The organism is Amycolatopsis sp. lyj-84 (assembly GCF_046549075.1).
Classification (GTDB): Bacteria; Actinomycetota; Actinomycetes; order Mycobacteriales; family Pseudonocardiaceae; genus Amycolatopsis.
Window position 1 is genome coordinate 57,150 of record NZ_JAJPWO010000009.1, and the last position, 57,671, is coordinate 114,820.

Consider the following 57,671-nt stretch of genomic DNA (forward strand, 5'->3'; position numbering starts at 1 on the left):
GCGAGGTCATGCCGATGAGCGGCTACGACCTTGCACTGAGAACCACCCTGGTGGCCTACACCTCGCCGAGCGGTGCGGCTGGTGCAGAAGGACGCGTCGGCTGGATCATCCGGTGCCGGGTGTTCTGCTCTGTTCGAGTGGTTGTGATTTCCGGCCCTGGGGGTGCTGATCACCGGACGCTAGCGTCGGTCGGGCCGGCGGTGGACCGCCGCCTGGGGAGAGCCTTCGGGCTTCGAGGGGAGTTTTTCCGATTATGCAAAGAACATTGCCTCGGCCTTTGCAGAGGATTCGACTCGTGGTCGCGCTCACCGCGGCCGGACTGCTCGCCACCACGGGCACCGCGCTCGCCGACACCGGCGCCGACCGCAAGGTCGTGCAGGAGGCGCTGGACCAGTTCACCACGAGCGGCGCGGCGCTCGGCGCGCAGGTCAGGGTGACCGACGGCCATCAGCGCTTCACCGCGCGCTCCGGCAAGGCGGAGCTGGGTTCGAATCGCCCGGTGCCGGAGAACGGCCGGTTCCGCGTCGGCAGCATCACCAAGACGTTCGTGTCGACGGTCCTGCTGCAGCTTTCGGGCGAAGGCAAGGTCGCCCTGGACGCGCCGGTCGTCCGCTACCTGCCCGGCCTGATCGACAACCGCGTCACGGTGCGCCAGGTCCTCCAGCACACCAGCGGCCTCTACAACTACACCGACGCGTTGCCGCTCGACCCGGCCGAGTTCGAGAAGATCCGCTACAAGCACTGGACGCCCCGGGAACTGCTCAAGATCTCCACCGACAAGCCGCTCGACTTCGACCCCGGCACCCGGTGGAACTACTCCAACACCAACTATGTGGTCGCGGGACTGCTGGTGGAGAAGCTGACCGGCAGGCCGTACGCGAAGGCGGTCGAGCAGCGGATCCTCAAGCCCTTGCGCCTCGACGACACCGAGGTTCCCGGCGACAACGTCGACATCAGGGGCCCGCATGCCCACGGCTACGTGACCGTGGCGGGCAAGCCGAACGACGTCACCCGCATCAACCCGTCGGTCGCCTGGGCCGCGGGCGAGGTGATCTCCACGACCCGCGACCTGGACACGTTCGGGGTGGCGCTGGCGAGCGGCAAGCTGCTCAGGCCCGCGCAACAGCAGGAGATCAGCAAGACGACCGCGGTCAGCCCCCAGTACGGCCTGGGCCTGCAGGTGGAGACCTTGCCGTGCGGCACCAAGGTGTGGGGCCACGGCGGCGGCATCCCCGGCTACTCCTCGCAACTGCTGACCACGCCGGACACCACGAAGCGGCTGGAGCTCTCGGTCACGAGCGCGCCGACCGCGGGCGACCCCGGCGACGCGTTCGGCAAGCTGCTCACCGAAGTCTTCTGCTGACGTCTTCCGGGCCGGCGGCGGGCGCGCCATACGTGGCGTTCCCGTCCCGGCCGTCGCGCCACGCAGGCCGAGCGAGAAGCGAGCGCGCCCTTCCCGGTCGCGAAGCGGGATACCGATCGTGCGGAGACCCGCGGCCAGTTCCTGGTCAGTCATCCGTCGCTGTGGTTCACCCGCCGCGACTTCGCCGAGAACCACCGCGACGAGCTCACCGAGATCGTCCGGTCGCTGCAAGAGTCCGACGCCTGGATCACGCCCCCCGGGCGGTCGATCCGCGGTCCTGCCGTGGCTCAACGATCTGCTGACTCCGCAAGCGGTCGAGTAGCCCTCTCGTCGAGGAACGGGGTGAGGAGCCGAAGCAGTTCCGCGGGCCGGTCCAGCGGAATGATGTGGCCGCAATCCTCGACGAGGTGACCGGTGAGGTCGTCGGCGACGGGACGCAGCTGCCGTTCCAGCGCGCGGCCGACCGGATGGGCGCCGATCGCCATCGTGGGCATGGTGAGCCTGCCCGCCGTCACGGCCTCGCCGATCTGGCGGGCCGTGGCCGGCATGGCGCGGTAATAGGAGAAAGCGCAGCGCAGGGCCTCCTGTCCGGTGTAGGCGTCGACGAAGGCGTCGCGGATCTCGGACGGCACCCCGCGACCGAGGGTGCCCGCGCCGAGAAACCAGTCGAGGTACTCCGCCTCGTGTCCGAGCAGGACCGTTTCGGCGAGGCCGGGCACGGCGTGGAATCCGAACCACCACGGCGGGCCTGCGTCGAGGAAGTCCTCGGCGCCGGGCAGTGACCCCAGCAGTGACTCCATCACCACGAGCCGCCGCACCCGCTCCGGCCGCCGCATGGCGAGCAGGAAGGCGGCCGGGGTGCCGGCGTCGATGGCGACCACGGCCGCGGCTGGTTCGTCGAGGGCGTCAAGGATGCCTTCGGCGTCAGCGGCCAGCGTGCCCGCGTCGTAGCCCTCCGCGGCGCGGGTGCCGGCGCCGAGTCCGCGCAGGTCCGGGGCGATGACCCGGTGATGCTCGGCCAGCGGCCCGATGATCTCGGTCCAGAGCCGCCAGGTGTGCGGAAACCCGTGCAGCAGCAGAACCGCGGGTCCGGAACCGGCGGTGGCCACGGTGGTCTGGATGCCGTTGACGGTGATCTGTCGCAGTGTGCCGGGCACGGTGCCTCCGCGGTGGTTACCATTGGTTACCAGAAAACCGTAGGTAACCTCCGCGGTGCCGACAAGACGGCACTTTCCCCTCAGGTGGTGAGCTCCAGGTGACCCCCAAGAAAGGCGATCTGTTCGACCCCGAGTGCCCGACCCGGCGGCTTTTGGACCGTATCGGCACGAAATGGACGTCGATGGCGGTCAAGGTCCTCGCGGAGGCGGCCCCGAACGAGGTGCGTTTCGCCGAGTTGCGGCGCCGGATTCCCGGTGTCTCCCAGAAAATGCTGTCGGTGACCCTGCACAGCCTGGTCCGCGACGGCCTGGTCGCCCGCCGCGTGGAGCCCACCGTGCCACCGCGCGTGCACTACCGGCTCACCGACCTGGGCTTGTCCCTCGAAGTCCCGTTGGCGGCGCTCCGGACCTGGGCCGAGGAGAACATGGCCGGGATCGACCGGGCCAACGCGCTCAGCGATGCCCACGCCGCTGCCGAAGGGTGAGAAGCCGGGCTCCCGGGGACGGTGGACCACACCGTCCCCGGGGCCGGTCACTCGGCGGCCATCCGCTCCCGGAGGCTCCGGGGGCGCATGTCCGTCCAGACCTCGTCCACGTGATCCATGCACTCCTGGCGGCTGCCGGTCTTGCCGTCGGGGCGCCAGCCTTCCGGCACCTCCTTGTCCGACGGCCAAAGGGAGTACTGCTCTTCGTCGTTGATCAGGACCTGGAACGTGGTGTTGTCGTCCATCGGGTTTCTCTCCTTATTTTCCGGTGATTTCCGCTTCGAGTGGTTCGGACGCGGCGGGGAGGCCGCGCAGGGTGCGGTTGAGCGTGGTGAACACGGTGACGACCGCGATGGCGCCCGCGCACGCGAGCACCGCGGCGGGGCCGGTCAGCACCTCGACCAGCCAGCCGCCCAGCGCGGGGCCGACCGCGGCGGCCAGGCCGCCGGTCACCCCCAGTACGCCGCCGAGGCGACCACGCAGCTCGTCGGGCGTGTTCAACAGCTGGTAGGTGCTGATGGCGGTGTTGACCGACGGCGGGAGGAAGGCGATCGCGGCGAACAGCAGTCCCATCAGATAGCCGCTGTGCACGAAGATCGCGATCGGCGTCAGCACGGTCAGCGCCCAGAACACCCCGGTGATCAACAGGTACGGGCTGATCTTGCGATACAGGACGGGCGCGGCGAAGGCGCCGAGCACCCCGCCGGCGCCGAGCATCGCCGCCATGACACCGATCTCGCCGGCGGGCATGCCCCGGCGGTCGGCCAGCACGATGATCACCAGGTAGTAGGCCGAGAAGAACAGGTTCAGGCTGACCACGCAGAACGTCGTGACCCGCAGCCGAGGTTGCCCCCACACCCACTTCAGCCCCTCCACGATCTCCCGGCCGAGATGCGCGGGCGGCCGGGAGACCGCGGCAGGCCGTGCGGGCAGCCGGACGAACAGCAGCGCCACGAAGGCGAAAAGATGCGTGAGGACGTCGAAAACGAACGGGACGACCCGGCCGAGGGCGAACAGGAACCCGCCGAGCGCGGTGCCCGACAGCTGCCCGGCGCTGGTCCTCGCGGCGTTCAGCGAGACCGCCGTCGGTACTTCCCCGGCTTGGACCAGGAGGGGCAGGCTCGCCTCCTCCGCCGGTTCGAACAGGGCACGGCACACCCCCATCACCACGGCGACGACGACCAGGAGGCCGACTCCGGCGCCGTCCCACCACAGCGCGAGGACGAGCGCTGCGGCCGCGACCGCCTGCACGGCCTCGCAGCCGAGCATGATCCGCTTGCGGTGCCAGCGGTCCGCCAGCGCGCCGGCGGGCAGCCCGGCGACCAGCTGGGCGATCGCCACCGAGCCGACCACGAGTCCCGACTGCACACCGGATCCGGTGATCGCCAAGACCAGCAAGGGGAACGCGATCATCGTGGTACTGAAACCGGCCTCGGAGACGACCTGCCCGGTCCACAGGAGCCGGTAGTCGCGATTGCTCCTCAGCCCGCTCACGCCTCCTCACCCCGGCAGTCCGACGCGATGGCGCGCAAGGCTTCGGCGAAGTCCGCGGCGACGGCCGCCACCGTGGTCCGCGTGTTCAGGTGAGGCTGGTAGTACCAGGAGAACTCCAGACGGCCGTCACGCACACCGCCGACCACCTCGAGGACGTGCGGCGGGCGGTTCGCGGGGTCCTGCTCGCGGCCGAGAGGCGCGTGGGCCCGGAGATAGAGCCCGCTCCCCTCCCCCGCGTGATCGCCCTGGCCCAGGTAGTTGAACGCGACCTCCGACGCCGTGTCACCGAGCTCCGGGAACCGGAAGTACCGCAGGGCGCCATAGCCGAAACCGTTGCCCGGCAAGGCACGCAGCTGTTTCCGGACCGCCTTGACCAGTTCTCTCCAGCCGAGGGAGTCCTCGACCGTGAGACCGACCGGGAACAGGGTGGTGAACCATCCCACGGTCCGCGAAAGGTCGACGTCGTCGAGGATCTCTTCGCGTCCGTGGCCTTCCAGATCGACGGCGACGGCTCGCTGTCCCGTCCAGCGGGTGAGCGCCCGGGCCAGCGCGGTCAGCAGAACGTCGTTGATCCGGGTGCGGTACGCGCCGGGCGCCAGATGCAGCAGGGCGTCGGTGTCCCGCTCGTCGATCTCGACGGTCACCGATTCCGGCGGAGCGGGCGGAGCGCCGGTCTGATCGCGCGGGATCGTGCGACCGGGCAGCTCACGCGCCCAATGCGCGTGTTCGCCGTCCAGACCGCCGTCCGCGACGAACTCGCGCAGCCGGTGCGCCCAGTCCCGGAAGGACGTCGTCTTGGCCCCGAGGTCCGCCTTCTCCCCGGCTTCGATCTGCCGGTACGCGCGTTCGAGGTCTTCGAGCAGGATGCTCCACGACACCGCGTCGACGACCAGGTGGTGCGCGGCGAGCAGCAGTCGTGGGTTCTCCGCTCCCTCCGGTTCGGTCAGCAGTGCGCGCAGATGCGGTGGCCGGGCCAGGTCGAAGTCCGCTTGCGCCGACTCGGCCTCGTTCTCCAGGTCGGCGGCGGGCACCCTCTTCAGCACCGGCCTCGGCTCGGCCGGTTCGTTGTACTGCGTCCACCCGGCGGCGGTCCGCTCGAAGCGCAGGCGCAGCGCGTCGTGCTGGGCGACGACGGCGTCGAGCGCGAGCCGCAGTGACTCCTCCTCCACCGGTCCGGCCAGTTCGACCACCACCGATTGGTTGAAGTGCGCCGGATTCGCCGGTTCGGAGGCGAAGAACCACCGCTGGATCGGCGTCAGCGGAACGTCACCGACGACGACCTCGCGATCCTCGGCCACCGTGTCGACCGGCTTCACCACCGTCGCCAGCTCGGCGACCGTCTGGTGGGTGAACAGATCCTTCGACCGCATCGCCAGGCCCGCCTGCCGGGCGCGGTGGACGACCTGGATGCTCAGGATCGAGTCGCCGCCGACATCGAAGAAGTTGTCCGTGGCCCCGACCCGGTCCAGGCCGAGGACTTCGGCCCAGAGGTTCGCCAGGGTCTCTTCCGTTTCGGTGCGCGGCTTCACGTAGTCCGCACTCTGTGCCAGAGACGGATCCGGGGCGGGGAGCGCCGCGCGGTCCACCTTGCCGTTGGCGGTGATCGGGATCGCGTCCACCGGGACGAAGATCGACGGCACGAGGTAGTCCGGCAGCGTCTCCCCGAGGAAGGCCCGGAGGTCCGTCGCCTCGCCGACCACGTAGGCGACGAGCCGTTTGTGGCCGGCGATCTCGCGGGCGACCACGACGGCGTCCCGTACCGAGGGATGCCGGCGCAGCGCCGTTTCGATCTCACCGAGTTCCACCCGGAAGCCGCGGACCTTGACCTGCTCGTCCACGCGTCCCACGAACTCCAGCCCGCCCGGCACCGTCCAGCGGACCAGGTCACCGGTCCGGTACATCCGGCTTCCCCGTGTGCCGAAGGGGTTCGCGACGAACCGGTCCGCGGTCAAACCGGGCCGGTTCAGGTATCCCCGCGCGAGACCGGCGCCGTCGACGAACAGCTCGCCGGTCGTCCCGATCGGCACCGGCCGCAGCGCGGTGTCCAGGACGTGGACCTCGGTGTTCGGGATCGGCGCGCCGATCGGCGGCGTGCCGCCGGGGGTCAGCGGCGCGCTCCACGAGGTGACGACGGTGGACTCCGTGGGCCCGTAAGCGTTGATCATCCGCCTGCCCGGCGCCCATCGGTCCACCAGCGCCGCCGGGCAGGAGTCCCCGCCGACGAGCACGGTGCGGAAGTCCGGCAGGTCCACCTCGGGAACGGTGGCCAGCGCGATCGGCGGGATCAGGGCGTGGCTGATCCGCCGACGCCGCAGGACCTCGGCGAGCTGGGTGCCGAGCAACGGCCCCTCGGGAGGGACGACGAGCGCGGCGCCCGCGGGCAGGGACAGGCACAGTTCCAGGATCGACGCGTCGAAACTGGGCGAACTGAACGCCAGCACGCGATCCCCCGGACGTACCTCGCAGTGCTCGATTCCGGCGGCGGAGAAGGACGCCAGCCCGGCGTGGGAAACGACGACGCCCTTGGGCCGCCCGGTCGAACCGGACGTGTAGATCACGTACGCGGGCTGCGCCGGATCGACCGGCGTCCCCGGATCGGTGTCGTCGTACCCGGTCGCGTCGAGTGCGCCGTCCACCACCAGGACCGGGTCCGCGTCGCGCAGCATGAACTCGATGCGCTCGGCCGGGTAGCCGGGATCCACCGGCAGGAACGCGGCTCCGGTCTTGGCCACGGCCAGTTCGGTGACCACGAGGTCCACCGAACGCGGCAGCCGGACGGCGACGATCCGCTGGGGACCGGCGCCCCTCGTCGCGAGGAGCCGGGCCAGCCGGTTCGCCCGCGCGTTCAGTTCAGCGAAGGTCAGCGAGCCGTCGTCGGACACGAGCGCGGGCGCCGTGGGTGTCCGCCGCGCCTGTGTCTCGACCAGTTCGGCCAGGGAGGCGGCCGGGACGTCGCGCGCGGTGTCGTTCCACGCTCGCAGCTGGTCGAGTTCGACCTGGGGCAGCGACGGCAAGGTGGCCATCGGGCGATCCGGTTCGGCCGCGAGCGCGGTCAGGAGGGTCCGCAACCGCGCGATCAGCCTGTCGATCGTCGCCGCGTCGAACAGCCCGGTGCTGTAGTTGATCGCCCCGTGCAGCGCGTCGCCGTCCTGCTCGAACTGCACGAGCAGATCGAAGGTGGCCGACACCGCGGGCAGCGCGACCTCCTCCGCGACCAGCGTGCCGGAGCCGGGCCGGTCACCGGTGTTCTGCAGGACCACCATGGCCTGGAACAGCGGGGTCCGGCTCGGGTCGCGGGCAGGCTGCACGGCGTCCACCACGCGTTCGAAGGGGACGTCCTGGTGGGCGAACGCGTCGAGCACCGTGTTCCGCACCCGCGCCAGGAACTCACGGAACGACCGTCCGCTGTCCACAGTGGACCGCAGGGTGAGGGTGTTGACGAAGAACCCGACGAGGCGTTGCAGTTCGGCGCGCTCCCGGCCGGAGGTCACGGTACCCACGGCGACGTCTTCCTGACCCGCCCAACCGGCCAGAAGCACCTGGCAGGCGGCCACGAGGGTCATGAAGAGGGTGCCGTCCTGGGCGTTGGCCAGCTCCCGGAGTTTCGTGGCGACGTCGGCGGGGACGTCGAATCCGGCCCACTCCCCCTCGGTCGTGCGCACCGCGGGCCGGGGCCGGTCGGTGGGCAGCTCGAGCGGTTCCAGCCCGGCGAGACGGTCTCGCCAATGGTCCAGCTGCCCGGCGAGCTCGGGGCCGTCGAGGAGCCGGCGTTGCCAGGAAGCGAAGTCCGCGTACTGCACCGGAAGCTCCGCCAACCGCGGCTCTTCGCCACGGACGAAAGCGGCGTAGCAGTCGTCGAGTTCGGCGGCCAGCACGCCCGAAGACCAGCCGTCGGTGACGATGTGGTGCAGCACCAGCAGGAGGACGTGCTCGTCGGCCGACCGCCGGAACAGCCGGGCCCGCAGCAGCGGTCCGGTGCGCAGCTCGAACGGCCGCGACGCTTCCCGCACCAGAGTGTTCTCGTCGAAGTCCTCCACCGGCAGGTCGACGTGGTACGGCTCGTGCACGAACTGGACACCACGGCCGTCGACGGCGTCGAAGGTCGTCCGCAGTGATTCGTGCCGGGCCACCAGGAAGTCCAGTGTCCGGTTCAGCGCGTCGACGTCGAGCTCGCCGCGGAGCAGCAACGCCGTGGGTGAAAGGTATTCGGTGCCACCGGATTCGAACTCGTCGAGGAACCACAACCGCTGCTGGGAGAACGACAACGGCAAGGCACCGTCGCGGGCGACGACCGGGATGGGCGAGGTGCCGGCCTGCTGCTCCGGCAGCGCCGCGGCGAACCGGCCGAGGGTCGGCGCGCTGAACAACGCGCGTGGCGAGACGTCGACGCCCAGCTCGGTGCGCACCCGCGACGTGATCCGCATGCTCAGGATCGAGTCACCGCCGAGTTCGAAGAAGTTGTCCGTGACGCCGGCCCGGTCCAGTTTCAGTACTTCGGCCCAGATGGCGGCGAGACGGCGTTCGGTCTCGTTCCGGGGCGCCACGTATTCCGCGGCGGTGTCGCGGCCGGGCGCGGGAAGCGCCCGCTTGTCGACCTTTCCGTTGCGAGTCAAGGGAAGTACGTCGAGGGCGACGTACGCCGTCGGGACGAGGTGATCCGGCAGGCGCTCCCGCAGCCAGTCCCGCAGGCCCTCGGTGTCGCCGACGACGTAGGCGACGAGGCGTCCGTCGCGCGCCGCGACCGTGGTGTCGGTGACCGCGGGATGCCGCCGCAGCACGGCTTCCACCTCTCCGGGCTCGATCCGGAAGCCGCGGATCTTCACCTGGTCGTCGACGCGGCCGAGGTAGTCGAGTCGTCCGTCCGCGGTCCAGCGGACGCGGTCGCCGGTGCGGTACATGCGAGTGCCCGGCGGGCCGAAGGGATCGGCCACGAACCGGTCCGCGGTCAGCCCCGGACGGCCGAGGTAGCCGCGCGCGAGCTGGACGCCGGCGAGGAACAACTCGCCCGGCATCCCCGCCGGGACCGGTACGCCGGTCGCGTCGAGGACGTACGCCCGCAGGTTGGCCAGCGGACGGCCGATCAGCGGCCGGTCCCCCGTCACCGGCGTGTGGACGGAATCGACGGTCACTTCGGTGGGCCCGTAGTAGTTGTGCGAGGTGATCCCGGACTCCACCAGTTCACGCCACAGCCGCTCGTCGATCGCCTCGCCGCCGACCATCACCGTGTCCGGCCGGTGTTGCCCGGTCAGCAGTCCGGCGTCCATCAGCTGGCGGAGATAGGTCGGCGTCAGGTCGAGCAGGCCGATCCGGTGGTGCCGGACGTAGTCGACGGCGGCACGGGGGTCGAGCCGGGTGTCGTCGTCCAGCACGTGCAGCTCGTGACCGTCGATCAGGGCCAGCACTCCTTCCCAGGACGTGTCGAAGGAGAACGAGGCGGTGAGCGCGATCCGGCGGCGCTCCCCGCCGAGGAAACCGCGACGGTGCGCGGCGAGCATGTTCATCAGGCCGCGGTGCTCGATGACGACGCCCTTGGGCGTTCCCGTCGAGCCCGAGGTGTAGATGACGTACGCGGCGGTGTCCACACTCGCCCGCGTCCCGGCGGAGGTCGCCGACGTGTGCCCTGGCTCGTCGAGGACGACCACCGGCCGCGCGTCGTCGAGCAGGAAACGTTTGCGTTCTTCCGGAAGGCCGGGGTCGATCGGCAGATACACCGCGCCCGCCTTGAAGATCGCGAGGATCGCGATGACGGCCTCGGCCGACCGCGGCAACGCGACGGCCACCACCGATTCCGGACCGGCGCCTCGTGCGGCCAGTTCCCCCGCCAGCCGCGTGGCGCGGGCGTCGACCTCGGCGAAGTCCCAGGCCGTGTCCCGGAAGACCAAGGCGGTCTCGTGCGGCACGCGGGCCACCGTGGCTTCGAAGACGTCCAGGACCGTGCCGGACGGCACGTCGATCACCGGCCCGCTGCTCGAGGCGAGCAGTTCGCGCCGTCCGGACGGCGACAGCGGGGACAGCGCGTCGACGCGGCACCGCGGGTCGTCGGCGAAGGCGCGGAGGAAGCCCGCGAGCTGATCCGCCAGACGGCGGATCGTGGCCGTGTCGAACAACCGCGGGTCGTAGGACAGTTCGAGCCCGAGCTTGTCGTGCAGATAGGCGGTGAGGTTGAGCGGGAAGTTCGTCGTGTCCAGCGACTCGACGTCCAGCACGCGCACGTCGGCCTGACCGCTGTCCTCGATCGGGTAGTTCTCGAACACCACCACGCTGTCGAACAGGGCCGTACCGGCGGGCACGCCCGTGAACGCCTGCAGTTCGGACAGGGCGAGGAAGTCGTACCGGCGCGCGTCGGCCTGTGCCGTCTGGGTTTCCCGCAGCCAGTCGACGGCGGGCTGGTGACCGCGGATCTCCACGCGGGCCGGGACGGTGTTGATGAACATGCCGATCATCGCCTCGACGCCCGGCATTCCTTCCGGGCGGCCGGACACGGTGGCGCCGAACAGCACGTCGGTTTCCCCGCTGTAGCGCCCGAGCAGCAGCGCCCAGGCGCCTTGCACGACGGTGTTGACCGTCAGCGCCGCGGACTTCGCCGTCTCGTGCAGCCGCGCGGACTCCTCCGGGGACAGTTCGACCAGGATCGCTTCGCCCGATTCGGCGCGATGCGCTTCCCGCGGCCGCCGGTCGAAGGGCAGCGGGGTCGGCGTGGTGAACCCGTCCAGCACCGCGCGCCAGTGGTCCTCCGCCTCGGCACGGTCCTGGTCGGCGAGCCAGGCCAGGTAGTCGCGGAACGGACGGCGCGGCACCAGGCGCGCGGCCCGGCCTTCGACGATGGCCGCGTACTGCTCGCACACCTCGCCGAAGACCTGCGCCGTGCTCCAGCCATCGAGCAGGACGTGGTGCGAGGTCCACACCAGTTGCACTTCGTCCTCGGTGAGCCGGGCGATCGCCAGGCGCATCAGCGGCGGCGCGGTCAGCTCCATCCCCGCCGCCACGTCCTCGGCCAGCACCTTCGCCAGTTCCCGGTGCTGCTCCGCCGGGGCGAGCGCACGCCAGTCGTACTGCCGGACCGGGACCCGGACCTCACGGTGGACTCGCTGGATCGGCGCCTCGATGCCCTCCCACGCGGTACTGCTGCGCAGGATCGGCGTGCGGTCGACCACGCGCTGCCAGGCCTCGGCGAGCGCCTCCGGACGGCTCACCCCGGCCAGCCGGAGCCGGAACTGGTCGAAATACGCGGTCGAACCGGTGTCGACCAGACTGTGGAACAGCATGCCCGTCTGCAACGGGGTGAGCGGGTAGATGTCCTCGACGTCGCGGCCGTCCCCGGCGAAGCGGTCGACGTCGGCCTGAACGAGGCTGGCCAGCGGGAAGTCGGACGGTGTGCGCCCGCCCGCCCCGGCGCAATGCGCGATGATGCCCCGCAAAGCGTCGAGTGTGTCTTCGGCGAGCGCGCGGACCGTGCTTTCCTCGTGCACCTCATCGGAATACTGCCAGGTGAGATGCAATTCGCCGCCTTCGACGACGCCGACGACGTCGAGCAGATACGGGCGGACGCTTTCCGGGTCGCTGTCGTGCCCGATGCTTTCGCCTCGTCCCTGGAACCATCCGTCCGCGGCACCGCCCATGTCCCAGCGGCCGTGGTAATTGAAGGAGATCCGGGGCGTGGGTATCTCGCGCATTGCGGAACCCGGCGTATCTTCGGCCCCCAGATACCGCAACGCCTCGTAGCCGGCGCCTTTGTTCGGAACCGCGCGCAGTTGTTCCTTGACGGATTTGAGCACGTCGCCCCAGTCGCCTTCGGACACTACGGGCGCGATCGGGTACTGCGCGGTGAACCAGCCGATCGTCCGCGAAAGGTCGAGCGGCCCGGCGATTTCCTCGCGGCCGTGGCCTTCCATCGCGATCATGACCCGCGACCCCGCCCAGCGGGTCAGCACGCGGCCGAGCGCGCTCATCAGGACGTCGTTGACCTCCGTGCGGTACGCACCGGGAACGTCGCCGAGGAGCGCGGTGGTCTCGGCCCGGCCAAGTGACACCGAGACACCGCGCTCCGACTTCGCGGCGTTACGGCCCGGACGGTCAACCGGAATATCCGCCCGCGCACCGCGCAGAGAATTTTTCCAGTACGCGGTTTCCCTGTCGAGGTGTCCCATTTTCACGTTCTCGGCCAGACAATGAGCCCAATGGGTGAACGATGTGCGCACCTGGCCGAGGGATTCACCGAGGTACGCGCGTTCGAGGTCGGCCAGCAGAATTCGCCACGACACCCCGTCCATGACGAGGTGGTGGGCGGTGAGGAACAACTGCGGCGGCTCGTCGTGGAAGGTGAACAGCACCGCGCGCCACAGCGGTCCGGTGGTGATGTCGAGTGAGGTCTGCGCCCGCACCGCCTCGGTGTGCATGGCGGCCGCCGTGTCGTCCACTTCGGACAGATCGACGTGCCGGAGGATGTCGTGCGTTTCGGCGGGCGCGGGTTCCTGCACCCAGCCGCCGTCCGCGCGGGAGAACCGCATGCGCAGGGCATCGTGCCGCTCGGCGACACTGTTCAGGGCGGAGACGAGCTTCGGGACGTCCACGGAGGACAGCACGAGGTGCACGGACATGGTCAGCCGCCACGGATCGTCCATCCGCTCGAACAGCCAGGACTGGATCGGGCCGAGCGGGGCCGGGCCGCGGTCTTCCTCTTCGACGTGCTCGGCGGGCGCCTCGGGCCGGGCGACGTGGGCGAGTTCGGCGATGGTCTGGTTCCGGAACAGGTCCTTCGACGACATCGTCAGCCCCGCCTGCCGGGCGGCCGCGACGACCTGGATGCTGAGGATCGAATCGCCGCCGAGGCCGAAGAAGTTGTCCTCGACGCCGACACGGTCGATGCCCAGGACCTCCGACCAGACCCCGGCCAGAATCGTCTCGACGTCGGTGCGCGGGGCCGTGTAACGGTTTTCGGCCCGCGCGCCCGGCTCCGGCAGCGCCCGGGTGTCGAGTTTCCCGTTGGCGTTGAGCGGCAGTCGCTCCAGCGCGACGAACACCGCGGGCACCATGTGCGCGGGCAGCGAGCGGCCGAGGAACTCCCGCAGCGCCGTCGTTCCGGGCACGGCGCCGGTCAGGTAGGCGACGAGCCGCCGGGCGTCCCCGGTGCCGTGGGCGACGACGGCCGCCGTCTCGACGTCGGGGTGGGCGATCAGGGCCGCTTCGATCTCGCCGGGTTCGATGCGGAACCCGCGGATCTTGACCTGGTGGTCGGCCCGGCCGCGGTAGTCCAGTTCGCCGCCGGCGGTCCAGCGCAGCAGGTCGCCGGTGCGGTACATCCGGGTTCCGGGCGCGCCGAAGGGATCCGCGACGAACCGCGACGCGGTGAGACCGGGGCGGTTGAGATAGCCACGGGCCAGACCCGCGCCCGCGACGTACAACTCGCCCGTCACGCCGGGCGGGACCGGGGCGAGATCCGCGTCGAGCACGTACGTCCGCAGGTCCGGGATCGGGACGCCGACGGTGGCCGTCCCGTCCGCTTCCAGCGGCCGGTGGGTCACGTGCACCGTGGTCTCGGTGATGCCGTACATGTTGACCAGCAGCGGTCCGTCCGGATGCCGCCGGTACCACTCCGCCAGCCGCGCCGGATCCAGCGCCTCGCCACCGAAGATCACGTACCGCAGGCTGAGCTCCGCCGAAGGCAGGGCACCGAGGCGGTAGAAGGCGGACGGCGTCTGGTTGAGGACCGTCACCCGCTGTTCGGCGAGCAGGGCCAGGAAGTCTTCCGGTTCGCGGACCGCGTCCTGCGGGACGACCACGAGCCTGCCGCCGTGCAGCAGCGCGCCCCACAGTTCCCAGACCGAGAAGTCGAACGCGTAGGAGTGGAACAGCGTCCAGACGTCCTGCTCGTCGAAACCGAACCAGTGGCCGGTCGAGGAGAACAGGCGGGTCACGTTCGCGTGCGGGATCAGCACGCCCTTGGGCACGCCGGTCGAGCCGGAGGTGTAGATGACGTAGGCGGTGTTGCCCGCCTCCACCCGCACCCGCGGCGTGGTGTCCGGCCACTCGCCTGCCTCGACCGAGTCGACGACGCACACCGGACGCGCGTCCGCCAGCGTCGCCTCGATCCGGGCGGCCGGGTACGCCGGGTCGATCGGCAGGTAGGCCGCACCCGTCTTCAGCACCGCGAGCACGCCGACGACGAGGTCGGCCGAACGCGGCAAGCGGAGCGCGACCAGCTTCTCCGGTCCGGCGCCCTCGCCGATCAACCGGTGGGCGAGGCGGTTGGCGCGCCGGTCCAGCTCGCGGTAGGTCAGCTCGGTGGTCCCGCTCGTCACCGCGACGGCGCCCGGCGTGCGCGCCGCCTGCGCGGCGAACAGTTCGTGCAGGGCGGGCGCCGGTTCCGCGGCCGCCTTGCCGTTCCACTCCAGCAGCACCCGGTCGCGTTCGGCGGGGCTGATCCAAGGCTGCTCGGCGAGAGACCGCTCCGGTGCCGACGCGATGCCGTCGAGCATCCGGCGGAGCCAGCCGGTCAGCCGTTCGATGGTGCCGGCGTCGAACAGGTCGGTGTTGTAGTTGACGAGCGCGTCGAGCCGTCCGGCGGTCTCCTGGAAGTGGATCGTGAGGTCGAAGCCCGCGGTCACGACCGGCGGGGCCACCTCCTCGACGTCCAGGCCGGTCATCGTGGGGCGGCTGTCCGGAGTGTTGTGCAGGACGACCAGAACCTGGCACAGCGGCGTGCGGCTGGTGTCGCGTTCGGGTTGCAGATCGTCGACGACCCGGTCGAAAGGCACGTCCTGGTGGGCGAAAGCGTCCAGGACGGTGTCACGCACGTCGTTGAGGAAGGTGTCGAAGCCGACCTTCAAGTCCACTGTGGACCGCAGGACGAGGGTGTTGACGAAGAACCCGATCAGGCCCTCGAGATCGGTGCGCTCACGACCGGAGACGACGGTGCCGACGGCGATGTCGTCCTGCCCGGACCAGCGGGCGAACAGCAGTTTGCTCGCGGCGAGCAGGGTCATGAACAGGGTGCCGCCCTGATGCCGGGAAAGCTCCTTGAGCCGGGCGGTGGTCCCGGCGGGCACGCTGAACTCGTGCAGTGCGCCGTTCTTGGTCCGCACCGCCGGACGAGGCCGGTCGGTGGGCGGGTCCAGCGCCGGGACGCCGTCGAGCCGGTTGCGCCAGTAACTGAGCTGGGCGTCGGATTCGGTGCCCCGCAGGCGTTCCCGCTGCCAGACGGCGTAGTCGGCGTACTGCGCCGGCAGGGGCGGGAGGGACGGCTCCGCACCGCGGGCGAACGCGCTGTAGGACGCGGCCAGTTCGGCCAGCAGGACACCGGAGGACCAGCCGTCGGTGACGATGTGGTGCAGCACCAGCGTGAGCACGTGATCGCCGGGGGCGAGCCGGGTCAGCGCGACCCGCAGCGACGGGCCGGTGTGCAGGTCGACGGGACCGGTCGCGGCGGCCAGCGCGGTGTCGAGATCGCCATCGGTGACGGCGACGTCGACGGCGTAAGGCGGATTGATCACCTGGACACCGCGGCCGTCGACGGTCGCGAACGTCGTGCGCAGGGACTCGTGCCGGGCGACCAGCGCGGTCAAGGCGCGGTTCAGCGCGCCGACGTCCAGCTCACCGCGTAGCCGCAACGCGGTCGGTGACACGTATTCGGTGCTGCCCGGTTCGAATTCGTCGAGGAACCACAGTCGTTGCTGGGCGAAGGAAAGCGGTGCCTCGAACCGGCCGCCGTCGCGGGACAGCAGCGGGATCGCCTCCCGCGGCGCCGTGCTCTCGGGCAGCCCGAGGGCGAGGCGGGCCGGGGTGGGCGCGGTGAAGACGAGCCGGGCGGGCACGTCGGCGCCCAGCGCGTCCCGGAGCCGCGCGACGACCCGGATCCCGAGCAGGGAATCCCCGCCGAGGTCGAAGAAGTCGTCGTCGACACCGACGCGTTCGACGCCGAGGACGTCGGACCAGATCTCGGTCACCAGCCGCTCGCGCTCGTCGCGGGGTGCGACGTACGGCGTGGCGGTGGCCTGCTCCGGATCCGGCAGGGCGCGCCGGTCCAGCTTTCCGTGCCGGGTCAGCGGCAGCCGGTCGAGACCGACGAACGCCGAGGGGACGAGGTGGCCGGGCAGGATCCGGTTCAGCGCGGTCCGCAGCCCGGCGGGGTCGGCGTCGCCGACGACGTAGGCGACCAGCTTGCCGTCCCGCGCGTCCACCGCGGCGTCCGAGACGTCCGGCTGCGCGCGCAGCACGGCCTCGACCTCGCCCGGTTCGATCCGGAACCCGCGGACCTTGACCTGCTCGTCGACGCGGCCGAGGTGTTCCAACTGCCCCTCGGCGGTCCACCGGGCGCGGTCGCCGGTGCGGTAGAGCCGGGCGCCGGGCGGGCCGAACGGGTCTGCGGTGAAGCGGTCCGCGGTCAGGCCCGGCCTGCCGAGGTAACCGCGGGCGAGCTGGGCGCCCGCCAGGCACAGTTCACCGGGAATCCCGGCCGGGACGAGGCGTGACCACTCGTCGAGGACGTAGGCTGTGACGTTCCCCAGCGGCCTGCCGATCAGGGGCCGGTCGCCGGTGACCGGCGCACAGGTCGCGTCCACTGTGGACTCGGTGGGTCCGTAGTAGTTGTGGACGGCCGTTTCGGACGCGGCGAGTTCGCGCCAGAGGTCCACGTCGAGGGCTTCGCCGCCGACCATCAGGAACCGTGGCCGGTGCTCGCCTTCGAGCAGCCCGGCGGGCAGCAGCTGGCGCAGGTAGGACGGCGTGACGTCGAGGAAGTCGACGTGCTCGTCCCGGACGTAGCGGGTCAGTCCGGCCGGGTCGAGACGGGTCTCTTCGGTGATGACGTGCAGTTCGTGGCCGTCCGCCAGCAGCACCGGGCCTTCCCACGAGGTGTCGAACGACAGGGTCGCGGTCAGCGCGACGCGCATCCGGTCGCGGCCGAACACGGCGCGGTGGTTGGCCAGCAGGTTGACCAGGGCCGAGTGGCCGACGACGACGCCCTTCGGCGTGCCTGTCGAGCCCGAGGTGTGGATGACGTACGCGGCGTCCGAAGGCCTGGGCGACGCCGGTCGCGGCCCGTCGGAGGCGACCGTGAAGGTGTCGTCGAGCACGACCACCGGCCAGGTGTCTTCCAGCAGCACCCGGATCCGCTCGGGCGGCAGCCCCGGATCGATCGACAGGTGGACGGCGCCCGCCTTGAGCACGGCGAACAACGCGACGATCGCCTCGGCCGACCGCGGCAGCACCACCGCGACGACCCGGTCCGGACCGGCTCCGCGAGCGGCCAGGTCCGCGGCCAGGACGTCGGCGCGGGCGACGAGTTCGGCGAACGTCAGCCGGACGTCACCGCAGACGAGGGCGGTCTCGTCGGGCCGGGTCCGCGCCTGATGGTCGAGGAGGTCGACGACGGTCGTCGCGGGTACCTCCAGCCCGTTGCTCCCCCAGAACAGCAGCCGGCGCTCTTCGGCGTCGTCGGTCAGCGGCAGGTCGGCGATCCGGCGGCCGGGTTCGGCGGCGATCCCGGCCAGCAGGCGGAGCAGGTGCCGGATCAGGCCGTCGATCGTGGCGGCGTCGAACAGTTCGGTGCTGTACTCGACGAGCCCGGCGAGCTCGCCGCCGGATTCCTCGAACTCCAGCGAGAGGTCGAAGTTCGCCGCGTCCCGCGCGACATCCGCCGGTTCCACGGCCAGCCCGGGGAACCCGGGTCCGGAACCGGTGACGGAATGCAGCAGCACCATGACGTCGAACAGCGGGTTCCGGCCGGGGTCGCGGCCCGCCTGCACGGCGTCGACGACGGTGTCGAAAGGCACGTCGTCATGGGTGAAGGCGTCCAGCACGGTCTGGCGAGCGCGGGTCAGGTGCTCGGTGAAGGACGCCGACCGGTCCACGGCCGAGCGCAGCACGACGGTGTTGACGAAGAAGCCGACGACCCGTTCGAGCTCCGGCCGTTCGCGGCCCCGCACGACGGTGCCGAGCGCGATGTCCTCCTGCCCGGTGTAGCGGGCGAACAACGCCTGGCACGCGCCGATCAGGACGGTGAACAGCGTGGTCTCCGACGACCGCGCCAAGTCGGCGAGGCGCCTGGCGACGTCCGTGGGGACGCTGAATTCCCGCACCGCGCCCGCGGTGCTCCGGACCGGTGGCCGGGGCCGGTCGGTGGGCAGGTCGAGGGGTTCGACGTCGGCGAGGTGCTCCTTCCAGTGGTCGAGCCCCGCCCCGCGCGGCGGCCGATTTCGTTGCCATACGGCGAAGTCCGCGTACTGCACCGGCAGCGCGGGCAGGCGTGCGCCTTCGCCGTCGCGGTACAGCAGGCCGAGTTCTTCGGTCAGCACGCCCATCGACGCGCCGTCGGTGGCGATGTGGTGCACGCACACGAGCAGCACGTGCTCGGTCTCCGTGAGCCGTAACAGCACCGCGCGCAGCAACGGCCCGCGATGGAGGTCGAACGGCCGCGTGTACTCGACGCGCAGGACGTCCTCGAGGTCGTCCTGCGTGACGTCCACGACGGGCAGCACGACCTCGTAGGGCGGCTGGACGATTTGGACGCCTTCGCCGTCGATCTCGTCGAAGGTGGTCCGCAGCGGTTCGTGCCGGGCGACCAGCAGGCGCAGCGCGGTGGCCAGCGCGCCGTGGTCGAGCGATCCGGTCAGGCGCAGGGCGATCGCGCTGTTGTACTCCGGGTCGTCCGGCCTCAACCGGCTGAGGAACCACAGCCGTCGCTGGGCGGACGAGAGCGGGATCGGGCGGGAACGGTCGGCGGCGGCCGGGATCTCCGGCGCCGGTGCGGCCGTTCCCGCCATCCGCGCGCGCAGCGCCTCCCGCAGGTGGGCGGGCAGTGCCGCGATGCGGTCCTGTCTGGACGAGGTCATGGTGGCGTCCTCACGCTTCGGTTTCGGAGGCGAGGTTTTCGAGCTCGCCCAAGATGAGTTCCTCGACCGTTCCGGCCAGTCCCGCGACGGTGCGCGCGGTCAGGACGTCGGCCGGGGTGAGCCGGACGGCGAACAAGGCGCTGGCCTTGGCCGCGATGTGCAGGCTTCGCAGCGAATCCCCGCCCAGTGCGAAGAAGTTGTCGTCGGCGCCGATCCGGTCCACCCCGAGCACGTCGGCCCAGATCCCGGCGAGCGCCTGTTCGGTTTCGGTTTCCGGCTCGACGTGCCCGGAAACCGCCGCGGTGGGGGCGGGCAGTGCCTTCCGGTCGAGCTTTCCGTTGGCGCTGACCGGGATCCGGTCCAGCGCGACGAACGCCGACGGCACCAGGTAATCGGGCAGCGCCCCGGCCAAGGAGGCGCGCAGTGTCTCTTCGCCGGCGTCCGAGACGACGTAGGCGACGAGCTGCTTCAAGCCGGGCTGGTCCTCGCGGACCACGACGGCGGCCTGGGTCACGGCGGGATGCCGGGCCAGCACGGCCTCGACCTCACCGGGTTCGACGCGGAACCCCCGCAGCTTCACCTGGTCGTCCGCCCGGCCGAGGAACTCGAGAGTGCCTTCGCCGGTCCAGCGGACGATGTCGCCGGTGCGGTACATACGCTGTCCGGCCGGGGCGGCGAGGAAGCGGTCGGCGGTCAGGCCGGGACGGTTCCGGTATCCGCGAGCGAGTCCGGCCCCGGCGAGGTACAGCTCCCCCGGCACTCCCGGCGGGACCGGCCTCAGGCCGGAATCCAGGACGCGGGCGACGATCCCGTCCAGCGGCCTGCCGATGGGGATCCGGTCCGGGACCGTCTCGTCCATCGGATGGGCGGTGGCGAAAGTGGTCGTCTCGGTCGGGCCGTACCCGTCGACGACGCGCAGACCCGGGCAGGCGCCCAGGACCCGCCGCACGGCTTCGGCGGGCACGACGTCGCCGCCGGTCCACACCTCGCGCAGGCCGGTGAAGCAGTCCGGGCTTTCCTGCGCCAGCACCCGGAACAGGCCCGCGGTGAGCCACATCCCGGTCAGGCCGTGCTCGCGGATCAAGGTCCGCAGCCGGTGCGCGTCGAGGTCGCCCTCCGGCGCGGTGACGACGCGGCCGCCGGTGAGCAGCGGCACCCACAGTTCGTAGGTGGTGGCGTCGAAGGCCGCCGGGGAATGCAGCAGGACACGTTCGTGCGCCCCGCCGCGGAACCGGCTGTCCCCGGCCAGGGCGGCGACATCACGATGCCGGACGGCGACGCCCTTGGGCGTGCCGGTGGACCCGGAGGTGTACATGACGTACGCCAGCTGGTCGGGATCGACGACGACGGAAGGATCACCGTCCGGCTCGTTGTCCACAGAGGACAGCCGGATGCTGTGCGGGTGGTCCGTGTCGGAGACGACGAACCGGACGCCGTCCAGCAGTGCCTTCTGGCGTTCCGCCGGGGCACGGGTGTCGAACGGGAGGTAGGCCCCGCCCGCCTTGACCACGCCCAGTTCGGCCACCACGGTGCCCGCCCTGCCGGTGGCGAGACCGACCGGTTCCTCCCGCCGCAGGCCGAGCCCGATCAGGCGGTTGGCCAGCCGGTTCGCTCGCCGGTTCAGCTCGGCGTAGGTGACCTGCTCACCGTCGAGGACGGCCGCGACCGCGTCGGGCCTGGCGCGGACCTGCTCGGCGAACAACTCCGGCAGCGACCGGGCCGGGGCTTCCGCACCGGTCTCCATCCACCCTGCGATCAGGAGCTCCTCGTCCGGAGTCGACATCGACACCGCGGCGACCGCGCGGTCGCCGTCTTCGACCAGCTCCCGCAGCAGTGTGAGCAGATGCCCGGCCAGGCGGGTCACCGTGGCGGCGTCGAACAGGGCGGGGTCGTACCCCAGGTCGACGGTCAGCTCACGGCCCGGCGAGGCGACGACGGTGAGCGGGAAGTTCGTCGTCTCCCGCGCCGAAAGGTCACGCACGGTCAGGCCGTGCCCGGCTTCGGCGTCGGTGATCGGATAGTTCTCGAACACCACCAGGCTCTCGCAGAGGTTCACTCCCCCTGGCAGGTCCGCCCAGCCTTGGACCAGCGCGAGCGGCAGATGTCCGTGGCGGCGAGCCTCCGCCTGCCCCGCCTGCAGATCCGCGAGCCACTCGGCGACCCGGGTGCCGCGGCCGATCCCGATCCGGACCGGCAGCGTGTTGATGAAGATGCCGGTGATTTCGTCCACGTTCGTCACCTCGGGCGGGCGGCCGGAGACGGTGGACCCGAACACGACGTCGTCCTGCCCGCTGTAGGCCGCGAGCAGCAGCGCCCAGGCCCCTTGCAGGACCGCGTTGGGGGTGAGGCCGTGGCGTTTGACGAACGCGTCGAGCCGGGCGGTGGCGGCCTCGTCCAGCCGGACGGGCAGCCAGTCGGACGAACAGGCGATGTGCCCGGCCGCGGGCACCCGGTCGCCGGGAACCGGGGTCGGTCCCTCGACGCCGGCGAGGGACCGACGCCAGAAGCGTTCGGCGTCGGTCCGGTCCAGGCCGTCCAGCCACGCGAGGTAGTCGCGGAACGGCGGCCTGGCGGGCAGGGTCTGCCCGGCGTAGGCACCGCAGACATCGGAAAGGACGTGGAAGACGCTCCAGCCGTCGAGTAGCGCGTGATGGAACGTCCACAGCACCTGGACCTCGGTCGCCGACAACCGCGCCAGCGCCACCCGCATCAGCGGCGCGGCCGCGAGATCGAGCCCTTGTTCGCGATCCTCGGCAAGGAGCCGCTGGAGATCCTGACCGGGCTCGTCGAACAGGCGGACCGGGAGCCGTGCCTCGCGGCGCACGACCTGCAGGGGCTCCTCGACCCCGGCCCAGACGAACTCCGTCCGCAGGACCGGCGTCCGGTCGACGACCCGCTGCCACGCGTCGGCGAGCCGGTCGAGGTCGGTGACACCTTCGAGGACGAACGTCGCCTGCTCGACGTACATGCCTTGCGCGGTCTGGGAAAGCCCGTGGAACACCATCCCGCCCTGCATCGGCGTGACCGGGTAGACGTCCTCGACCGCGCGGCCGTCGCCGACCAGTGCGTCCACTGTGGACTGATCGAGGGCGGCCAGCGGGTAGTCCGACGGGGTCCGGCCACCGGCTTCCGGTGCGGCACAGTGCGCGATGATCTCGCGCAAGGCCGTCAGCATCCGTTCCGCCAGGTCTTCGACGGTGTCACGGGGGTGCCGGGTGGTGACGTGCGCCCACGTCAGCTCCAGCGTCCCGGCCACGACGCGGCCGACGATGTCGAGCGTGTGGGCGGCGGACGCGGCCGGGTCCACGTCGGCGTCGAGGGCGCCGGTCCGGAACGCGCCCTCCTCGGCGTCGTCGAACCGGCCGAGGTAGTTGAAGCCGACCTGGGGGTCGATGTCCGGCGCGGTGCCGGTCAGGTAGCGCAGGGCGCCGTAGCCGATCCCCCGCCGCGGCACGGCCCGGAGCTGTTCCTTCACCGATTTGAGTGCCGCGCCCCAGCCGTCCGGGACGTCCAGCGCCACCGGGAACATGCTGGTGAACCAGCCGACCGTGCGGGACAGGTCGACGTCGTCGAACAGTTCCTCGCGGCCGTGGCCCTCCAGGTCGATCACCGGGGTCTGCCCGGTCCAGTCCCGCAGTACACGGCCCAGCGCGGCGAGCAGGACGTCGTTGACCTGCGTGCGGTAGACCTCGGGCACGTCCCGCAGGAGCGCGCGGGTCTCCTCGGCGGTGAGCCGGACGGTCACTTCGCCGGTGTCGGCGATCCTGGCCGGATCGTCGGCCGGCACCGCCGGAATCCCTTGCCAGTGCACCAGTTCGTCGTCGAAACCACCTGAGGCGGCATGATCGGCGAGCCGCCGGGCCCAGGCCAGGTACGACGTCGTCTTCGGCCCGAGTTCGCCGCCGCGATAGGCGGTTTCCAGGTCTTCCAGCAGGATCCGCCAGGAAACGCCGTCGATGACGAGGTGGTGCGCGGCCAGCGTCAGCCGCCGTCCGTCGAGCACCGCCGCCAGCAGCGGGCCCCGTTCGAGGTCGAACGCGATCCCGTCCGTGAGCAGATCCACCGCGCGGACCGGATCGCCGTGCTGGCCCTGGCCGCGCTCGAACCGCAGCCGCAGCCCGTCATGGTGCGCCCAGACGGTTTCCAGCGCGCGGCGCAGCGCGGCCTCGTCCACATCCTCGGTGAACTCCAGCACCACTCGCTGGTCGAACCGCTCCGGCTGGGTGGCGAAGTACCAGTGCTGGATCGGGGTGAGCGGCGCCGTCCCGGTGACCGGCCCCTGCTCGGCCAGCGGCCCGGTGTCGCCACCGGCGTGCGCGGCCAGCGCCGAGAGGGTCGGATGCCGGAAGACGTCGTGCGGCAACAGGATCAGCCCGGCGCGGCGGGCACGCGACACGACCTGGATGCTGAGGATCGAATCGCCGCCCAGCTCGAAGAAGTTGGCTTCGGCGCCGACTTCCGCGACCCCGAGGACGTCCGCCCAGATCCCGGCGAGGGCCCGTTCGGCCTCGGTCGACGGCGCGGTCCGGGCGCTCTTGTCGCCGAAGTCCGGGGCGGGCAGGGCACGCCGGTCGATCTTCCCGTTGGCGGTCAACGGGAACCGGCCGAGCCGGACGAACGCGGCCGGGACCATGTAGTCCGGCAGGGTCTGCCCGAGGAATCCGGCGAGGCCGTCCGCGTCGCCGGTGTAGTAGGCGACGAGCCGTTTGACGCCCTGGTCCTGCCTGGTCAGGACGGCGGCCTGGCCGACGCCGGGATGGGCGGTCAGCGCGGTTTCGATCTCCGCGGGCTCGATCCGGAAGCCGCGAACCTTGACCTGCTCGTCGGCGCGGCCGGTGTACTCCAGTTCTCCGCGCGGGTTCCAGCGGGCGAGGTCGCCGGTGCGGTACATCCGCTCCCCCGGCGGGCCGAACGGGTCGGGCCGGAACCGGTCGGCGGTCAGCGCCGGATCGCCGAAGTACCCCCGGGCGAGCCCGGCCCCGGCGATGTACAGCTCGCCGGGCGAGCCCTGCGGCGCGAGTCGCTGCTCCGCGTCGAGGACGTAGGCGCGCATGTTGTCGAGCGGCTTCCCGATCGGCACGACGCCGGGAACGTCGTCCGGGATGCGGTGCGAGGTGGCGAAGGTCGTCGTCTCGGTCGGACCGTAGCCGTCGACGACGACCGTGCCCGGGCACGCCTCCCGCACCCGCCGGACCGCGGCGGCCGGGACGACGTCGCCGCCCGCCCAGACCTCGCGCATGCCGTGGAAGGTCTCCGGTGCCTCTTGCGCCAGCAACCGGAACAGACCGGCGGTGAAGAACGCCCCGTGGACCTCGTACCCGGCGATGACGCGCCGGAGGGTGTCCACGTCGAGATCACCGGGCGGCGCGACGACGACGGTGCCGCCGTTGAGCAGCGGGACCCAGAGTTCGTAGGTGGAGGCGTCGAAGGCGGGCGACGCGTGCAGCAGGACCCGCTCGTGCGCGGCGAACCGCCGGTCCGCCGCCAGGGCGACGACGTCACGCTGGCGGACCGCCACGCCCTTCGGCTTCCCCGTCGAACCCGACGTGTACATCACGTACGCGAGGTTGTCCGGCGACGCCGGGGCGAGCGGCACGTCCGCGGTCCGGCCGTCGGGGACGACGATCTGTCCCTTGTGGACAGCGGAAGCGGTACGAGCCCGGTCGGTGACGAGGATCGGCACGCCGTCCAGCAACATCGTCAGCCGCGGCACGGGCGCCCGGGTGTCCAGCGGCAGGTAGGCCGCGCCGGCCTTGATGATGGCGAGTTCGGCGACGACCAGGTCCGCGGAGCGATCCATGAGCACGCCGACGACCGTTTCGGGACCGGCGCCGAGGGAGGCCAGATGCCGGGCGAGCCGGTCGGCGCGCTCGTCCAGTTCCGCGTACGTCAGGTGGACGTCGTCGCCGGTGAGGGCGACCGCGCCGGGAGTGCGCGCGACCTGGTGGGCGAAGAGCTCGGCGAGACTTCCTTCCGGCAGGGGGTGCGCGGTGTCGTTCCAGTCGCCGAGGATCTGCAGCCGTTCGGCCTCGGTGAGCAGATCGATGCCGTCGAGCGGGCGGTTCAGGTCCTCCGCGAACGCGTCGAGCACGCCGAGGAGCTGCCGCGTGATCCGCTCGGCCATCGCGGTGTCGAAGACCTCGGTGTCGTAGCCGACGTCGAGGGTCAGCCGCTCCCCCGGCGAGGCGACGACGCTGATCGGGTAGTTCGTCGTTTCGGCCGCGTCCACGTCGCGCAACCGCAGCCCGTCCGACGCCTTCGTCGCGGCGTCGATCGGGTAGTTCTCGAAGACGACGATGCTGTCGAACAGACCGCCGTCGCTTCCGCTCCACGCCTGCAGTTTCGTCAGCGGCAGATGCCCGTACCGGCGCGACTCCACCTGCCTGTCCTGCAACTCCGCCAGCCACTTCGCGACCGGGGCGCGCTCGGTGGCGACCCGCACCGGCAGCGTGTTGATGAAGATGCCGGTGATGTCGTCGGCACCGGCCAGTTCGACCGGACGGCCGGACACGGTGGTGCCGAAACAGACGTCGCGTTCGCCGGTGAGCCGGGACAGCACGAGCGCCCACGCGCCCTGCAGGACGGTGTTCATCGTGAGCCCCGCCTTCCGCGCGGCGTCCTTGAGCCGCGCGGAGCTCTCGACGGGCACCCGCAGCCACTCGGCCGACCGGCTCGTGTGGTCCTGAGCCGTGAGCCGGGCGGGAGCGGTGAAGTCGCCGAGTTCGCGGCGCCAGTGCCGTTCCGCCTCGGTGTCGTCCTGGCGGTCCAGCCAGGCCACGTAGTCGCGGAAGGGCGGCCGCTCGGGCATTTCGTTCCCGGCGTAGGCGGCGAAGACGTCGGACAGCACCCCGAACACGCTCCAGCCGTCGAGCAGGAGGTGGTGGAACGTCCACAGCACGCGGACTTCCGTGTCCGAAAGCCGCGCCAAGGTCAGCCGCAGCAAGGATTCCCCGGCCAGGTCGAGCCCTTCGGCACGGTCTGCGGCCAGGACCTCCTGCCAGAACCGCTCTTGTCCAGCGGGAGTATGGCCACGCCAGTCGAGCCGGGTGACCGGGACGGTCACCTTCCGCCGCACGACCTGTACGGGTTCCGGCACGCCCTCCCAGGCGACCCGCGTGCGCAGCACGGGCGTGCGGTCGACGACCCGTTGCCAGGCCCCGACCAGCGCCTCGACGTCACCGGCGCCTTCGAGGACGAACCCGACCTGCTGGAAGTAGAGCCGTTCTTCCTGCTGGGAAAGGGAATGGAACACCATGCCCGCCTGCATCGGCGTGAGCGGGTAGAGATCCTCGACCGCGCGGCCGTCACCGGCCAGGGCGTCCACCGTGGCTTGGTCGAGGGCGATCAGCGGGAAGTCGGACGGGGTCCGCCCGCCGGCCCCCGGGGCGGCGCAGTGCGCGACGATCTCCCGCAACGCCGCCAGCATCGCCGTGGCCAGTTCGTCCACAGTGGACTCGCGGTGGACGCCGTCGGTGTAGTACCAGGTCAGTTCGAGTTCGCCGGACTCCACGCGGCCGACGACGTCGAGCAGATGCGCTCGCGCCGAACGTTCGCTCTCGTCGGATTCCAGCCTGCCCGAGGTGAACCGCCCGAGGTAGTTGAAGCTCACCGCCGGGTCGATCTCCGGTGCGGTCCCGGCCAGGTAGCGCAGGGCGCCGTAGCCGATCCCGCGTCGCGGAACCGCCCGCAGCCCCTCCTTCACCGACTTCAGCGCGACACCCCAGTCGTCCGGGACGTCCAGCGCGACCGGGAAGACGCTGGTGAACCAGCCGACCGTCCGGGACAGGTCGACGTCGTCGAACAGATCCTCGCGCCCGTGTCCTTCGAGGTCGATCACCGGGACCCGGCCCGTCCAGTCCCGCAGCACGCGGCCGAGCGCGGCCAGCAGGACGTCGTTGACCTGCGTGCGATAGGCGGCGGGCACCTCCCGCAGCAACGCTTCGGTCTCCGCCTCGGGAAGCCGCACGGTGACCTCGCGCATCGAGGCGACCGTGGTCTCTCCCTCGCCGTCGACCGGGATCGAGGTGTCGCCGGGAAGGCCGCGCCAGTACGCCAGTTCGTCGTCGAATCCGCCGTCGGCGGTGTGCTCGGCGAGCTTGATCGCCCACTCACGGAAGGACGTCGTGCGCGGTCCGAGGTCGATCGGCTCGCCCCGCAGCGCTTGGGCGTAACCGCTGTCGAAGTCCTCGGTGAGGACTCGCCAGGAGACGCCGTCGACGACGAGGTGGTGCACGGCGAGGGTGACGTCGTCCTCGGAGATGTCGAGGCGGATCAGCGGTGTCTCGGCGCCGACGGGACCGTTCTCCTGCCTCCGGCCGTCGTCGGTGAACCGCATCCGCAGGGCGTCGTGGTGCTCGAGGAGCGCGTCCACGGCCTTGCGGGCCGCGGCGGGATCGATGCTTTCGGGTCCTAAGTGGACGAACTGGTGGAAGTGCCCCGGATCGGCGGTCTGGGTCGCGAAGAACCAGCGCTGGATCGGGGTGAGCGGTACGTCGCCGCTGACCGGTCCGCGTTCGACGGCCTCCGTGGCGGTGCGCGCCGCGGCGGCGAGCGCCGCCGGGGTGCGGTGGGCGAACAGGTCGCCGGGCAGCAGTTCGAGCCCGGCGCGGCGGGCCCTCGACACCACCTGGATGCTGAGGATCGAGTCGCCGCCGAGTTCGAAGAAGTCGTCGGTCGCGCCGACCCGTTCGACGCCCAGCACCTCGGCCCAGATGCCGGTGAGCACGCGTTCGCGGTCGGTCCGCGGCGCCACGTGGTCGCGGACCCCGAAGTCGGGGGTGGGCAGGGCGGTGCGGTCGAGCTTTCCGTTGACGTTGACCGGGAACTTCTCCAGCCGCACGAAGGCGGCCGGGATCATGTAGTCCGGCAGGGTCCGTCCCAGGAACTCTCCGAGCCCTTCGGTTTCGCCGACGACGTAGGCGACCAGCCGTTTCACGCCGCCGTCCGCGCGGGCCAGCACGGCCGCCTGTTCGACGTCCGGGTGCTCGCCCAGCGCGGCCTCGATCTCGCTCGGTTCGACGCGGAAGCCGCGGATCTTGACCTGTTCGTCCACCCGGCCGACGAATTCGAGGGCCTCCTCGTCGTTCCAGCGCACGACGTCGCCGGTGCGGTACATCCGCTCCCCCGGCGGCCCGAACGGATCCGCGACGAACCGGTCGGCGGTGAGCCCGGGACGCCCGAGGTAACCGCGCGCGAGCCCGGCTCCGGCGAGATGCAGTTCGCCCGGGGCGCCCGGCGGGGCGAGCCGGAGGGCGTCGTCGAGGACATAGCCGCGGGTGTTGTCCAGCGGTGCCCCGATCGGCACGACGTCGGGGATCTCGCCGGGCAGCGGGTGCACGGTCGCGAAGGTCGTGGTCTCGGTAGGGCCGTAGACGTCGGCGACCAGGGTGCGCGGGCACGCGTCCTGGACCCGGCGCAGCGCGACGGCGGGCACGGCGTCGCCGCCGGTCCAGACCTCCCGCACGCCGGCGAACATCTCCGGTGCTTCCTGCGCCACGAGCCGGAACAGGCCGGTCGTCATGAAGACCCCGGTGACCTCGTGCGTGGTGATCACCCGGCCGAGGGTGTGGACGTCGAGGTCGCCCGGCGGGGCCAGGACGACCGTGCCGCCGTTCAGCAGCGGCACCCACAGCTCGTACGTGGACGCGTCGAACGCCTGCGGCGAGTGCAGCAGAACCCGGTCGTGGGCCACGAAGCGCTGATCGGCCGCCAGGGCGAGGACGTCGCGATGCCGCGCGGCGACACCCTTCGGCTTCCCGGTCGAACCCGACGTGTAGATGACGTAGGCGAGTTGCTCGGGGTCGACCGTCACGGCGGGCGGGGTCTCCGGTGAGCCGTCCGCGCCGGTGACGATCACCCCGTCGTGGATCTCTTCGGCGGTGGACAGCCAGGCCTGGTCGGCGACGAGGACGTCGGCCCCGGCTTCGCTCAGCAGCAGCCGCAACCGCTCGGCGGGCGCGCGCAGGTCCAGCGGCAGGTAGGCGCCGCCCGCCTTGACGATCGCGAGTTCGGCGACGACGAGCTCGGGCGAGCGGTCCATCAGCACCGCGACCCGGTCTTCGGCCCGCACTCCGAGCTCGCGCAACCGGTTCGCCAGCCGGTTCGCGCGGACGTCGAGTTCGCCGTAGGTGACGTTCCGCTCGTCGGTCACCAGCGCGACGGCTCCCGGGTTCCGGCGCACACACGCCGCGAACAGCTCGGGCACCGTCCCGGCGGGCACTTCCCGGGCGGTGGCGTTCCGCTCGCGGAGCAGGTGCCGGATCTCGGGCTCGGCCAGCATCGGCACCCGCGTCACCGGCTCGTGCGGTGCGTCCGCGAAGCCGCGGATCAGCGTTCCGAGGTGCCCGGCGAGCCGCCCGGCCAGCTCCGGGCTGATCAGCGAGGGATCGTGGGTCAGCAGCAGGGACAGCCGCCGGCCCGGGTACGCGACGACGCCGAGCGGGTAGTTGGTGCGCTCGTCCGCGCGGACGTCGCGCAACCCCGCCAGATCCGCGACCGGGTAGTTCTCGAAGACGATGATGCTGTCGAACAGGCTGCCGCCGTCGTCGCTCCAGGACTGCAGCCGCGGCAGGCCGACGTGACCGAAGCGGCGTGATTCCGCCTGTGCCGCTTGCAGTTCCCGCAGCCAGTCGACGAGACCGCGCTCGGGGTCGAGCTTCACCCGCACCGGCAGGGTGTTGATGAACAGGCCGGGGATGTCGTCCGCGCCGGGCAGTTCGACCGGGCGGCCGGACACCGTCGCACCGAAGCACACCTCGGACTCGCCGCTGTAGCGAGCGAGCAGGACCGCCCAGGCGCCTTGGACGATGGTGTTGAGCGTCAGGTGGTGCCGTCGCGCGAATGCCTGGATCCCGGCGGTCGCGGCGTCGTCGAGCTCCATCGGGATCCGGGCGGTCGAGCTGGCCGAGTGAGCGCGGGTTCCGCGGTCGCCGGGCAGCGGAGTCGGCGTCACCCCGGCGAGTTCGGCCCGCCAGTGGGTTTCGGCCGCCGCGTCGTCCTGCGCGGCGAGCCAGGCGGCGTAGTCGCGGAACGGACGGCGCGTCGGCAACTCGTCGCCGCGCAGCAGGGCGAGGACGTCGGAGAGGACCCCGAAGACGCTCCAACCGTCGAGCAGCACGTGGTGGAAGGTCCAGATCACGCGGACCGACGTCGCGGATTCCCTGGCGATGACCAGCCGCATGAGCGGGGCACGCGTCAGATCGAGTCCCTCGGCGAGGTCTTCGGCCAGCCGCCGTCGCATCGCCTCCTCGGCGTCCACTGTGGACCAGTCCGGATAGGACACCGGGACCTCGACGGAGCGCCGCACGACCTGCAGCGGCCGGGGCACTCCCTCCCAGACGATCCGGCTGCGCAGCACCGGCGTGCGCTCGACCACCCGCTGCCAGGCCGCGCCGAGCGCATGGGGGTCGGGGACGTCGTCGAGGGCGAAGGAGACCTGTTCGAAGTAGTTCCGGTCGCCGGGCTGGGCGAGCCCGTGGAACACCATGCCCGCCTGCATCGGCGTCAGCGGGTAGACGTCCTCGACGTCCCGGCCGTCACCGACGAGACCGTCCAGAGTGGACTGATCGAGGCCGGCCAAAGGGAAGTCCGACGGTGTCCGCCCGCCCGCGCCGGGTTCGGCGCAGTGCCCGAGGAGTCCACGCAGGTTCTCCAGCATGCCGGCGGCCAGCCGGATCACGGTGGCCTGATCGTGCACGCCTTCCGCGTAGTGCCAGGTGAATTCCAGCGTGTCGCCGGTGACCTGGCCGACCACGTCGAGCAGATGCGGGCGGACGCCGCCGGGGTCGGCGTCCAAGGACAGTTCGCCGGGCGCCCCGGTGTAGAGCTCGCCGGGCAGGTCGAACTGGCCGAGGTAGTTGAAGCTGATCTGCGGGTCGACGGCCGGGGCCGTACCGGAGAGGTAGCGCAAGGCGCCGTAGCCGATGCCGCGTCGCGGGACCGCCCGCAGCCGCTCCTTCACGGCTTTGAGCGCCTTGCCCCAGTCGTCCGGGACGTCGAGCGCCACCGGGAACAGGCTGGTGAACCAGCCCACCGTGCGCGACAGATCGACGCCGTCGAACAGTTCCTCGCGGCCGTGGCCTTCCAGATCGATCACCGGCACCTGGCCGGTCCACTCCCGCAGGGTCCGGCCGAGCGCGGTCAGCAGGACGTCGTTGACCTGCGTCCGGTAGACGTCGGGCACCTGCCGCAGCAGGGCCTTGGTCTCCCCCGCGGTCAGCCGGACCGTGACCGCGCGCGTCCGGGCGACGGTGTTGGCGCCGGTCCCGTCGACGGGGATCGGGGCGGCGGCGGGAATCGCGCGCCAGTGCTCCAGTTCGTCGTCGAAGCCGCCGTCTTCGGTGAACGTGGACAACCGCGCGGCCCACTCGCGGAACGAAGTCGTCCGCGGCCCGAGATCGGCCTGCTGGTACGCCCGGTCGAGGTCGTCGAGCAGGATCCGCCACGACACCCCGTCGACGGCCAGGTGGTGGGCGGACAGGTGCAGGAAACGCCGCTCGGGCGGGCCGGAGAGCGACCAGTGCAGCAGCGAATGCCCGGCTTCGGGACCGGTGACGTGCAGACGCCATCGGTCACCGTCGCGGGTGAACCTCGTGCGCAGCGCGTCGTGGTGCTCGATCAGCGTGGCGAAGGCGGTGGCGAGCGCGGCCTCGTCGGTGCCCGCGGCCAGTTCGACCGTGATGGCCTGGTCGAACCGGTCCGGGTCGGGGATCGTGTCGAAGAACCAGCGCTGGATCGGGGTCGCCACGACGTCCCCGGACACGGGCCCTTGGTCCGGCTTCGCCGAGACGTCGGTCAGGGTCGGGGCGAGCGCGGCGATGGTCTGGTGGCGGAACAGGTCGGCCGTGGTGATCGCCAGCCCGACCCGACGAGCCCGCGCGCTGACCTGGATGCTGAGGATCGAGTCGCCGCCGAGAGCGAAGAAGTTGTCCTCGACGCCGACGCGGTCCAGGCCGAGGACGTCGGCCCAGATTCCCGCGAGCACGGCTTCCCGCTCGGTCCTCGGCGCCGTTCCCCCGCTCTCGGCGGACTCGAACCGCGGCTCCGGCAGGGCGCGCCTGTCGACCTTCCCGTTGGCGTTCAAGGGGAGCGCGTCGAGGACGACGAACGCCGAGGGCACGAGGTAGTCCGGGAGGGTTTGGCCGAGGGTGCCGCGGAGGACATCTGTGTCCACTGTGGAGCCGTCGGCCGCCACGACGTAGGCGACCAGGTGTTTGCGGCCACCGGAGGTGCGCGCGGTCACCACCGCCTGCGCCACCTCGGGTTCGGCGCTCAGCGCGCGTTCGACCTCGGCGGGTTCGACCCGGAAGCCCCGGATCTTGAGCTGGTCGTCGGCGCGGCCGGCGAACTCGAGCGTCCCGTCGGCGCGCCACCGTCCGCGGTCCCCGGTGCGGTACATGCGTTCGCCGGGAGCGCCGAACGGGCAGGGGACGAAACGATCGGCGGTCGCGCCGGGCCGGGCGGCGTAACCCCGGGCGAGCCCCGGACCGGCCACGCAGATCTCGCCGAGCGCGCCGCGCGGGACCGGACGCAGGCCTTCGTCGAGGACGTAGACGCGCATGCCGGTCAGCGGGGTCCCGATCGGGATCGTCTCGGGGACCGCGTCGGCGGACGCCATCCGGAACGAGGTCGCGAACGTCGTGGTCTCGGTCGGACCGTAGCCGTCGACGACCGCGACACCGGGGCAGCTGTCCAGTACCCGGCGCACCGCCCCGGGCGGGACGACGTCACCGCCGGTCCAGACTTCCCGCAGTCCCCGGAAGCATTCCGGGGTGTCACCGGCGAAGAGCCGGAACAGGCCCGCGGTGAGCCAGAGCGCGGTGACGCCGTGCCGTGCGGTCAGGTCCCGCACGACATCGGCGTCGACGTCCCCAGGCGGCGCGACGACCACGGTGCCGCCGTTCAGGAGCGGGACCCAGAGTTCGTAGGTGGAGGCGTCGAAGGCCAGGGGCGAGTGCAGCAGCACGCGTTCGTGGGCACCGCCGGTGAACCGGGGGTCGGTGGCCAGCGCCACCACGTCGGCGTGCCGGACGGCCACTCCCTTCGGCACGCCGGTGGAGCCCGACGTGTACTCGACGTAGGCCAGGTTCGCGGGATCGGTAACGACCGTGGCCGCGTCCCCGGTGGCGGGCAGGGTCAGGATGTGTCCGTTGTGGACGGTGGCGGCGGTGTCTTGCCAGGTCTCGTCGGTGAGCAGGACCGCCGTGCCGTCGAGAAGCAGCCGGAGGCGATCGGCGGGGGCGCGCAGGTCCAACGGCAGGTAGGCGGCGCCTGCCTTGAGGATCCCGAGCACCGCCACGACCAGGTCGGCCGAGCGGTCCATCAGCACGCCGACCCGGTCTTCCGGGCGCACGCCGAGCGCGATCAGCCGCCCCGCGAGCCGATCGGCGCGGGCACGCAGTTCGCCGTAGTCGAGGCTGTCGTCACCGAAGAGCACGGCAGGGGCGTGCGGATGCTGCTCGACGTGGTGGTCGAACAGCCGCGTGATGGTCATCGACGGGGCGGGGTCCGGCGCGGGCAGGGACCGGTGGTCGGCCGCGGTGAGCAGCGGAAGGTCGCCCACCGGGCGGCCGGGGTCGGCGGCGATCCCGGCGAGGAGGGCTTCCAGGCTCGCGGTCAGCTGTTCGATCGTCTCGCTGTCGAACAGCGCGGTGGCGTACTCGACGGTGACCCGCAGGCCGTCCGGCCGCGGCCAGAACTCGATGACCAGGTCGAACCGGGCCGACGGCCGGGGCAGGTCGTACTCGCTCACCGTCAGGCCCGCGACCTCACGCGGGTTGACGAGCGGGGTCTGCAGGACGACGACGGCCTGGACCAGCGGCGTTCGCGAGGGATCGCGTTCAGGCTGCACCTCGTCGACGACGCGGTCGAACGGGACGTCGCCGTGCGCGAACGCTTCCAGCACCGTCTCCCGGAAGCCGGAGAGGAACGAGGCGAACGGCCGCGTCCGGTCGACCTGCGAGCGCAGGACGAGGGTGTTGACGAAGAATCCGGTCAGCGCTTCCCATTCGGGCCGGTCCCGGCCGGCGACCGCGGTGCCGATCGCGATGTCACGCTGGCCGCCGTAAGCGGACAGGAGCACCTGTACCGCCGCCGTCAGCGTCATGAACAGCGTCGCGCCGTGCGGACGTCCCGCGGCGGTGAGCTCTCCGACCAGCTCGGCGGGCAGGTCGTGCCGGTGCACGGCGCCCTCGGTGCTGCGTTGAGGCGGCCTCGGCCGGTCGGCCGGGAAGGCGAGCGGCTCGAGGCCGTCGAGCCTCTCCCGCCAATACCGCAGCTGATCCGCGTTGGCGGACCGCTGCCGCCAGAGCGTGTAGTCGCGGTATCCCAGCGTCAAGGCGGGCGGGCTGATCCCGGCGTAGAAGTCCAGCAGTTCGCCGGTCAGGACACCGATCGACCGGCCGTCGGTGACGATGTGGTGCTGGCACAGCACGAGCAGGTGTTCGTCCGGGCCCTGGGCGAAGAGCGTGGCCCTGGTCAGCGGGCCGCTGCGCAGATCGAACGGCGCACTCAGCTCCTCCGTCAAGGTGGCGTCGTCCGCGGCGGATTCCGCGATCCGCAGCGGTATCCCGCCCGTGTCCGCGATCCGTTGGACACCCTCGCCCTCGACGGAATCGAAGGTCGTCCGCAGGGATTCGTGGCGTGCGCAGAGCTCCGCCAGTGCTCCGCGCAGGGCATCGAGATCCAGCGGACCGGACAACCGGAGACCGACCGCGGTGTTGTACTCCGCGCTGCCACCGGTCAGTTCGTCGAGGAACCACAATCGCCGCTGGGCCGGGGAGAGCGGGAGAACGTCCGACGTCGCCGCGACGGGGATCGCGGTTTCGTCGCTCCGGGGCGCTTCGTCGAGCAGTCGCACCAGTCCGGCGACGTCCGGGGCGTCGAACACCGCCCGCGCCGACAGGTTCGCGCCGAAAGTCCGGCGCAGTCGCGACAACGCCTGCACGGCGAGGATCGAGTCGCCACCGAGGGCGAAGAAGTCGTCGTCGGTGGCGGTGATGCTCACCCCGAGCACGTCACCGAGGATCCGGGCCACGGTTCGTTCGGTTTCCGTCCGCGGCTCGGCTTCACCGGCCACCCGGTCCTCCGGCGGCGCGGGCAACGCGCGGCGGTCGACCTTCCCGTTGGCGCTCAGGGGAAGCGTGTCGAGCACGACGAACGCCGACGGAACCATGTAGTCCGGCAGCGACGCGGCGGCGACCTGCTTCAGGTCCCCGAGCACCTCGCCCGGCCGGGCGACGACGTAGGCGACCAGCCGTTTGACGCCCGGCCGCTCCTCGCGGCTGACGACGACGCTCTCCTGTACGCCGGGTGCGGCGGCGAGCACCGATTCGATCTCGCCGAGTTCCACCCGGAAGCCGCGGACCTTGACCTGATCGTCGGCGCGGCCGAGGAACTCCAGCTCACCGCTCTCGTTGTACCGCACCAGATCCCCGGTGCGGTACCGGCGGTCGCCGGGCACGTCGGAATCGGCGACGAACCGGTCGGCGGTCGCGCCCGGCTTGCCCCAGTAGCCTCGCGCCAGGCCGGCCCCGGCGAGGTACAACTCCCCCGGCTCTCCCGGCGGGACCGGGTTCAGCGCGGAATCCAGGACCTGTCCGCGAACGCCGTCGAGCGGGCGCCCGATCGGCACTGCGTCGGGGACACCGGCCACCGAGGACATCGGGTGGGACGTGGCGAACGTGGTGGTCTCGGTCGGGCCGTACCCGTCGGTCACCGTCAAACCGGGGCAAGCACGCAGCACCCGCCGTACGGCCGGGGCCGGGACGACGTCGCCGCCGGTCCACACCTCCCGCACGCCGCGGAAGCAGTCCGGCGCCTCGTGCGCGACGACCCGGAACAGGCCCGCGGTCAGCCACAGCGCGGTGACCCGGTGCCGCGACAGGGTTCCCCGCAGTGCTTCCACGTCCAGGTCGCCGGGTGACGCGACCACCACCGTCCCGCCGTTGAGCAGCGGCACCCACAGCTCGTAGGTCGAGGCGTCGAACGCGGCGGGCGAGTGGAACAGCACCCGGCGGTGCGCGTCTCCGGTGAACCGGCTGTCGGTGGCCAACGCCACGACGTCACGGTGCCGGACGGCCACCCCCTTGGGCGTCCCGGTCGACCCCGAGGTGTGCATGAGGTAGGCCAGCTGGTCGGCGTCCACCCGCGGCAGCGCCGATTCCGGCTCCGGAAGTGGTTGTCCGGCGATCACGACGTGTCCACTGTGGATGCTCGCGGACCGCTCGGGCTGGTCGGTCACCACCAGCGACACACCGGCCGTGGCCAGTGTCAGCCGCACCCTGCTGTCCGGCGCACGCCGGTCGAGAGGCACGTAGACGCCGCCCGCGAGCACGATCGCCAGCTCCGCCACGACCAGTTCGGCGGATCGCTCGATCAGCACCCCGACCCGGTCCTCGGCTCGCAGTCCCAGCCGTCGCAGGTGTGCGGCGAGCCGTCCGGCGCGATCCGCCAGTTCGGCGTAGGTCAGCCTGACCTCGCCGTCGACGGCGACGGCGTCCGGGGCCGAACGCACCCTGTCGGCGAACAGTTCCGGCAGGGCGACGGTTCTCTCGGCGTCCGTGGCGGCCGCCGTGTCTCGCACGGTCATCGTCTTTCGCACCTTCCAGGCACAACAAGGAATCCCACCGAAGTGGGCAAAGGGGACGGGGTGGAGGAAACGCGTCAGCGACGTCCGGCGAGACGGCCGCCGACCTCGATCGCGGTCGCCTTGCCGGGCGCGCCGCGCAACCGGCCGCAAGGCGTCGCATCACCGGTGGCCGGGTCGCGGACCGCGATGGTGGCGTCGTCGTGGAGCGTGAGCTCGGGGAAGATCTCACCGTCGACGACGAGAATCGCGCCGCCGTTCTCGTCGCCTTGGATCGTGTAGTCGATGGCGCCGTTGCGGTAGGTGCCGAAGTCACCGGCCGGGATCGGGACCGGCCGGGTCGTCGCCGGAGGGCGCTGCGCGGGGAGTTCCAAGCCCAGCGCGCGAAGTTCGGTGATCAGGTCCTGCCACATCCGGGTGCCCGCGGCGCCGTTCGCGGTGAACGCGACCACGCAGGCACCGGCCTGATCGATCCTCAAGTGACACGAAGTGCCGTCGGCGGTGCCGTCGTGGCCGAGCCAGACGTCGTCTTCGCCGTCGTAATGGGCGATGCCGAGACCCCAGCCGTCGGCGAGACCGAACGGTTCGGCGCCGGGGATCCGTCCGTGCATGTCCGCGGCGGTCACGACGTCGAGCAGGCCGGGCTTCCCCAGGTGCACCCGGCCGAGTTCGACGAGGTCGTCGGCGCTGAGCGCCAGTGCGCCGGCGGGTTCGAGCAGCGGCGGCAAGGCCTGTTCGACCGGCCGGGCGCCGCCGGGTCCGGTGGCGTGCCCGGAAACCGTCCGGGGGCTGTCCGCGTACGCGGGCTCGATCCCCAACGGGCGCAGGAGTATCGCCTCGACGGCTTCGCGCCAGGTCATCCCGGTCACGGCTTCGATCAGCGAGCCGACGAGCGAGTAGCCCAGATTCGAATAGGAGAACGCGGAACCCGGCGGGCACACCGGGTCCGCCGCGCGGATCTCGCGCAGGCACGCCGCGGTGACGTCGGCCGGATCGGAGGGCAGGCCGCTGGTATGGCTCAGCAGGCGCCGTGGCGTGAACCGGTCGTCGAGCCCGGTGACACCCAGCACCTCACCGGCGGGCTGGTCGAGTTCGAGGTCGTCGTCCGCGACGAGCACCATCGCGACCGTCGCGGTGGCCAGTTTGGTGATCGAACCGATCGGCACGGCGGAAGCCGTGTCCATCGGTCTCCGTCTGTCCTGATGTTCGACACCGGTCTGGACCACTGTTTTCAGGCCGTCGCGCAGCATCGCGAGCTGGGCCCCCGGTACACCGTACGAACAGGCCAGCCGGGCCAGGACATCTTGAAGCTGCCCCGTTGTCACCGGATATCGGCTCGAACAGTCGTAGTTTTCCTGCACAGGCGTCATGACTCGATCCTCCATATTCGACACGAACTCATGAGTGATGACCGCGGTTCTTTGTCCCGCGTCACGATCTTTGCCCCCCTGCCCCGTGGCTCATGTCCACAGTGGGCCGGAAACATCACGGTGCCGGGCGCCCGAGATCGTCTGTACCGCCAAAGGTGGGAAGCGGCGATCGACCGAAAAGCCTCCCGCGTGACGCAAGGTGACTAGATCGCCGGAACAATTTCTTGAACCGCTGTCAATTCGCTCCACGCATTGAAATGGTGGCGCGCATCACGGTCGCGGCAGGCGTAGTCGAAGTAACACACCCGTCGATCGCCGGATGCGTGAAGAAGTGGTGAAGCCGAGATGTTTCAGCTGCCGGACCACCGAGCCCGGCAGAACAATCAAGCAAAGCCCCTCTCTTCGAATTTTCCCTGTTCAGGCCGCCTGATGACGGAGACCGCTTCAGTGGCCGCGCTTGCTGGTTCCCACCGCCACGACGGCTCAAACTCGAAATATCAAACGATGGCACGCACGGAACATCATCTTCCCGTCCGCAGCGCCATTAACTGCGAAAACAGCATTTTGATCTTGCCTGATCGAACTCCCACGATTCGGACAGCACGGCCGTCCGCACGTGCACCGGGCCGTGCAACCCCGGAAAACACCCGGTTTCGGTGGACTTTCGATCTTTCCGAGCCTTGCAAAGAACGGAAATTCTCATATTCACCCGGTTGCCTGTAACGGAATGGCCGGCGCCGGTGACACGACGATCGTCGCTTGCCGATCGGTTCGCCCGTTGGTAAACAGGCGCTCGCGCGATTCGGAAACCGACGGCGATGTGTCGTTTCTCGTTCTCGAAGGCTTCATCCCGCCGTCGACTTCGGATCGGCGGCCGCCGGCCGCCGATCGAGGCCACTCACAGCACTCACAGGCGGGCAGGTGCTGCGCCAAGGCCACGCCGCCGGATGATCGTGAGCGGCGAGCGGCATCCGGATCGACGGCGGACTCGACCTGTCCGGAACGAACTTTTCGACAAGAACGGCAAGATCCTCGACCTCGCTGTCGTTGTTCGCACGGCATCGGGCCGATCCCGCCTCCGGCCGCCCCGAGGCCGCGCGTGCGGCGGCGAGTCGCGAACCAAGCCAACCTCACCGGCCGCCACCACGACCTCATCCACGTCTCGATCTATTTCAGGAACAGGTCGGGTCGACACCGATTAATGTTATTACCACCCTGCGAAGACACTCTTGGCCGTTGACCGGCAAGCCACCCGAACGGTTCCTTGCCCGTCGCGACGAGCACCGACCAGTATGGGAGTTCTCGGTTCGAACGGGCGTGACGAAGCGAAGGGGAAACTCTTGTCCGATTTCGATGCGGTATTCGGCACAATACCCACGGCTGATATCCCGGTTTCTTTCCATCCCGTCAAGATCGAAGTAGCCGAAGACCCCGAATTTCCCGGAAGGGCCGTGGAACTCGATGCCTGCGTCGCCTTGCCGGATAATGCCCAGCCCGCAGAATATCCTTTGATCGTCCTGCCCGCACCCTTGGCGCCGATCGGCTGGCGGGCCTACGCCGTATTCTATCCTCTGTTGAAGAAAGGCTTCATGGCCAATCTCGCGGCGAAAGGATACGTCGTCGTCGCCTACAGCGAGCGCGGCCTTTCCCACTCCGGCGGGAAGATCGACGTCGCCGGCCCGCGTGATCAGGCGGATGGAACGGCGGTGATCGACTGGGTTTCCGAGCACATCCAGGCGGCCGACCTGAGTCGCGTCGGCATGGCAGGCGCCTCGTATGGAGCGGGTCAGAGTCTTCTGATCGCCGCCAAGGACAAGCGGGTGAAGGCGGTCGTCGCCATGAGCGCGTGGGGTGACCTGTTCAAATCGCTCTACGAGAACGAGACCAGGCACATCAAAGCCTTCCACGCGCTCCGAGGCCTGTTCCAGACCTGGCCGGGCCCACCGTCCCTCCCCTCCTTCCCGCCTCAGCCGCAGCCCGATCCGATGCCGGGGGTGAGCAGGCTGAACGCCGAAACCGAACAGGTCTTCCAGCACATCGCCGACAACGTCGAGATCGGACAGCTGCGGGCCTTCGCCGACAAGCGCTCACCGATCCAACCCGAGTTCCTCGACGAACTGAACCGGCCGGACCTGGCGATCCTGCTCTGCACCTATTGGCACGAAACCATTTTCTCGAACAACAGCGTGGTGGATCTCTTCAACAGCCTGACCGTCGGTTCCAAGAAACTCATCGTCCAGGTCGGCGACCACGGCAACGCCGAGGGCACCGGCCTCGCCGGTGAGTACAGCAGACCCACCGTCGCCGCCATGAACTGGTTCGACCTGCACCTGCGGGACGAGGGCGAGCAGGAGACCGATCCCGTCGTCGTGGAGACGATGCCCTATCCCTACGCCGACGCACATCGCTACCGCACCTGGGAGGACTTCACCAACGCGCCGGTGCCGTTCCACCTCCACGCCCCCAGTCCCGATACCGACGGCGGCCTCGACCCCCAAGGGACCGGATCATCCTGGAGCCACACCGTCCAGGTCGAGGAGACCTCGGCCGAGATAGCCGACACCTTGATACAGAGGGGAATCAGCGAACGCCTCGCCCAGTTCCGCCGCTACGGCACCAGGAACATCTCCAGGAAGAACGCCGCGATCTGGAGTTGCCCGCCCTTCGGCGACGACCAGCGCATCAGCGGCGAAGTGCGGATGCGGCTCACGGTGACACCGCAGAACAAGGACGCGACCGTTGTCGCGTACCTGTTCGACGCGACCGCGGAACCCTTCACCATCCCCCCGGGCAAGAACTTCGACCGCATCATCACCAGCGCCGCCTACTCCATCCTCGATCGTGAACCAGGCGTTCCGGTGACGATCGACATACCTTTCCAACTGACCGATTACCTCATCCGCGCCGGGCGTTTCCTGCGACTCGTCGTGGACACCAAGGACAAATTCCTCGCCGACGCCAACGCGGACACCACCACGCTCACCATTTCGAGCACGGTGGACCAGCCCTCCTGCATCACCATTCCCATCGCCACGCGAACGTGAGGACAATCCGGCACTGATCAAGCCGCCGTTGACCCACTCCCGCGATGAGGCGCGGTCCCTTTTACCGGTCGAAGACGGTATGGTCGGGTGAAAGCGACCGCGCCTGCGGCGGGAGAGCAAGTGCTGGACATCATCGGCCTGAGTGAAATCGACGTCGACGTCTACGATGCTTTCGCCGGCACCGGTTCGATGACCGTCGCCGAAATCCGGCAACGAACCGGAGTACCTCACCAGCGACTGCTTCGGGTTCTGCGCCTGCTGACCGGAAAAGGGTTGCTCACCAAGCTTCCCGGCCCGGCGGAGGCATATTCGGCGGTGCGGCCGGAGATCGCGCTGGAGGCGATGCTCCGGCAGAAGGAGCAGGAACTCGCGAGTGCGCGGCTGGTCGCCGACAGGCTGCGCGAGCGGTACCGGGCGACGTCCGGTCAACGCCCGGTCGATCTCATCGAGGTGATCCACGGGAACGCCCTCATCGCCGACCGGACCGATCAACTGCTGCGCTCGGCCGAGCAGGAGGTCGCCTTCGTCGACAAACCGCCTTACGCGCGGACGCCGAGTGTGCTGCATCCCGCCGAACGTGATCTCCTCGGCCGGGGTGTGCGGTTTCGCGGGGTCTACGAGCGCAGCGCGCTGGAACTGCACGACCTGTCATCCGACCTCGAGGCGGGCCTCGCCCTCGGTGAGGAGGCCCGTGTGGTCACCTCCGCCCCGCTGAAGATGATCGTGATCGACCAGCGGATCGGCCTGGTGCCGCTGCGTTCCGATCTCCCCGAAGTCGACACGGCACTGGTGATCCATCCGTGCGCCCTGCTCGACGCGCTCAGCGCCGTCTTCACCTTCCTTTGGCAGAAAGGACTTCCGCTGTACCTGCCCGGCTCGGCCGAGCAGGCGGACGTCGCGCCTTCCGACGACGCCCGCCTGCTCGCCTTGCTCACCACCGGGCTGCCCGACCGGAGCATCGCCAAACAGCTCGGCATGAGCTACCGGACCTTCCAGCGACGCCTCCGCGACCTCATGACCGCGCTCGGCGCGACCACCCGGTTCCAGGCCGGGCTTCAGGTCGCCACCCGGGGTTGGGTCACCCTGCCCGTGACCCGGCCCCCGCGTGAGGAGGGCGTCACCGAAGGCGCGGATTCACCTTCGCCACGTCCGTGAGCGCGTAGGCCCGTTGGACCGTCTGCGTCACGGTGTTTCCGGAGGCGTCCCGTGCGTCCGCACGCAGCCAGACGGCCCCGTCGGTCGCCGCGAGTTGCGGGTGCGTCACCGTCACCGACCACAGCCCGGTCCCGTTCGGCCGGGCGGCCGCCGCCGTCCAGGTCCGCCCGCCGTCCGTCGACGACGAGACCCGCAGCTGCGTCACCGGCCCGCCGCCCCGTGCACCACTGTGCGACCCGGCGAACACCTCGAAGGTGAACGGGCGCCCCGCCGGTGCCCGGCCGCCGAGGTCCAGCGGCAGCCGGTGGTCCAGCTGGATGAGCGGCTGGAAGGAACACGCGCTGCCCGATTCGTAGCAGTTGAACCCGAGCGGTGACGCGGCGGTGGATCGTGCCGAAGCGAACGTCCACGACGTGTCGGTCCGCGGCGCGTTCTGGAACAGCACTCCGCTCGGGGCACCGACCTGTGCCTGGCCGGGCATCACGTCGGTCACGTCCAGCCGGTACGTGGCGGGAACGGGCGCGAGCCGGAACACCGGGACGAGCGCGAGCGGATCGTCCACATTGGAGCGTGGGATCTCGGTCCCGTCCCGGTACAACCGCACCGTGGTCGTCGCGAAGTACCGCGCGTTCTCGTACGGATTCGTGTAGTGCCCGCCCGGGCCGGCACCGGACGAGCCGTCCATCCACTGCACCGCGGGGACGAACAGGTCGGGGTCCGTGCCGCCGCGGCACAGCGAGCACAGCGCCGCCCAGCCGGTGGCCGTCGCCGGATAGCGAGCCGGATGGTCGGACGGCAGTTCGACCGACCCGCTGTGCATCGGTGCGCGGAACCAGTACTCGTCCGGCCTCGACCGCTCACCCGCGCGGTAGATGTTCTGCGCGTTCATGCTCAGCGCCGCACGACGGCCCGCGATGTCGGTGCCGGACAGGGTGACCACCCGTTTCCAGACCAGCCGATCGTTCGCCGGGCCGGTGTACTCGGTCCACGTGCCCGGCACCGGGATCTTGGTGCCCTGCACCGCCTGCGTCTTCCACAGGCCGGTCGGGAAGGCGTACCAGTTCTTCTGCCCGGTCAGCCCCGGCTTTTCGGCCTGGTAGCCGGTCCTCGTGGCGACCAGCGACTTCGGGTCGACACGCCGGACGAGATCCTTCGGCACCCCGTTGGCGTCGAGGTAGCTGAGGTTGTACATCGCGTCCGGGGCCGCGCGCACCAGCAACCGCACCGAGACCGCACCCGCGGCACGCAGCGCCTCTCCTTCATCCCAGCCGAGGGACAGGGTCGGCACCACCGCACTGCTGAGCCCCGGAACACTCAGCGAACCCGGTGAACCGGCGTACGGGATCGTCGCCGCCCCGCCCGCGGCGGCCACCGCGCGTGCCGCGTTCGCGATGCCGGTGGAGACGCCGCCCACCGGGTCCGGCGACCCGGGTTGGACCGGGATCCGCACCAGGACCGCCTTTCCGCGGACGTCCAGACCGGCGAGATCACTTCCGACACCCGCGCCGCCGAACACGACCGGCAGCGTGCGTTCACCGGGCGACTTCGCCGTCAACGTCGGCACGTCGTAAGCGGGATTCAACGCGAGCGAGCCACCGATGGCCCGCATCTCGACCGCGGTCTGGGACAGCGTCGCGCTGTCCTGCAGCGAAATCGCGCCTGCCGAGGTGGCCGCCGCGGGGGTCACGCGCACGTCCCAGCCCGAGCCCGCGGTCAGCCCGGCTTCGCCGACGAAGCCGTTCACTCCCGCTCCGCCGGGGATCACGCGCCGCAGCATCACCGTGCGGTCCCGCAGGTCGGTGGGGGTGGGCGTGACCAGCCCCACCGGGACGGCGCTCGCCGCGTTCAGCGTGATCTCGGCCGGGGCCGTGACCGAGACCTGGGTCGCGCTCATCGCCGACCAGCGACGCACCGCCAGCCCGCGCTCCATCACCCAGCCGAGTGCCGAATAGCGACCGGCGGGCACGAGCACCCGGCCGACCCCGTCGACCAGGCCGATCTGCTGGCTGACCTGGTCGAGGAACGGGTCGTTGCGGTTACCCGCACCGGCCGCGTCGTCGATCAGCTGGGCCGACGCGACCTGGGCCGGACCACCCGCCGAGTCCCGGACGCGGATCGTCACCGGGAACAACTCGGCCGCGTTGTAGGTGCTCACGGCCGTCCGGACGGAGTTCGTCCCGTCCGCGGTCGTGGCCACCACGGCGCCACCGTAGACGCCCGCCACCCCTTCACGCGGGTCCACGGCGAGGTCGACGGTGGTGCTGGACTTCGGCGGGATCGACAGGTCCGTCTTCGCCAGCCGCATCCCGGTGACCGGCTTGGCGCCGCCGTCCCAGGGCTGCACGGTCAGCTTCAGGTTCAGTGCCAGCGGCCGGTCCCCGGTGTTGGTGTAGGACAGCTGCCGTACGACCTGCGCCGCGCTGTTCGCCGCCCGCTCGTTACGGCCGAAGCTCGCGACCGCGGTACCGGTCGCCTTCTGCGAGACGGCCCGCGCGACGTCGAGGAGCCCGGCTCCCTGCTCGTACCACCGGAGGCCGACGTCCTTGGCCGTGGTGACGAGCGTGTTCTTCAGTTCCCGCCAGGTGATCCCAGGCTGCTGCTGCAGCAGGATCGCCGCGGCGCCCGCGACGTGCGGTGTCGCCATCGAAGTGCCCGACGCCGCGGTGTAGGAGTCGTCCACCGGCTCGCCCATCGCCGTGTCCCCGGCCCGGGCGGCGACGATCCCGACGCCTGGCGCGGTGATCTCCGGCTTGACCGCGGCGTCCCGCAGGCGCGGGCCGCGGCTGCTGAACCACGCGATCGCGTTGTCCCTGCCGACCGCCCCGACCGTGAGCGCGGAGGTCGCCGCCCCCGGCGTCGTGACCGTCCGGTCGCCCGGCCCGGAGTTCCCGGCCGCGACCACGAACAGCGCGCCCGACTTCGCCGAAAGCGTGTCGATCTGTTCGCTCAACGGGTCGGCTCCATCGCTGACTCCGGCGCCGAGGCTGAGGTTCACGATCTTCGCGCCCTGCGCGACGGCCCAGTCGATCCCGGCCATGACCTGTGCGGTGTCACCCTCGCCGGAGGCGTCGAAAACCTTGGCCACCACCAGTTTCGCGTCCGGTGCGACGCCCTTGTACCGGCCGCCCGAGGCCGCGCCGGTGCCGGCGACGATCGACGCGCAGTGGGTGCCGTGGCCATTGCGGTCCACGACGTCGCCTTCTCCGCTGAAGTCCGCCGAAGCGATCGTCTTGCCCGCCAGATCGGGATGTTTCTCGTCGATCCCGGTGTCCACCACCGCGACCGTGGTCCCCTTCCCGGTCAACCCGCCGCTCCACGCCGACGGCGCACCGACCTGGGCCGTGCTCCTGTCCAGCGCCACCCGGACCTTCCTGTCCAGCCGGACCTGCGAGATCCCTTGGTTCAGCACCGGTTTCCCGCCTGGGTCGAACGCGACGAGCGAACGCCAGAACTCGGCCGTCCCCGCCTTCTTGACCTGCACTCCCACCCCGTTGGCCGTGACGAGCGGAGTGGGCCGCCGGGTTTGCGGGAGCGCCTTCGCCTTCGCGTCCAAGGACCGCGCGGACAGACCCGATCGGTCGGCGTAACGCACGATGACCGGGATCGTGGCGCTCGCCGCGTCGTCACGCCGGTCTCCGACGAGCGCGGTGACGTTGAACAGTTCCCGGCCGAGCAGTCCCTTGCCGACGAACGGAAGCGCGTCCGACGGATACACCATCAGGCCTTCGGGCGTGGTCGTGATCTGGAACGCCGGGCTCGGCCGGTCCGGCCGTACCGCCGGTTCGACTTGAGCGGTGCCGTGCCCGCTGCCGTCTCGTTCGTAGGTCACCACGTCGCCGGTGAGCAACGTGACGCGATGGACGTCCGGCCGCCCGGCGGCGGGCGCGGGTCCGGACAGGGCAGCGGTCGCGGCGGTCGCGGTCACCGGTAGCGGGAAAAGGGCGACCAGTACGGAGGCCGCCAGAATCGCCGACGGGTGCCGTGGGCGTCTCGTCAAGTGACTCTCCTCGGATAGTGAGAAGCGGCCGTGGTCACGGCCGCCGCGAAGATGGAGTTTCCCGAGGATGAGGCAGGACTTCCTGGATGAAAATAACTCTCGGTGGCGGTATGTCGCCGTTGGCGAGATACCGCCATGGAAGAGCCCGGACCGCCGACGGCGGCCCGGGCCCGGTCTAGCGGGTCGGTTCTCCGGTCCTACAGACCCGGGGAACGCAGCTGCAGGGAGAAGTCCTGCCGGTTGTTGTCGGTGTCGGTGCTCAGGATGTTGCGGGTGTTCGCCGCGTCGAGCTGATCGGTGATGGTGCTCTCCGGAGTCGCCGCCTGGCCTTCACGCGGGGTCATCACCGAGTTGCTGAAGGCGACACCGTCGATCTTCGCGCCGGCCAGGTTCTGCACCGAGAGGCCACCGAGGGTCGGGATGCCCTCGACGCTGGTCAGCGTGAACGGGATGACGTACGTCTGGTCGGCGATGGTGCCGGAGAAGTTCTGCCCGATCAGCACCGCGAACTGGCCGGCGTTGCCCTTCGGCTGCAGGATCGTGCCCGCGGGCAGGACGATCGTGTCGACCACGACGTTCGACGGCGAGTAGATGCGGACGACGTGGCCGCTCACGTCCTGCTGCTGGCTCGAGACGTTGCGCAGCTCGACGTACTCGTCGAGCAGACCGTTCACGCCGCGGGTCGAAACCTCGTTGATGACCACGGAAGACGAGACCAGCGGCGCGGCCTCGGTTTCGTGGCCTTCACCCGCCGCATTCGCGACACCGCCCGCCGTCCCCATCGCCAGCATCGCCAGTACCGCCGAAACGCCCAGAATTCGTCGCACGAGAAATTCCTTTCAGCTTGATTACCGGGGTTTTGTTCGCCGGACCGGAATCCTTTCGACCGGTGGCGACCAGATAAGTATCCGAGAACCGGGACGCCGCCGGGAAGTGGCCAGTTTCGCGGTACTTTCCCATCAGTCGATAAAGGTCCATCGCTCCCCGGGCGCGTCTTTCCGCCGCCGTCTTCTCGCGACCGCGGCGGCGACCTCGAGCTCCCGGCAAGACGTGTCCAGCACATCGCCGAGCCACTGCCGCCAGTACGGACCGGGAATACGTTTTCCCCTTTCCCAGCGGGAAATCTCCACTCGGGTGACGCTGTCGTTACCGGAGTGGGTATGCAACTTCGCGACCAGGTCACCCTGGGACCAGCCTCTCGCGATTCGCTGTTCGGTGAGCAGTTCGGACAGCGGGGTCACGTCCCCGCCTTCGCCGTTCGCGGCCACGACCGCACCTTTCTGGTACAGGCACACGGATTCCAAAACGGACTGACAACCGGCTCTCAGCCGAGCGGTGGCACACAGCCGAAGTCGGCCTTGTTGTTGTCGGTGTCGCGGCTGACGGCGTCCCTTGCCTGGGCGAGGCCGGGACAGCCGGCGGCGGCCTGGTTCTCGCGGCAGGGTGACGACGGCGCCCATCCGACGCTGTCGACCCGGGTTCCGCGCCGGTCCACCAGCATCTCGCCGTCCCCGACGATCGCCTCGACGACGAGGTGCTGCACGGTCCCGCCGAAGCCCTGTCCGGTGATGAGGAAGTGGTCACCGGCGGGGATCTCGCTCCCGGCGGGCAGGGTGGCCAGTTCGAGGGGCACGGCTCCGCCCGTGCACGCCTGAACGGCCCAGCCACCGATGTCGAGGGTGGTGGCGCCGGTGTTGCGCAGGTCGATGTAGCCCGCCGGGCCGCCGAGCACCTCATGGATCTTGACCGACGAAGACCGGACCACGTCCGGAGCGGGGATTCCGGCGAGTGCGAGGATCAGGAACAGAAAACCTGACTTCGTCATGACTGCAACGCTAGGAAAACGATCTCGGCGGCACAGGATACGGCGGGTACCGAACCTGGTCCGGTCTCGGTACTTCCGGTACGCCGCCCACCCGACCGGCCTAGGGCGTGTACCCGGCCAGCCGGTCCGCGGCGAACGGCTCGCCCTCGTGCGAGGTCGTTTCCAGCCGGGGTAACGGGTTTCCGCCCGGCCGGAACCGCAGTGCCCGGAACAGGTCACGCCTGCTGCCGAAGCCCAGCTTCTGCAGGATCCGGCTGACGTAGTTCTTCACCGTCTGCGTCGCGAGGTGCAGTTCTTCGGCGATCTCGTCGTTGGACCACCGGTAGAGGATCAGCGCGAGGATCTCCTCCTCCCGCCTGGTCATCGCACTCGCGTACCGCACGGCTTCGCCGACCACCGGCGGGGATCCGCCCGCCTGCAGGCACACCCGCTGCCCGGCGAGCGTGGAGCGCACCGCAGACATCACCTGCCCGCCGTTGGCCGACTTGTGCACGAAGCTGTCCGCGCCCGCGTTCAGCGCCGTGGCGATGGCCGAGGGCGAGGCGTCACCGGCGAAGACCAGGACGGTCACGCGCTCGAAATGTTCCTTGACGAACCGGCAGATCGCGGTCCCGGCGGGCTCACCCCAGATCGACAGTTCGGTGATGACCATGTCCGGATGACGTTTTTCGCACTGCCACAACGCTTCCGGCTCGCTCGCGGCCTCGGCCACCGCCCCCACCCCCGCCGAATCCCGCAACAGCCTGCTGAGCGCGTATCTGATGAGGGGCTGATCGTCTACTACGAGCGTGGTGACGCGGTTCATGGTTCCCCTTGGGGTGCTTGACGGTTGCCCAGGACGACCCGGGCCGTGCGGTCGGTCCGGGCCGGGCGGCGCCCGCATTCGCCGAGAACAGCTTCGCTCGCTCGGGCGATCCGTCAAACCGACCGCCGCGGCGACGTCGGTACTCATTTTCCGCCGAATCCTCTTTCGTCGCGGTCCGGCATGGATCTTCCCGCTTCTCCTCCCGGGTGAGGACCCGCAATCGGGTGACAAGGAAGAAAAGTCGCGTACGAGGTGGCCGGATTTGGGCCGGACGGCGGAACAGGGATACGGTCAAGGTTCCTTGAGGGATTGGTTCTCGTCGTTGAAAAATCCGGCGTGCGCGGAAAGTCGTGTTATCGGACCCGCTCCCGTTAATACGCGCGTTCACCGAAGTGCGGTTCCGCCGCTTCCAGCCGCGGTACCGAGATGCCCAACCGTCGTGCTTCGGCCAGGGTGTCCCGGCAGACCTCACGAGGCTCCTCGGCGTCGGGGTCGGAGTGCGCCGTGAGACTCACGCGCGCCGCCGCGACATGAGCAGTCAGCCAGGCGAGAGCGGAGGCCGTCAGCCAGGTGGGCGCCCGGAACGGCAGCAAACCGACCCGGTGACGTCGCAGGTCGATGCCGCGCGCCTCGAGGAGCGGCAGCAACTCGCGGCCGGTCAGCAACCCCGCGCGCAGGTCGCCCGCCGACCCGGCCAGCTCGGACAGGGAACCTCGCCGCAAGCCCTGCGAGAGCAGGCCGGCATCCGACACGAAATGGACCCACAGCCAGCCGCGGAAGTCGGGCCGCTCCTTGATCCGGAGCCCGGCCTCGCGGAACGCCTGGCGCACGGTGCGCTCCCGGTCGGTCGGGGGCCTGCCGAAGGTCCCGAAGACGACCGACGGCAGCAGCAGCCCACGGAGCACGCCGTCCGCGTCGAAACCGCCACCGGCCTGGGGAAAGCCCCAGGCGATCCGGTCGAGGGGAAGTGGGGCGATCGCGTCCTGCGGCTCGGTCCAGATGTTGCCGAACACCAGCACCGTCGCCTTGCCGATGCGCGGCGCCAGGAAGGCCGACGCCTCCGCCAGGCGGTGGTGCGGCAGGCTGACCACGATCAGGTCGAAGTCGTGGTCCGGCTCCAGCGTCTCGTGGTAGCGCACCGGCCACTTCTCGGCGACGCGCCGCCCCCATACCCGGCGCCGCGTATCGAACAGGTCGAGGTCGATCGCGTCCCCGTACACCGAGGCACGGCCCGGCCGGACGTAGAACTCGACCTCGTGCCCGGCCCGTTCCAGAGCCCAGCCGTAAACGGTGGCGATCACGCCTCGCCCGAACATCAGGATCTTCACGCTGCACCTCGTGGAGTACGATCGATTTGGAGGTAATCTCCACTTATCGAAAATATGGAGGTCATCTCCATTTGTCAACGCGAGGTAGCGCATGACCGCCCCCAAGCCGCTGCGAGCCGACGCCCGGCGCAAGCGCGAGGCCCTGCTCGCCAAGGCCAGAGAGATCTTCCAGGCCGGATGCTTCTTCGATCTGCGCTTCGATGACTTCGCTTGCCTGGCAGGCGTGGGCACGGGCACGCTTTACCGCCACTTCCCCACCAGGGAGGCCCTGGCCGAGGCGGTCTACCACGGGGAAGTCGCCGCCCTGTGCGACCGCGCCCGCCTGCTCCAGGACACGCTGCCCGCGGCGGAGGCGTTGGCGACCTTCCTCCGCGACATGGTCGACCACATAGCCGCCCACGAGGGCCTGGCCCGGACACTGGCCACGCTCATGGCCGATCGCTCGGGTGCCCTCGCCGAGGGCAGCCGGGCACTGGAGCAGGCCGTCACCGACCTGGTGGCCGCCGCCGTGCGGGACGGCGCCATCCGCGACGACGTGGTTCCCGGCACGATCATGATGGCGCTGCACGGCATCGGCGCGGCTCATGACCGCCCCGATTGGCGGGCCGAGGCCGACGGTGTCATCACCCTCGTCCTGGACGGACTGCGGCCCCCGACCGCCCGCGACTGAAGGATCGGTCGGCCGCGGACGCGCTCTCGTGGACCTGGACTGTCCACACGGGACACTTCTGGACAGCTCGATGGTCGATTGATGCCCCCATGCGGCCCGGATCCCGAACGACGCCGACCGGGGACGAGAAGCGGTAGCCTCGGAGTCACCGCTCGTTCACTCGTCGTGCTCACCGAGGGGGAACCGATGAATCACAAGCCCGCGCCGGTCGGACGGCGCGCTTTCCTCGCGGGCGCGGCCGCTCTCGGACTCGGCGCGTGTGGCCCCGGCACGCAGGGCGGCGGAGGCGAGAGCGGGGCCACCAAGCCGGTGCGCCATCCGTACGGCGAGACCCAGGTGCCGATCAGCCCGCGGCGGGTGATCACCCTCGATCCGGGACAGGCCATGCAGGTCGCTGTCGAGCACGGTGTCCCGCTCGTGGCGTCGGCGACGCTGGAGACCGATCAGCCGGTGCCCGGCTACCTGCCGCCGCCGAAGCAACCGTTCGAGCATCTCGGTTTCGGCCAGGTGGACGTCGAGCGGCTGGCGGGCTTCGGCCCCGACCTGATCGTCGGGCACACCACGATCCTGCGGGACAAGTATCCGGCGGTGTCCGGGCTGGCCGCCACGGTGGCTTACGCCAACACCGCGAACAAGGTCGAATGGCACGAGGCCTCGCTCACCGTCGCCGACATCTTCGGCGTCCGGCAGGCACAGCAACAACGGCTGGACGCCTACCGCGCGCGAGCGGGCGAATTCCGCACACGGCACGCGCGGCTGCTGGGCGGCCGGAAGATCGTGTTGCTGCGCTTCACCACCGAGGAACTGCGCATCATCACCGATTCGGTGATCTTCCCGTCCAGGATCCTCACCGACGCGGGCGTCACCCGCTCACCGTCCAGCGCACCCGGAAAGCCCACCGACACCTACACTTCCCTGTCGCCCGAACAGGTCGGCAGGCTCGCCGACGCCGACGCGATCATCCACTTCAGCGGCGGTGGCGCCAGCGAGGGCGGCCAGGTTTCGAGCACCTTCGCCAAGTACACCGAAGGAGACCTGTGGCGGAGACTGCCGGCCGTGCGGAACGGCAAGGTCTTCGAGGTCTCCAGGATCTCTTGGTGGGACGGCGGTTCGACGTCGGCGGCGAACGCGGTTCTCGACGACCTCGACCGCACCGTCGGCAAGCTCGCCTGAAGGCTCAGCGCAGCGATCCGCCGCGCCACCGGCGGCCCATCAGCACGGCCAGATAGCAGCCGCCGAGCGCACCGGTCGCCACCCCGACCGGGAGCTCGCTCACCGGGAACACCTTTTGGCCCACCAGGTCCGCGCCGATCAGCAGGACGGATCCGACCAGACCGGCGCCGAGCAGGCTGGGACCGGGCGTGCGCAGCAGGCGCCGGGCGACATGCGGCGCGGCCAAGGCCACGAACGCCACCGGTCCCGCAGCCGCCGTCGCCGCGCCCGCCAGCCCGACGGCGATCGCGAACAGCGCCAGCCGGGTCGGCCCCACCGGTACGCCGAGCCCGATACTCGTTTCGTCGCCCAGTTCCAGCAGGCCGAGGCGGCGGGCGAACAGAGTCGCCGCCGGAACAAGCACGGCCACGGCGACGGTCACGATGGTCACGTGGTCCCACGTGCGGTTGAGCAACGAGCCGGTCAGCCACACCCCGGCGCGGAAGGCGTCGTCCAGTTCGGCGGTGATGAGCAGATACCGGTTCAGTGCGGAGAGCAGTGCGGCGATCCCGATGCCCACCAGCACCAGCCGGAGACCGGAAACCCCGGCACGGCGAGAAATCAGGTACACCACCGCCGCGGTCGCCAGTGCGCCGGCGAGCGAACTGAACGCGACCGCGAGGGCGTTCCCGCCGAGCAGCACGATCTGCAGGAGTGCACCGGTCGCCGCGCCACCGGAGAATCCCAGCACGTCCGGACTGGCGAGCGCGTTGCGCGCCAGGCTCTGCACGATCGCGCCGCTCACCCCGAGTGCCGCGCCCACCAGCAGCCCGGTGAGCACCCGCGGCAGGCGGACGGTCCAGAACACGTAGTCCGCGCCGGGTGGTCCCGGACGGCCCGCGAGCAGGCCCAGTACGTCCGGAACCGGGATGGGGAACTTGCCCACGGTGAGCGCGTAGCCGGTCAGGACGGCCAGCGCGACGGCGAGCGCGATGGTCACCGCGACCTCTCTCGGCCGGACCCGCAGGGACAGACCGGCCAGCCGAACCACCCGCACCCTGCTCACGCGGACCTTCCCCGCCGCACCAGCCACACGAAGAAAGGGGCCCCGATGACGGCCGTCATGATCGACACCCGGAGTTCGCCCGAGGGGAGGACGACCCGGCCGAGCACGTCCGCCAGCAGCACGAGTGCGCCACCGAACACCCCCGCGTACGGCAGCAGCCAGCGCTGATCCGGACCGGTCACCCTGACGGCCAGATGCGGTACGGCCAGCCCGACGAACGCGATCGGCCCGGCCGCCGCCGTGGCGATCCCGGACAACAACAGCACCGCGAGCCCGACCAGCACGCGCGTGCGCGCCACCCGCACCCCCAGCGCTCCGCCGAGTTCGTCGCCGAGGGCCAGCGCGTTCAGCCGGTGGCCGAGGGAAAGCGTCAGCATCACCCCGGCGGACAGGAAAGGCAGGAGCTGGACGACGACCGACATCCCCGGTCTGGCGACGTCGCCGACGATCCAGAACCGGTACTCGTCGAACGCCTTCGGGTTCAGGAAAACGAGTCCCTCGGCGCAGGCCACGAGCGCGGCACCCACGGCGGTGCCCGCCAGCGCCAGCCGGACGGGAGCGCCCGCCGTCGGGCCGCGGCCGGCGACGGCGTACACCAGCACCGTGCTCAGCGCCGCGCCCAGCAACGCGAACCAGACGTAGCCGCGGAAAGTCCCGATCCCGAATCCGACCAGTGCGACCAGCACACCCAGCGCAGCACCCGCGTTGATCCCGAGCACCCCGGGGTCGGCGATCGGATTCCGGGTCAGCGACTGCATCAGCGCCCCGGCGAGGCCGAGCGCGACCCCGACGCAGATTCCCAGCACCGTGCGCGGCATCCGCAGGTCGTGCACGATCACCGCGGCGTCGCTGCGGTCGTCGGCGAACAGCACCCGCAGCACCGGTCCGATCCCCACCGGTTCCGATCCCACGAGCAGGCTCAGCACCCCGGCCCCGGCCAGCAAGCCGAGCGCCAGTACCAAACCGGTCGCGCACCGCACGTGGGCAGCGGCGGCCGTCCCGGTCGATACCGCCACCTGGCAACCCCGTTCGTCGTCGCGCAGAACCCGTTCGCGGCCACCTCGCCGCTCGGAATTTAGGTTAGGCTCGCCTTATTCTAACGGCACTGGAGGACAGATGACGGAAGCACTGCCGCCCGGCTCGCACCTGCGACGGCTCGCCTTCGGGTTCATGACCACGTATACCGTCCGCGCGGCGCTCCAGCTGAAACTCGTCGACGCCTTCGACGACGCGCCGCGCACCGGTGCGGAAGTCGCGGCGGCGCTCGGTCTTCCCGCGGAAACGGTCACCCGGCTGTTGCGCGCGTTGACCGTGCTGGGGCTGTTCACCGAGCCGGAGACGGGCCGTTTCGCGGTGACCGGGGAAGGGCGCCTGCTGGGACAAGCGCATCCGGGGGCGCAGTCCGCTCTGGTCGAGATGTTCACGGACCCGGTGATGACCCGCGGCTGGGAAGGGATGGCGGAGAGCGTCCGCACCGGGCGGCCCGCTTTCGACGACGTCTTCGGCAAGCCGTTCTTCGCGCACCTGGCGGAGGATCCCGCCAAGTCGGCGCTGTTCAACGCCTCGATGAGCGAAGGTTCGCGTGCGGTGGCCCGGATTCTCCCGCAGGCCTTCGACTTCGGCCGGTTCGCGAGCGTGACCGACGTGGGCGGCGGGGACGGCACGCTGCTGACGGAGATCCTGCGAGCCCACCCCTCGGTGCGTGGTGCGGTGTTCGACTCCGCCGAAGGTGGCGCCGCGGCCACCGGACGGTTCGAAGCGGCCGGTCTGGCTGACCGGACGTCGGTCCTGACCGGGGATTTCTTCGCCGAGGTGCCCGACGGCAGCGACGTGTACCTGCTCAAGAGCATCATCCACGACTGGGACGACGACCGGTGCGCGACGATCCTGCGGCACTGCCGCGCGGTCATGCCGCCCGACGGCCGGCTGCTGCTGGTGGAACCGGTGCTGCCCGAGGTCGTCCGACCGGGCACACCGCCGGGGCTGTACTTGAGCGATCTGAACATGCTGGTGAACGTGGGCGGCCGCGAACGGACGCGGACGGATTTCGAGAACCTGTGCCGCCGGGCGAACCTCGAGGCAACGGACACCCGTCCACTGGGAGACACCGGGTTTTGGCTCATCGAGGCGATTCCGGCGCCTTGAGCGCGACGTGCCGCCTCAGTGCGTTTCCGGTTCGGCGCCGATCCGGTACTGCACCGGGCGGCCGTCCGCACCCCGCACCGGGACCGGTTTGCCGTCGGCGTCCACGATCTTGCCGTCGACGATCCTGTCGCCGTCCTCCAACTGCGAGAAGGCTTTGAGGTCTGAGTAGTCGATCACGCGGGTCGCCGTCGCGAACACCGACGGGTCGGTGCCCGCCTTGCCCGGTTTCAGATGGTTGAACACCAGGTTCAGCACGACGGCCATCAGCGCGGCGGAACTGATGCCCGAATGGAAGATCGTGCCGACCCATGTCGGGAAGTGGTGGTAGAAGTCCGGCGCGGCGATCGGGATCATGCCGAAACCGATGGAGGCCGCGACGATGACCAGATTCAGGTTGCCGTTGTAGTCCACTTTGGACAGCGTCTTGATCCCGGACGCCGCGACCGTGCCGAACAGCACGAGACCGGCGCCGCCGAGGACCGGGTACGGGATCGCCGCGACCACCCGGCCGAGTACCGGGAGCATCCCGAGCACCAGCAGGACCACTCCCCCGGCGGTCACCACGAACCTGCTCTTGACCCCGGTGATCGCGACGAGGCCGACGTTCTGCGCGAACGCGCTCTGGGTGAACCCGTTGAAGATCGGCGCGATCGCCGAGGACGCCATGTCGGCGCGCAGGCCGTCGCCGATCCGGCGCTTGCTGACCCGCGTCCCGACGATCTCCCCCACCGCGAGGATGTCGGCCGTGGTCTCGGTGAGGGTCACCAGCACGACGATGAACATCGACAAGATCGCGGCGACGTCGAAGGTCGGCACCCCGAAAGCGAACGGCGTCGGTACCGCGAAGATCGGGCCGTCCCCGACGTGGGAGAAGTCGGCCTTGCCGAGCACGGCGGCCAGCACGGTGCCCACCACGATCGCCAGGAGGATCGAAAGCCGGGAGATCGCCGGGACGGCGACCTTGCTGAGCGCCAGCACGAACATCAGGGTCAGGGCGGCCAGGCCGATGTTGGAGACCGAGCCGAAGTCCGCGGCCTTGGTGTTGTTCCCCATCGCCCACTGCGCCGCGACCGGCATCAGGCTGAGCCCGATCACCGTGATCACCGTCCCGGTGACGACCGGCGGGAAGTACTTCACCAGCCGCGAGAACACCGGCGTGATGAGCAGGCCGAGCAGCGTGGACGCGATCACCGCCCCGAACACCGCGGGGAGCCCGCCGTCGGCCACGATCGCCGTCATCGTCGCCACGCCGGCGAAGGAAGTGCCCTGGACCAGCGGCAGCCGGGAGCCGAAGAAGGGCACGCCGAACGACTGCAGGATCGTCGCCAGCCCGCCGATGAACAGGCAGGACGCGACGAGCAGCCCGATTTCGGCGGGCGAAACGCCCGCGACACCGCCGATGATCAAGGGCGGCGCGATGATCCCGCCGTACATCGTCAGAACGTGCTGGATGCCGTACGTGAAGCTCTTGCCGATCCCCAGCCGTTCGTCCTCGGGCCTGACGCCCTCTTCGGCCTGCGTCCTCTTCACCATGGATCCGCCTCTCGGCACCAGCGAGCGATTCCGGGAAATTTCAGTCTGCGGAGGTTAGCTTCCACATAGCAGAACTTGCAAGACCCGAAGTCGGCGTCGGTCGTGGAGTGAAGTGCCGGCCGTGTGATCAGAGACGGATTACGCCTTCGCTCACCGTGGGTTCAGCCACAACGCCACCATGAAGGCCGCACCAGCCTCCCGGGACGTCGCGAAAGCCACCTTCATCCCGTCACCGGCCCCGCCGCGAACACGCCATGTTTGCCCTGTCACCCAATAACCCCCTTTGACTTACCCCGCAATACCTACCCGGTATCGACCACGCCCTTCGTGATCAAGTGCCGAGGATCTTCACTTCTTCTCCTTGAGATCGGCCGCCTTCACGCCGACGAGAAGGACGATCACCGCGATCAGCACCATCCCGCTGCTGATCTGCAACCCGAGGCCGAGACTCCCTGTCGCCGACTGGATGAACCCGAGCAGGGAAGGCGACGCGGCGGCCGCGAAGGAGCCCATCGAGGTCACGACGGCGATACCGGTCGCGGCCGCGCGGTCCGAAAGATAGATCGACGGGATCGAGTAGAACACCGTCAGACCCGAGTAGTGCGCCGCCGCGAGGACGGCGAGCAGCACCACGACCGCGAAGACATTGCCGTGGAAAAGGGAGATCGCG

The 57,671-nt window shown here is 70.5% G+C and carries 23 protein-coding genes (1 of these 23 only partly in view); 7 read left to right on the forward strand and 16 right to left on the reverse strand.

Translation table 11 applies throughout. From position 1 onward, the window contains the following. Positions 1-253 precede the first annotated feature (253 nt). Positions 254-1,363, forward strand: a complete 1,110-nt coding sequence (locus ACLJRM_RS26405) for a serine hydrolase domain-containing protein (protein ID WP_410664563.1) — start codon at positions 254-256, stop codon at positions 1,361-1,363. A 287-nt stretch (positions 1,364-1,650) separates the two neighbouring features. Here the strand turns inward: ACLJRM_RS26405 and ACLJRM_RS26410 are convergent, their stop codons facing one another. Continuing rightward, positions 1,651-2,520 carry an alpha/beta fold hydrolase gene (locus tag ACLJRM_RS26410; RefSeq protein ID WP_410664564.1) on the reverse strand — a complete coding sequence of 290 codons (870 nt, stop codon included), beginning with the start codon at positions 2,518-2,520 and terminating at the stop codon, positions 1,651-1,653. 98 nt (positions 2,521-2,618) lie between these two features. Between ACLJRM_RS26410 and ACLJRM_RS26415 the strand changes: the two genes are divergently transcribed. Continuing rightward, complete coding sequence (locus tag ACLJRM_RS26415; protein ID WP_101607172.1) at positions 2,619-3,005, forward strand: winged helix-turn-helix transcriptional regulator; 387 nt, start codon at positions 2,619-2,621, stop codon at positions 3,003-3,005. Positions 3,006-3,052: 47 nt separating this feature from the next. On the opposite strand, the gene ACLJRM_RS26420 is transcribed toward ACLJRM_RS26415, so the two are convergent. The 5 genes from ACLJRM_RS26420 to ACLJRM_RS26440 all read right to left on the reverse strand — a co-directional run bounded on the left by ACLJRM_RS26420 (position 3,053) and on the right by ACLJRM_RS26440 (position 38,281). Then, positions 3,053-3,250 carry an MbtH family protein gene (locus tag ACLJRM_RS26420; RefSeq protein ID WP_101607171.1) on the reverse strand — a complete coding sequence of 66 codons (198 nt, stop codon included), beginning with the start codon at positions 3,248-3,250 and terminating at the stop codon, positions 3,053-3,055. Between the two features lie 13 nt (positions 3,251-3,263). Continuing rightward, on the reverse strand, positions 3,264-4,499 hold the full coding sequence (locus tag ACLJRM_RS26425; RefSeq protein ID WP_101607170.1) for an MFS transporter: 1,236 nt from the start codon (positions 4,497-4,499) through the stop codon (positions 3,264-3,266). Then, positions 4,496-19,327, reverse strand: coding sequence for a non-ribosomal peptide synthase/polyketide synthase (locus ACLJRM_RS26430; protein ID WP_410664565.1), 14,832 nt, complete (start codon positions 19,325-19,327; stop codon positions 4,496-4,498). The genes ACLJRM_RS26425 and ACLJRM_RS26430 overlap by 4 nt, the downstream gene beginning before the upstream one ends. A 10-nt stretch (positions 19,328-19,337) precedes the next feature. After that, positions 19,338-36,908, reverse strand: a complete 17,571-nt coding sequence (locus ACLJRM_RS26435) for a non-ribosomal peptide synthase/polyketide synthase (RefSeq protein ID WP_410664732.1) — start codon at positions 36,906-36,908, stop codon at positions 19,338-19,340. An 80-nt stretch (positions 36,909-36,988) separates the two neighbouring features. Continuing rightward, the gene (locus ACLJRM_RS26440; protein WP_233224174.1) at positions 36,989-38,281 is read right to left on the reverse strand and encodes a serine hydrolase domain-containing protein; all 1,293 of its coding nucleotides are present in this window, start codon (positions 38,279-38,281) and stop codon (positions 36,989-36,991) included. Positions 38,282-39,621: 1,340 nt separating this feature from the next. Between ACLJRM_RS26440 and ACLJRM_RS26445 the strand changes: the two genes are divergently transcribed. Together ACLJRM_RS26445 and ACLJRM_RS26450 are read left to right on the forward strand one after the other, a co-directional pair. Next, positions 39,622-41,325 (forward strand): CocE/NonD family hydrolase, encoded by a 1,704-nt coding sequence (locus tag ACLJRM_RS26445; protein WP_410664566.1) that lies wholly within the window; start codon positions 39,622-39,624, stop codon positions 41,323-41,325. 120 nt (positions 41,326-41,445) lie between these two features. Continuing rightward, positions 41,446-42,480 carry a helix-turn-helix domain-containing protein gene (locus ACLJRM_RS26450; protein WP_410664567.1) on the forward strand — a complete coding sequence of 345 codons (1,035 nt, stop codon included), beginning with the start codon at positions 41,446-41,448 and terminating at the stop codon, positions 42,478-42,480. Here the strand turns inward: ACLJRM_RS26450 and ACLJRM_RS26455 are convergent. The 6 genes from ACLJRM_RS26455 to ACLJRM_RS26480 all read right to left on the reverse strand — a co-directional run bounded on the left by ACLJRM_RS26455 (position 42,443) and on the right by ACLJRM_RS26480 (position 50,435). Then, positions 42,443-46,477, reverse strand: a complete 4,035-nt coding sequence (locus ACLJRM_RS26455; RefSeq protein ID WP_410664568.1) for a S8 family peptidase — start codon at positions 46,475-46,477, stop codon at positions 42,443-42,445. The two genes, ACLJRM_RS26450 and ACLJRM_RS26455, sit on opposite strands and share 38 nt — an antisense overlap. A 197-nt stretch (positions 46,478-46,674) precedes the next feature. Continuing rightward, on the reverse strand, positions 46,675-47,304 hold the full coding sequence (locus ACLJRM_RS26460) for a lamin tail domain-containing protein (protein WP_233224176.1): 630 nt from the start codon (positions 47,302-47,304) through the stop codon (positions 46,675-46,677). A 132-nt stretch (positions 47,305-47,436) separates the two neighbouring features. Further along, positions 47,437-47,745, reverse strand: a complete 309-nt coding sequence (locus ACLJRM_RS26465; RefSeq protein ID WP_410598323.1) for a helix-turn-helix domain-containing protein — start codon at positions 47,743-47,745, stop codon at positions 47,437-47,439. Positions 47,746-47,801: 56 nt separating this feature from the next. Continuing rightward, on the reverse strand, positions 47,802-48,302 hold the full coding sequence (locus ACLJRM_RS26470; protein ID WP_410664569.1) for a lamin tail domain-containing protein: 501 nt from the start codon (positions 48,300-48,302) through the stop codon (positions 47,802-47,804). A gap of 100 nt (positions 48,303-48,402) precedes the next feature. Further along, positions 48,403-49,107 carry a response regulator transcription factor gene (locus tag ACLJRM_RS26475; RefSeq protein WP_410598321.1) on the reverse strand — a complete coding sequence of 235 codons (705 nt, stop codon included), beginning with the start codon at positions 49,105-49,107 and terminating at the stop codon, positions 48,403-48,405. A gap of 371 nt (positions 49,108-49,478) precedes the next feature. After that, on the reverse strand, positions 49,479-50,435 hold the full coding sequence (locus ACLJRM_RS26480) for a ketopantoate reductase family protein (RefSeq protein WP_101607157.1): 957 nt from the start codon (positions 50,433-50,435) through the stop codon (positions 49,479-49,481). Between the two features lie 91 nt (positions 50,436-50,526). Here ACLJRM_RS26480 and ACLJRM_RS26485 point away from each other — a divergent pair, with 91 nt between their 5' ends. Together ACLJRM_RS26485 and ACLJRM_RS26490 are read left to right on the forward strand one after the other, a co-directional pair. Beyond that, positions 50,527-51,105 carry a TetR/AcrR family transcriptional regulator gene (locus tag ACLJRM_RS26485; RefSeq protein WP_101607155.1) on the forward strand — a complete coding sequence of 193 codons (579 nt, stop codon included), beginning with the start codon at positions 50,527-50,529 and terminating at the stop codon, positions 51,103-51,105. Between the two features lie 186 nt (positions 51,106-51,291). Continuing rightward, positions 51,292-52,278 (forward strand): ABC transporter substrate-binding protein, encoded by a 987-nt coding sequence (locus tag ACLJRM_RS26490; RefSeq protein ID WP_410664570.1) that lies wholly within the window; start codon positions 51,292-51,294, stop codon positions 52,276-52,278. Positions 52,279-52,282: 4 nt separating this feature from the next. On the opposite strand, the gene ACLJRM_RS26495 is transcribed toward ACLJRM_RS26490, so the two are convergent. Together ACLJRM_RS26495 and ACLJRM_RS26500 are read right to left on the reverse strand one after the other, a co-directional pair. After that, entirely contained in the window at positions 52,283-53,323 is a 1,041-nt protein-coding gene (locus tag ACLJRM_RS26495; RefSeq protein WP_233224177.1) for a FecCD family ABC transporter permease, read from the reverse strand. Beyond that, complete coding sequence (locus ACLJRM_RS26500) at positions 53,320-54,339, reverse strand: FecCD family ABC transporter permease (RefSeq protein ID WP_101607151.1); 1,020 nt, start codon at positions 54,337-54,339, stop codon at positions 53,320-53,322. Before ACLJRM_RS26500 ends, ACLJRM_RS26495 begins: the two co-directional genes overlap by 4 nt. A 100-nt stretch (positions 54,340-54,439) precedes the next feature. On the opposite strand from ACLJRM_RS26500, the gene ACLJRM_RS26505 reads away from it, so the two are divergent. Next, complete coding sequence (locus ACLJRM_RS26505; protein ID WP_146044418.1) at positions 54,440-55,468, forward strand: methyltransferase; 1,029 nt, start codon at positions 54,440-54,442, stop codon at positions 55,466-55,468. A gap of 15 nt (positions 55,469-55,483) precedes the next feature. Here the strand turns inward: ACLJRM_RS26505 and ACLJRM_RS26510 are convergent, their stop codons facing one another. Beyond that, positions 55,484-57,001, reverse strand: a complete 1,518-nt coding sequence (locus tag ACLJRM_RS26510; protein ID WP_101607149.1) for a nucleobase:cation symporter-2 family protein — start codon at positions 56,999-57,001, stop codon at positions 55,484-55,486. Positions 57,002-57,349: 348 nt separating this feature from the next. Further along, positions 57,350-57,671: the 3' portion of an MFS transporter gene (locus tag ACLJRM_RS26515; protein ID WP_410664733.1), read on the reverse strand. The gene runs 1,016 nt beyond the window's last position; only the last 322 of its 1,338 coding nucleotides appear in the window; its start codon lies beyond the right edge, outside the window; the stop codon is at positions 57,350-57,352.

Excerpts from the sequence above, each read along its gene's own strand:
- ACLJRM_RS26440 (WP_233224174.1), bottom strand. The coding sequence starts at position 38,281 with ATGACGCCTGTGCAGGAAAACTACGACTGTTCGAGCCGATATCCGGTG.
- ACLJRM_RS26485 (WP_101607155.1), top strand. The coding sequence starts at position 50,527 with ATGACCGCCCCCAAGCCGCTGCGAGCCGACGCCCGGCGCAAGCGCGAG.
- ACLJRM_RS26475 (WP_410598321.1), bottom strand. The coding sequence starts at position 49,107 with ATGAACCGCGTCACCACGCTCGTAGTAGACGATCAGCCCCTCATCAGA.
- ACLJRM_RS26405 (WP_410664563.1), top strand. The coding sequence starts at position 254 with ATGCAAAGAACATTGCCTCGGCCTTTGCAGAGGATTCGACTCGTGGTC.
- ACLJRM_RS26430 (WP_410664565.1), bottom strand. The coding sequence starts at position 19,327 with ATGACCTCGTCCAGACAGGACCGCATCGCGGCACTGCCCGCCCACCTG.
- ACLJRM_RS26510 (WP_101607149.1), bottom strand. The coding sequence starts at position 57,001 with ATGGTGAAGAGGACGCAGGCCGAAGAGGGCGTCAGGCCCGAGGACGAA.
- ACLJRM_RS26505 (WP_146044418.1), top strand. The coding sequence starts at position 54,440 with ATGACGGAAGCACTGCCGCCCGGCTCGCACCTGCGACGGCTCGCCTTC.
- ACLJRM_RS26420 (WP_101607171.1), bottom strand. The coding sequence starts at position 3,250 with ATGGACGACAACACCACGTTCCAGGTCCTGATCAACGACGAAGAGCAG.
- ACLJRM_RS26470 (WP_410664569.1), bottom strand. The coding sequence starts at position 48,302 with ATGACGAAGTCAGGTTTTCTGTTCCTGATCCTCGCACTCGCCGGAATC.
- ACLJRM_RS26490 (WP_410664570.1), top strand. The coding sequence starts at position 51,292 with ATGAATCACAAGCCCGCGCCGGTCGGACGGCGCGCTTTCCTCGCGGGC.